This window comes from Pseudomonas sp. BSw22131 (genome assembly GCF_026810445.1).
Lineage (GTDB): Bacteria > Pseudomonadota > Gammaproteobacteria > Pseudomonadales > Pseudomonadaceae > Aquipseudomonas > Aquipseudomonas huanghezhanensis.
Genome location: NZ_CP113949.1, coordinates 4,988,630 through 5,044,953, shown reverse-complemented (window position 1 = coordinate 5,044,953; position 56,324 = coordinate 4,988,630). Strand labels below are relative to the sequence as shown.

Annotated in this window: 53 protein-coding genes and 1 pseudogene (2 of these 54 running past the window's edge); 35 read left to right on the top strand and 19 right to left on the bottom strand. The window is 58.8% G+C overall.

All coding sequences use genetic code 11. The features are described 5' to 3' along the window. The 6 genes from OYW20_RS22770 to OYW20_RS22745 all read left to right on the top strand — a co-directional run. Nucleotides 1-893, top strand: the 3' portion of a protein-coding gene (locus OYW20_RS22770; RefSeq protein WP_268798146.1) for a DUF2333 family protein. It extends 199 nt beyond the left edge of the window; the window shows 893 of its 1,092 coding nt (coding positions 200-1,092); its start codon lies off the left edge, out of view; its stop codon occupies nt 891-893. Nucleotides 894-896: 3 nt separating this feature from the next. After that, nucleotides 897-1,442, top strand: a complete 546-nt coding sequence (locus tag OYW20_RS22765; RefSeq protein ID WP_268798145.1) for an NUDIX hydrolase — start codon at nt 897-899, stop codon at nt 1,440-1,442. 163 nt (nt 1,443-1,605) lie between these two features. Further along, complete coding sequence (locus tag OYW20_RS22760; RefSeq protein ID WP_268798144.1) at nt 1,606-1,977, top strand: translation initiation factor Sui1; 372 nt, start codon at nt 1,606-1,608, stop codon at nt 1,975-1,977. A 210-nt stretch (nt 1,978-2,187) separates the two neighbouring features. After that, nucleotides 2,188-4,101 (top strand): arginine decarboxylase, encoded by a 1,914-nt coding sequence (speA, locus tag OYW20_RS22755; protein ID WP_268798143.1) that lies wholly within the window; start codon nt 2,188-2,190, stop codon nt 4,099-4,101. Nucleotides 4,102-4,320: 219 nt separating this feature from the next. Then, nucleotides 4,321-5,781 carry a type VI secretion system Vgr family protein gene (locus OYW20_RS22750; RefSeq protein WP_268798142.1) on the top strand — a complete coding sequence of 487 codons (1,461 nt, stop codon included), beginning with the start codon at nt 4,321-4,323 and terminating at the stop codon, nt 5,779-5,781. Between the two features lie 71 nt (nt 5,782-5,852). After that, the gene (locus OYW20_RS22745; protein ID WP_268798141.1) at nt 5,853-6,746 is read left to right on the top strand and encodes an alpha/beta hydrolase; all 894 of its coding nucleotides are present in this window, start codon (nt 5,853-5,855) and stop codon (nt 6,744-6,746) included. A 32-nt stretch (nt 6,747-6,778) separates the two neighbouring features. On the opposite strand, the gene OYW20_RS22740 is transcribed toward OYW20_RS22745, so the two are convergent. Next, nucleotides 6,779-8,119: an MATE family efflux transporter gene (locus tag OYW20_RS22740; RefSeq protein ID WP_268798140.1), complete on the bottom strand. Its 1,341-nt coding sequence runs from the start codon at nt 8,117-8,119 to the stop codon at nt 6,779-6,781. 231 nt (nt 8,120-8,350) lie between these two features. On the opposite strand from OYW20_RS22740, the gene OYW20_RS22735 reads away from it, so the two are divergent. After that, complete coding sequence (locus OYW20_RS22735) at nt 8,351-13,267, top strand: alpha-2-macroglobulin family protein (RefSeq protein ID WP_268798139.1); 4,917 nt, start codon at nt 8,351-8,353, stop codon at nt 13,265-13,267. A 182-nt stretch (nt 13,268-13,449) separates the two neighbouring features. On the opposite strand, the gene OYW20_RS22730 is transcribed toward OYW20_RS22735, so the two are convergent. Further along, a complete protein-coding gene (locus OYW20_RS22730; protein ID WP_268798138.1) occupies nt 13,450-13,743 on the bottom strand; it encodes a hypothetical protein in 294 nt (97 codons plus the stop codon). A gap of 95 nt (nt 13,744-13,838) precedes the next feature. Here OYW20_RS22730 and pbpC point away from each other — a divergent pair, with 95 nt between their 5' ends. Continuing rightward, the gene (gene pbpC, locus OYW20_RS22725) at nt 13,839-16,169 is read left to right on the top strand and encodes a peptidoglycan glycosyltransferase PbpC (protein ID WP_268798137.1); all 2,331 of its coding nucleotides are present in this window, start codon (nt 13,839-13,841) and stop codon (nt 16,167-16,169) included. Between the two features lie 166 nt (nt 16,170-16,335). Here the strand turns inward: pbpC and OYW20_RS22720 are convergent, their stop codons facing one another. The 6 genes from OYW20_RS22720 to OYW20_RS22695 all read right to left on the bottom strand — a co-directional run bounded on the left by OYW20_RS22720 (nt 16,336) and on the right by OYW20_RS22695 (nt 21,494). Next, a complete protein-coding gene (locus OYW20_RS22720; protein WP_268798136.1) occupies nt 16,336-16,902 on the bottom strand; it encodes a DUF4136 domain-containing protein in 567 nt (188 codons plus the stop codon). Nucleotides 16,903-16,923: 21 nt separating this feature from the next. Continuing rightward, nucleotides 16,924-17,544 (bottom strand): DUF4136 domain-containing protein, encoded by a 621-nt coding sequence (locus OYW20_RS22715; RefSeq protein WP_268798135.1) that lies wholly within the window; start codon nt 17,542-17,544, stop codon nt 16,924-16,926. A gap of 23 nt (nt 17,545-17,567) precedes the next feature. Continuing rightward, the gene (locus OYW20_RS22710; protein ID WP_268798134.1) at nt 17,568-18,317 is read right to left on the bottom strand and encodes a methyltransferase domain-containing protein; all 750 of its coding nucleotides are present in this window, start codon (nt 18,315-18,317) and stop codon (nt 17,568-17,570) included. After that, nucleotides 18,314-18,619 (bottom strand): nucleotide pyrophosphohydrolase, encoded by a 306-nt coding sequence (locus tag OYW20_RS22705; protein WP_268798133.1) that lies wholly within the window; start codon nt 18,617-18,619, stop codon nt 18,314-18,316. Before OYW20_RS22705 ends, OYW20_RS22710 begins: the two co-directional genes overlap by 4 nt. A 443-nt stretch (nt 18,620-19,062) precedes the next feature. Beyond that, nucleotides 19,063-19,920, bottom strand: a complete 858-nt coding sequence (locus tag OYW20_RS22700) for a MaoC family dehydratase (RefSeq protein WP_268798132.1) — start codon at nt 19,918-19,920, stop codon at nt 19,063-19,065. A 218-nt stretch (nt 19,921-20,138) separates the two neighbouring features. Next, entirely contained in the window at nt 20,139-21,494 is a 1,356-nt protein-coding gene (locus OYW20_RS22695; protein WP_268798131.1) for a 3-oxoacyl-ACP reductase, read from the bottom strand. Between the two features lie 118 nt (nt 21,495-21,612). Here OYW20_RS22695 and OYW20_RS22690 point away from each other — a divergent pair, with 118 nt between their 5' ends. Then, nucleotides 21,613-22,890, top strand: coding sequence for an acetyl-CoA C-acetyltransferase (locus tag OYW20_RS22690; protein WP_268798130.1), 1,278 nt, complete (start codon nt 21,613-21,615; stop codon nt 22,888-22,890). Nucleotides 22,891-23,006: 116 nt separating this feature from the next. On the opposite strand, the gene OYW20_RS22685 is transcribed toward OYW20_RS22690, so the two are convergent. After that, nucleotides 23,007-24,035: a bile acid:sodium symporter family protein gene (locus OYW20_RS22685; protein WP_268798129.1), complete on the bottom strand. Its 1,029-nt coding sequence runs from the start codon at nt 24,033-24,035 to the stop codon at nt 23,007-23,009. A gap of 97 nt (nt 24,036-24,132) precedes the next feature. On the opposite strand from OYW20_RS22685, the gene OYW20_RS22680 reads away from it, so the two are divergent. Together OYW20_RS22680 and OYW20_RS26405 are read left to right on the top strand one after the other, a co-directional pair. Continuing rightward, nucleotides 24,133-24,939: an AraC family transcriptional regulator gene (locus OYW20_RS22680; RefSeq protein ID WP_268798128.1), complete on the top strand. Its 807-nt coding sequence runs from the start codon at nt 24,133-24,135 to the stop codon at nt 24,937-24,939. 34 nt (nt 24,940-24,973) lie between these two features. Then, nucleotides 24,974-25,122 (top strand): annotated as a pseudogene (locus tag OYW20_RS26405) (autotransporter outer membrane beta-barrel domain-containing protein); the annotation flags it as partial. A 236-nt stretch (nt 25,123-25,358) separates the two neighbouring features. On the opposite strand, the gene OYW20_RS26400 reads toward OYW20_RS26405, so the two are convergent. Continuing rightward, nucleotides 25,359-25,424 carry a hypothetical protein gene (locus OYW20_RS26400; RefSeq protein ID WP_408005531.1) on the bottom strand — a complete coding sequence of 22 codons (66 nt, stop codon included), beginning with the start codon at nt 25,422-25,424 and terminating at the stop codon, nt 25,359-25,361. A 1,130-nt stretch (nt 25,425-26,554) separates the two neighbouring features. Here OYW20_RS26400 and OYW20_RS22675 point away from each other — a divergent pair. Continuing rightward, complete coding sequence (locus tag OYW20_RS22675) at nt 26,555-27,448, top strand: PA4780 family RIO1-like protein kinase (RefSeq protein WP_268798127.1); 894 nt, start codon at nt 26,555-26,557, stop codon at nt 27,446-27,448. A 65-nt stretch (nt 27,449-27,513) separates the two neighbouring features. On the opposite strand, the gene cueR is transcribed toward OYW20_RS22675, so the two are convergent. The 3 genes from cueR to OYW20_RS22660 form a co-directional block, all read right to left on the bottom strand. Continuing rightward, on the bottom strand, nt 27,514-27,915 hold the full coding sequence (gene cueR, locus OYW20_RS22670) for a Cu(I)-responsive transcriptional regulator (protein WP_268798126.1): 402 nt from the start codon (nt 27,913-27,915) through the stop codon (nt 27,514-27,516). Further along, nucleotides 27,912-30,110, bottom strand: a complete 2,199-nt coding sequence (locus tag OYW20_RS22665) for a heavy metal translocating P-type ATPase (RefSeq protein ID WP_268798125.1) — start codon at nt 30,108-30,110, stop codon at nt 27,912-27,914. The genes cueR and OYW20_RS22665 overlap by 4 nt, the downstream gene beginning before the upstream one ends. Nucleotides 30,111-30,186: 76 nt before the next feature. Beyond that, on the bottom strand, nt 30,187-30,567 hold the full coding sequence (locus tag OYW20_RS22660; RefSeq protein ID WP_268798124.1) for a hypothetical protein: 381 nt from the start codon (nt 30,565-30,567) through the stop codon (nt 30,187-30,189). Nucleotides 30,568-30,724: 157 nt separating this feature from the next. On the opposite strand from OYW20_RS22660, the gene OYW20_RS22655 reads away from it, so the two are divergent. Continuing rightward, the gene (locus tag OYW20_RS22655) at nt 30,725-30,922 is read left to right on the top strand and encodes a heavy-metal-associated domain-containing protein (protein WP_268798123.1); all 198 of its coding nucleotides are present in this window, start codon (nt 30,725-30,727) and stop codon (nt 30,920-30,922) included. Nucleotides 30,923-31,036: 114 nt separating this feature from the next. Here the strand turns inward: OYW20_RS22655 and OYW20_RS22650 are convergent, their stop codons facing one another. Both OYW20_RS22650 and OYW20_RS22645 read right to left on the bottom strand, forming a co-directional pair. After that, nucleotides 31,037-32,896: an Lnb N-terminal periplasmic domain-containing protein gene (locus OYW20_RS22650; RefSeq protein WP_268798122.1), complete on the bottom strand. Its 1,860-nt coding sequence runs from the start codon at nt 32,894-32,896 to the stop codon at nt 31,037-31,039. Between the two features lie 81 nt (nt 32,897-32,977). After that, entirely contained in the window at nt 32,978-33,466 is a 489-nt protein-coding gene (locus OYW20_RS22645; protein ID WP_268798121.1) for a DUF3015 domain-containing protein, read from the bottom strand. Between the two features lie 276 nt (nt 33,467-33,742). On the opposite strand from OYW20_RS22645, the gene OYW20_RS22640 reads away from it, so the two are divergent. The 4 genes from OYW20_RS22640 to OYW20_RS22625 all read left to right on the top strand — a co-directional run bounded on the left by OYW20_RS22640 (nt 33,743) and on the right by OYW20_RS22625 (nt 38,095). Next, on the top strand, nt 33,743-36,175 hold the full coding sequence (locus OYW20_RS22640; protein WP_268798120.1) for a Lon protease family protein: 2,433 nt from the start codon (nt 33,743-33,745) through the stop codon (nt 36,173-36,175). A 179-nt stretch (nt 36,176-36,354) separates the two neighbouring features. Further along, nucleotides 36,355-36,687, top strand: a complete 333-nt coding sequence (locus tag OYW20_RS22635) for a PA4575 family protein (RefSeq protein WP_268798119.1) — start codon at nt 36,355-36,357, stop codon at nt 36,685-36,687. Nucleotides 36,688-36,878: 191 nt separating this feature from the next. Then, complete coding sequence (locus tag OYW20_RS22630) at nt 36,879-37,367, top strand: TIGR00645 family protein (RefSeq protein ID WP_268798118.1); 489 nt, start codon at nt 36,879-36,881, stop codon at nt 37,365-37,367. Between the two features lie 110 nt (nt 37,368-37,477). Continuing rightward, complete coding sequence (locus OYW20_RS22625; protein WP_268798117.1) at nt 37,478-38,095, top strand: FKBP-type peptidyl-prolyl cis-trans isomerase; 618 nt, start codon at nt 37,478-37,480, stop codon at nt 38,093-38,095. 78 nt (nt 38,096-38,173) lie between these two features. Here the strand turns inward: OYW20_RS22625 and OYW20_RS22620 are convergent, their stop codons facing one another. Next, nucleotides 38,174-38,416, bottom strand: coding sequence for a PA4570 family protein (locus tag OYW20_RS22620; protein WP_268798116.1), 243 nt, complete (start codon nt 38,414-38,416; stop codon nt 38,174-38,176). A 167-nt stretch (nt 38,417-38,583) separates the two neighbouring features. After that, nucleotides 38,584-39,552: a polyprenyl synthetase family protein gene (locus OYW20_RS22615; protein WP_268798115.1), complete on the bottom strand. Its 969-nt coding sequence runs from the start codon at nt 39,550-39,552 to the stop codon at nt 38,584-38,586. 242 nt (nt 39,553-39,794) lie between these two features. Here OYW20_RS22615 and rplU point away from each other — a divergent pair, with 242 nt between their 5' ends. From rplU to OYW20_RS22590, 5 genes are all read left to right on the top strand, one after another. Then, the gene (gene rplU / locus OYW20_RS22610) at nt 39,795-40,106 is read left to right on the top strand and encodes a 50S ribosomal protein L21 (protein WP_268798114.1); all 312 of its coding nucleotides are present in this window, start codon (nt 39,795-39,797) and stop codon (nt 40,104-40,106) included. 36 nt (nt 40,107-40,142) lie between these two features. Beyond that, nucleotides 40,143-40,415, top strand: coding sequence for a 50S ribosomal protein L27 (rpmA, locus tag OYW20_RS22605; protein WP_268798113.1), 273 nt, complete (start codon nt 40,143-40,145; stop codon nt 40,413-40,415). A 290-nt stretch (nt 40,416-40,705) separates the two neighbouring features. Further along, a complete protein-coding gene (gene cgtA / locus OYW20_RS22600) occupies nt 40,706-41,929 on the top strand; it encodes an Obg family GTPase CgtA (RefSeq protein WP_268798112.1) in 1,224 nt (407 codons plus the stop codon). 83 nt (nt 41,930-42,012) lie between these two features. Further along, on the top strand, nt 42,013-43,131 hold the full coding sequence (gene proB, locus OYW20_RS22595) for a glutamate 5-kinase (RefSeq protein WP_268798111.1): 1,119 nt from the start codon (nt 42,013-42,015) through the stop codon (nt 43,129-43,131). 29 nt (nt 43,132-43,160) lie between these two features. Then, nucleotides 43,161-43,631 (top strand): CreA family protein, encoded by a 471-nt coding sequence (locus OYW20_RS22590; protein WP_268798110.1) that lies wholly within the window; start codon nt 43,161-43,163, stop codon nt 43,629-43,631. Nucleotides 43,632-43,743: 112 nt separating this feature from the next. Here the strand turns inward: OYW20_RS22590 and rpsT are convergent, their stop codons facing one another. Continuing rightward, nucleotides 43,744-44,022, bottom strand: a complete 279-nt coding sequence (rpsT, locus tag OYW20_RS22585) for a 30S ribosomal protein S20 (RefSeq protein WP_268798109.1) — start codon at nt 44,020-44,022, stop codon at nt 43,744-43,746. Between the two features lie 251 nt (nt 44,023-44,273). Here rpsT and murJ point away from each other — a divergent pair, with 251 nt between their 5' ends. The 6 genes from murJ to ispH all read left to right on the top strand — a co-directional run bounded on the left by murJ (nt 44,274) and on the right by ispH (nt 51,698). Continuing rightward, nucleotides 44,274-45,812, top strand: coding sequence for a murein biosynthesis integral membrane protein MurJ (gene murJ, locus OYW20_RS22580; protein WP_268801210.1), 1,539 nt, complete (start codon nt 44,274-44,276; stop codon nt 45,810-45,812). Nucleotides 45,813-45,930: 118 nt separating this feature from the next. Then, on the top strand, nt 45,931-46,881 hold the full coding sequence (ribF, locus tag OYW20_RS22575; protein WP_268798108.1) for a bifunctional riboflavin kinase/FAD synthetase: 951 nt from the start codon (nt 45,931-45,933) through the stop codon (nt 46,879-46,881). Continuing rightward, nucleotides 46,878-49,709, top strand: a complete 2,832-nt coding sequence (gene ileS, locus OYW20_RS22570) for an isoleucine--tRNA ligase (RefSeq protein WP_268798107.1) — start codon at nt 46,878-46,880, stop codon at nt 49,707-49,709. Before ribF ends, ileS begins: the two co-directional genes overlap by 4 nt. Beyond that, on the top strand, nt 49,702-50,208 hold the full coding sequence (gene lspA, locus OYW20_RS22565) for a signal peptidase II (protein WP_268798106.1): 507 nt from the start codon (nt 49,702-49,704) through the stop codon (nt 50,206-50,208). Before ileS ends, lspA begins: the two co-directional genes overlap by 8 nt. Continuing rightward, entirely contained in the window at nt 50,201-50,668 is a 468-nt protein-coding gene (locus OYW20_RS22560; protein ID WP_268798105.1) for an FKBP-type peptidyl-prolyl cis-trans isomerase, read from the top strand. The genes lspA and OYW20_RS22560 overlap by 8 nt, the downstream gene beginning before the upstream one ends. Before the next feature lie 82 nt (nt 50,669-50,750). Further along, complete coding sequence (gene ispH, locus OYW20_RS22555; RefSeq protein WP_268798104.1) at nt 50,751-51,698, top strand: 4-hydroxy-3-methylbut-2-enyl diphosphate reductase; 948 nt, start codon at nt 50,751-50,753, stop codon at nt 51,696-51,698. 4 nt (nt 51,699-51,702) lie between these two features. Here the strand turns inward: ispH and OYW20_RS22550 are convergent, their stop codons facing one another. Further along, entirely contained in the window at nt 51,703-52,212 is a 510-nt protein-coding gene (locus OYW20_RS22550; RefSeq protein ID WP_268798103.1) for a GspH/FimT family pseudopilin, read from the bottom strand. A gap of 218 nt (nt 52,213-52,430) precedes the next feature. Here OYW20_RS22550 and pilV (OYW20_RS22545) point away from each other — a divergent pair, with 218 nt between their 5' ends. The 7 genes from pilV (OYW20_RS22545) to OYW20_RS22515 all read left to right on the top strand — a co-directional run. Continuing rightward, a complete protein-coding gene (pilV, locus tag OYW20_RS22545; RefSeq protein WP_268798102.1) occupies nt 52,431-52,892 on the top strand; it encodes a type IV pilus modification protein PilV in 462 nt (153 codons plus the stop codon). Continuing rightward, nucleotides 52,889-53,581: a PilW family protein gene (locus tag OYW20_RS22540; protein WP_268798101.1), complete on the top strand. Its 693-nt coding sequence runs from the start codon at nt 52,889-52,891 to the stop codon at nt 53,579-53,581. Before pilV (OYW20_RS22545) ends, OYW20_RS22540 begins: the two co-directional genes overlap by 4 nt. Before the next feature lie 10 nt (nt 53,582-53,591). After that, the gene (locus OYW20_RS22535) at nt 53,592-54,098 is read left to right on the top strand and encodes a pilus assembly PilX family protein (protein ID WP_268798100.1); all 507 of its coding nucleotides are present in this window, start codon (nt 53,592-53,594) and stop codon (nt 54,096-54,098) included. A 50-nt stretch (nt 54,099-54,148) separates the two neighbouring features. Beyond that, nucleotides 54,149-54,529, top strand: a complete 381-nt coding sequence (locus OYW20_RS22530; protein WP_268801209.1) for a type IV pilin protein — start codon at nt 54,149-54,151, stop codon at nt 54,527-54,529. 271 nt (nt 54,530-54,800) lie between these two features. Beyond that, nucleotides 54,801-55,268 (top strand): GspH/FimT family pseudopilin, encoded by a 468-nt coding sequence (locus OYW20_RS22525; RefSeq protein ID WP_268798099.1) that lies wholly within the window; start codon nt 54,801-54,803, stop codon nt 55,266-55,268. Further along, nucleotides 55,268-55,732 carry a type IV pilus modification protein PilV gene (gene pilV, locus OYW20_RS22520; protein ID WP_268798098.1) on the top strand — a complete coding sequence of 155 codons (465 nt, stop codon included), beginning with the start codon at nt 55,268-55,270 and terminating at the stop codon, nt 55,730-55,732. The genes OYW20_RS22525 and pilV (OYW20_RS22520) overlap by 1 nt, the downstream gene beginning before the upstream one ends. Then, nucleotides 55,729-56,324, top strand: the 5' portion of a protein-coding gene (locus OYW20_RS22515; RefSeq protein ID WP_268798097.1) for a PilW family protein. Its footprint extends 97 nt past the window's final position; 596 of the gene's 693 nt are visible here — the first part of the coding sequence; the start codon lies at nt 55,729-55,731; the stop codon falls past the right edge of the window. The genes pilV (OYW20_RS22520) and OYW20_RS22515 overlap by 4 nt, the downstream gene beginning before the upstream one ends.

Below are 56,324 nucleotides of genomic sequence, written 5' to 3'. Positions count from 1 at the left end.
AGCAGGCCCAGGCTGCCGCCGAGCGCGAAGGCAAGCAGATGGTGATTGGTTACACCACCGTCGAAACCCTCAAGACCGTGGCCGGTACGTTGCTCGACAAACGCGGCGGCTATCTCTCCAACGACCGTTTCCCGCCTGGCCTGTGGCTGGACAACATTCCGAGCTGGGAATACGGCGTGTTGGTGCAAGTGCGTGACCTAAGCCGTGCACTGCGCAAGGATTTTGCCCGTTCGCAGTCACAATCCGCTGAGGATGGCGATCTGGCCCGTGCCGAGCCGCTGTTCAACTTCGATAACAAAAGCTGGATTCTGCCATCGAGCGAATCGCAGTATCGCGACGGCATTACGGCACTGAGCCGCTATCAGGCACGGTTGTCGGATCCGAACCAGAAGGGCGCGCTGTTCTACACCCGCGCCGACAACCTGAACAACTGGCTGGGCGACGTCGGTACCCGTCTGGGTTCATTGTCTCAGCGTCTGTCTGCCAGCGTAGGCCGGGTCAAACTCAACAGCACCCTGAAGACCGAGGCGCAGTCCACCGTGACCGTCAGACCGGGTGAAGTGCCGCAGGTCGACGAAGAGATCGTTGAAACACCGTGGATGCAGATCGACAACGTCTTCTACGAAGCGCGTGGTCAGGCATGGGCGCTGTCCCATTTGCTGCGAGCCATCGAGGTCGATTTTGCTGACGTGCTGGCGAAGAAGAACGCGACCGTGAGCGTGCGTCAGATCATTCGCGAGCTTGAAGCGTCGCAAGAGCCGATGTGGAGCCCGATGATTCTCAACGGCAGCCCGTTTGGTGTGTTGGCTAACCACTCGCTGGTCATGGCTAATTACCTGTCGCGCGCCAACGCAGCGGTCATCGATCTGCGTCAACTGTTGTCGCAAGGCTGACAGATGGCCGTTTCCAAGCAGGAGGCCGCGCACCGCGCCGCCTCCGATGCCGAGCAGATCGCATGGGTCGATCGCAACGATCAACTGCTGGGCTCGATGCCCCGAGCCGAGCTACGCGAGCGCGGCCTTATCGGGCGTGGCACTTATATCCTGCTGTTCAATTCCGCTGGCGAGTTGTGCGTTCATCGCCGCACGCTTAGCAAGGCGATTTATCCGGGCTACTGGGATGTTGCCGCAGGCGGGATGGTGCAGGCAGACGAGAACTACGCCGAGTCCGCCGCGCGCGAGCTTGAAGAGGAACTGGGTGTGGGCGGTGTTGAGCTGACCGGACACGAGCAATTCTTCTTTGACCTGCCCGATAACAGGCTGTGGTGTGCTGTCTTCTCGGCCGTCTGGGATGGGCCATTGAAGCTGCAGCCCGAAGAGGTGCTGGAAGCGCGCTTTATCGCGGTTGATGAAGTGCTGCGCGAAACCCTTGAAAAGCCTTATTGCCCGGACTCCCTCGCCGCGTTGAAGCGCTACCTCGGACACGTCGCGAATGAGGCGTAAATTGGCGCATATTGACCCTTAGCAGCAACGGTTTTTGCCGTTACACTGCGCGACCTTTCAGGCTGGTCCGTTTACAAGGACCAGTTGCGCTGCCCCTGCCTGAGTGGGGCTTCGCGGTCGACGCCCGTCGGCCAATCTTTGGTCCTCAAGAAGAGGATTGCCCTTGGCCAAAAAAGCCGCTTCCTTCGCCGCCCTTGGTGGCCTGGTATTTTCAACCGACGCGGGACGTCACTGTCCTGAATGCCGTCAGCCCGTCGACGCCTGCACCTGCAAAAGCACCTTGATCCCCGCCGGAGATGGCATCGCCCGAGTGCGCCGCGAAAGCAAAGGCCGTGGCGGCAAGACCGTGACCACTGTAACCGGTGTGCCGCTGGCCGAAGAGGCTCTCAAAGAGCTGGCCACCACGCTCAAGCGGCGATGTGGCACCGGTGGCGCGCTCAAGGAGGGTGTGATCGAGATTCAGGGCGATCATGTCGAGACCTTGCTGGCCGAACTGGTGAAACTGGGTTTCAAGGCGAAAAAATCGGGCGGATGAGATCTCATTCCTCTGACCGCACTTTGGGTTTCAATGATCGGTTTCACATGCCTTTTTCAAACCGTCGGTTTTAATGGGTGGTTTCAAACTCTGGCTCGCACAGCGGGTCTACCACTCACAGTGAGCCGGCGCCAAACCGTCATTTCCGCTCTATACACTGCGCGCAGCCGTCTGAGGCTCGTGCTTTATGACTTTATATAGGGGACTTCGATGTCCGTACGACGCACACGCAAAGACGATGGCAGCCAATGGACCGTGGCGGACAGCCGCAGTGTCTATGGGATTCGCCACTGGGGAGCCGGGTATTTTGCAATCAACGAAGCCGGCCGCGTTGAAGTCCGCCCTAACGGGCCGTCAAGTTCACCCATCGATCTTTATGAACAGGTCGATCAGCTGCGTAAAAGTGGTTTGTCTCTGCCGCTGCTCGTGCGTTTTCCAGACATTCTGCAGGACCGTGTTCGCCAACTGACTGGCGCCTTCGACGAAAACATTGCGCGCCTGGATTACAAGAGCCAGTACACCGCGCTCTACCCGATCAAGGTCAACCAGCAAGAGGCCGTGGTCGAGAACATCATTGCCACGCAAAACGTTTCCATCGGTCTGGAGGCGGGTTCCAAACCTGAGCTGATGGCCGTGCTGGCGCTCGCTCCAAAGGGCGGAACCATCGTCTGCAACGGCTACAAGGACCGTGAGTTCATCCGGCTGGCGCTGATGGGGCAGAAGCTGGGTCACAACGTCTTCATCGTGATCGAGAAAGAATCCGAAGTTGAGCTGGTGATCGAAGAAGCCGCCGAGCTCAAGGTCGCGCCGCAAATCGGTCTGCGCGTACGCTTGTCATCGCTTGCGTCCAGCAAGTGGGCGGATACCGGGGGCGAGAAGTCAAAGTTCGGCCTGTCCGCGGCTCAGCTGCTGTCGGTGGTCGAGCGTTTCCGCAAGGCAGGGCTCGATCAGGGCATCCGTCTGCTGCACTTTCACATGGGCTCGCAGATCGCCAACCTGGCCGACTACCAGCACGGCTTCAAGGAAGCGATTCGTTACTACGGCGAGCTGCGCAACCTTGGCTTACCGGTTGATCACATCGACGTCGGTGGCGGTCTGGGCGTTGACTACGACGGTACGCACTCGCGCAACGCCAGCTCGATCAACTACGACATGGACGATTACGCCGGTGTCGTGGTCGGCATGCTCAAAGAGTTCTGCGATGCTCAAGGTTTGCCGCACCCGCACATCTTCTCTGAAAGCGGCCGCTCGCTGACCGCGCACCACGCCATGCTGGTGATCCAGGTGACAGACGTCGAGCGTCACAACGACGAAGTTCCGGAAATTACCGACAAGGAAAGCCTGCCTGAAACCCTGCAGTGGCTAATTGACCTGCTGGGCCCGACCGACATCGAAATGGTCACCGAAACCTACTGGCGCGCCACGCACTACATGAGCGACATCGCCACGCAGTACTCGGACGGCAAGCTGACCCTGGCCGAGAAAGCCTTGGGCGAGCAGTGCTATTTCGCCGTTTGCCGTCGCCTGCACAATTCGCTGAAGGCGCGTCAACGCTCCCATCGCCAAGTGCTCGACGAGCTCAACGACAAACTGGCCGACAAGTACATCTGCAACTTCTCTGTGTTCCAGAGCCTGCCGGATACCTGGGCCATCGATCAGGTGTTGCCGATCATTCCGCTGCATCGTCTGGATGAGGAGCCGTTGCGTCGCGCCGTGCTGCAAGACCTGACTTGTGACTCCGACGGCAAGATCAATCAATACGTCGACGAGCAGAGCATCGAAACCAGTCTGCCGGTGCACGCACTGAACGAGGGCGAGGACTACCTGCTGGGCGTGTTCCTGGTCGGCGCGTATCAAGAAATCCTGGGCGACATGCACAACCTGTTCGGTGATACCGACTCGGTGAACATCTACCAGAACCCGGATGGCAGCGTTTACTCCGCCGGCATCGAAACCCACGACACAATTGAAGACATGCTGCGTTACGTGCATTTGTCGCCGGAAGAACTGATGACCCATTACCGGGACAAGGTCGCCAGCGCCAAGATCAGCCCGCGTGAGCGCACCCAGTTCCTCGACGCTTTGCGTCTGGGGCTGACGCGGTCTTCTTACCTGTCGTCGTGACCGTGTAGGTCGTCTTGAAAACGGGTCCCTGTGACCCGTTTTTTTATGCCCTGATGCACCGTTTCAGCGATGTAGGTTTACCTGCTCACTGTGGTTTGTGTGCCTAATCCTTTTGTCCTGTAGGCAACGTCCTATTCCTCTTTCGCGCCGCTTTGCGGTGGCACTTGTGCGGCAGAATCGCCGGCCATTTCGCGCTTAACCGCCAAGGCCGTCTTATTCATGTCCATCACCGAGCATCACTGCCACTTTCGTCTGGATTCAATTGCCTTTCCCCGTTCCCTGGACGTGATGACTTTCAAAGGCCAAGAGGCTCTCAGCCGTCCGTTTCTGTTCGAGGTGCAGGCCGTGAGTCTGCATCAGGAGCTGAACGTGCAGCAGTGTCTGTTCAGTGACGTGTACCTGAGTTCGAAAGTGCCGGGGGTTGGTTTTCACGCGCAGATCCAGAACATAGGTCGCAGCAATACCGGGCCGGGGCCTGCGCACTACCAGATCACGCTCGGCCCGCGAATGGGCTCCCTTGCGCACCGCTCCAATCAGCGGATTTTCCAGAACATGCCGGCTGCTTCGATCATTCGCAAAGTGTTGCGTGAGCACGGTATTCATGAGGTTGACTACGCTTTTGACCTGAACCGTCAGTATGAGGAACTGGCGTTCTGCGCCCAGCATGGAGAAACCGATCTGCAGCTGCTTGAGCGGCTGTGCAGGCAAGAGGGCATCGTTTATTACTTCGAGCATTCCACTGCCAACCATTTGCTGGTCTTTAGTGACGAGATGAGGCACACCCGCCGGACCGCCGCTGCACATTTCGAAAGCCAGGCGGCGCGCGGGGAAATCACTCGCTTCGAGGTCATTCCTTCCAGCCCCGAGAATGCCGGTGAGCAGCGTCCTGCATTGCGAATCAGGGGCGCCAGCGCGTTGCCATTTGTGCGCGCGGGCATGCAATTGCCGATGACCGGACACCCCGACCTTCAGTGCAATCAAGCCTGGCTGCTGACCGATGTTCGGCACTGGGGTCTCCAGCCGGTGTTCAAGATGGGAGCTTTTGCGCCGGCCTACCTGAACGCCTTTTCGGGTCAGCAGGCCTCCTGCGGACTGAAGCCGGCAAAGCCGCTCTCCGAGCCGCGCAAGATTGGCCTGCACCGAGCCCGCGTGGTGGGCGCCTCGTTCGACGAAGTGCCGCGCGATCATGAGGGTCGCATCAAGGTGCGTTTCGAGTGGGGGGATCAAGGCGACGGGTCGCGCTACAACGATTGCTGGATACCGGTGGACAGCAAGCTGGATCAGCCGGACAGGCTATGGGAAGGCGGGATGGAAGTTGTGGTGAGCTTTGTCGAGGGCGATCCCGACCGTCCCGAAATCATGGCGGTTGTCTGTGACGCCGACACCTCGACAATGGCCCACACGCAGGCGTTTGTTACAGCGCAAAACGGCGTCACCACCCGGCTTGATCGCCAGGATGTGCTGGGCGATACCGGGCATATTCATCTCGACGGATTCACGCTGCAACTCGGCAGCTCCAATGAGCTGAGCCTCAGCGTTGGCGGCAGTCACGTCAGGATCAGCGGTGACGACGTGACACTGACCAGTCCCACTATCGTGCTGACGGCGCATGGCCCTGTTAATGATCAGGCGCCAGACAGCCCAACCCTGGGTGGTCAGAATGACGGAAAAACCTCGTAACTATTGGTCGTGGTGGCAGTCGTAATCGTAAGCGGGCTTGGCGTTGAGCGCCGCTTTGACGAGACTGGACGATGATTAAAGTGGCGCTCAAAACCCTGGTGACCGGCTGGCTGATGACACTGTTAATGGGCTGCTCGCCCCTGAAGATGCTCAATGCATTTACGCCGCAGAGCACGTTCACCCAAGTATCCGGTGTGGCATATGGTCCGGACCCACGCAACAAGCTTGATGTGTATACGCCCAGACACGTCGCACCGGATGCCCCTGTGGTGGTGTTTTTCTATGGTGGCAGCTGGAACAGCGGAGACCGGGGCGACTATGCCTTCGTCGGAGAGGCGCTCGCGTCTCGAGGAATCGTTGCCGTGCTGGCTGACTACCGTCTTTATCCGCAGGTGCATTATCAAGGGTTGCTCGAAGACAGCGCGCAGGCCGTGGGCTGGACGCGTAAGCACATCGCTCAATATGGCGGTGACCCGTCGAAGCTTTATGTGATGGGTCACAGCGCCGGGGCTTACAACGCGGCGATGCTGGCGCTTGATCCTGAATGGCTGGCGGCTGCGGGCATGCAGCCTTCCTCGTTCAAGGGCTGGATCGGTCTTGCCGGCCCCTACGACTTTCTGCCCATCGAGAACCCTGACGTGAAGCCGGTGTTCTACTTTCCCAACTCGCCGCCCGATTCACAGCCGATCAATCACGTCAGTGCGGCCTCTCCCCCCGCGCTGTTGATAGCTTCGACGGACGACACGCTGGTCAACCCCGCACGCAACACGGGTGGTATGGCGACGCGCCTGCGCGATCAAGGCGTGTCGGTGCGGGAGCTGTACTTTTCGCGCACCAACCACGGCACGCTGGTCGGCGCATTCGCACGACCGCTGCGTTTCCTGGCGCCGGTGCTGGATGAGGTCGCAGCGTTTATCCATGCGCAGGATCAGGTGCAGGTCTCGTCGGTGTCTGGCAACCGCTGATCCCTTGCCCGTTGAAGGCTGCTAAATGCGGGTTATGGCTTGAACCACTCACCGCTGCGATTGAGTTGCCAGGCGACATAACCCAGCGTCGCGCCGCGCAGGGCCATGAACAGCAGAAAGGTCAGCCACAGGCCGTGATTGCCGAAACCCATGCTCAGCCAGGCAAACGGTGCGATCAGCACCACGTTTAGCAGCATGGTGTTGCGCATGTCCTTCGCCCGCGTGGCGCCGATGAACAGACCGTCCAGCAAGTAGCTCCAGACTGCCACCAACGGTAGCGCTGCCAGATATGGGAGGTACGCGAACGCGATTTGGCGCACCTCCTTGATGTTGGTTTGCATCGATATGAACAGGTGGCCGAAGCACAGGAAAAATCCGGCGAACACGAGGCTGCAGATCAACGACCAGCCGCCCGCGACGTTCATGGAGCGCCGGAGTGCCTCGCGGTCGTGGCTGCCAATCGCATGTCCGCACAGCGCCTCAACGGCATGGGCGAGTCCGTCCAGCGCGTGTGCGGTCAGCAGCAGCCCGTTAAGCAACAGCGCATTGGCTGCCACCGTGGCATCGCCCAGTCGGGCGCCTTGTACGGTGATGAGGAAAAACACTGATTGCAGCACCAGACTGCGAATGAAAATGTCGCGATTGACCGCCAGCAAAGGGCGCCAGCTCTGCCAGCGTTGCAGTGCGGCCCACGCGACCTGACCGGGGAAGGCCCTGAGTGCTTTTTGGGTCAGCGCCAGACCCAGTAGCGCTCCCAGCCATTCTGCAGTCACCGAGGCGCGCGCCGAACCGACCACACCCCAGTCCAGGCCCAGCACGAACCAGAGATTCAGGACGATGTTGACGAGGTTAGTGGTCAGCAAGATCGCCAGGGAGGCACGTGCGTTTTGAGTGCCGAGGAACCAGCCCACCAGCGCATAAGTGGCGAGCGCTGCGGGCAGACCGAACAGCCGGGTGTGGAAGAAGGTTTGGGTCAGCGTGTTGAGGTCTTCGGAGGGCTGCATCATCTGGATAGCCAGATGCAGAAACGGCAATCCGATCAGCCCCAGCAACAGTGAAAAGCCCAGTGCCAGCAGCAGGCTTTGCAGCAGTATCTGGCGCAACATGGCGCCGTCGCTGCGTCCCGCCGCCTGCGCAGCAAAGCCGGTGGTGCCCATACGCAAAAAGCCCATGGCCCAGGCCAGAAAACTGTAAAGCGTCCCACCTACCGCCACAGCGCCCAGCTGATGCGCGTGAGGAAGATGACCAATCACGGCGCTGTCCACCAGCGTCACGAGCGGCACGGAAACGCTCGACAAAATCATCGGCGCCGCCAGCCCCCATACGCGTTTGTGCGTAGGACGGTGACGCCAGTCGTTGGCAAAATCAGACATGCAAGCTCCCGGGAAGGCCGGCATTGTAGCGGGATGATACAGGTGGTGCTGTCGCAGATTGCGCTTGAGATACAACCCGACCCTTCGCGATTGCGGCTTGCCCGCGAAGGCCCTGACTGTCAATCCTGAGAACAAAGCCACAAACCCAGGGTCTATCCGCTCGCCGAGCGCCAAAAAGCGTATTCAGGTGCTATAACTTCCTCCTTCTGAACTGCCGCCGATGAGTGCCTCATGCTTTACAAAGGATTGTTCCTGGCTTGTGCGCTGGTACTGCTGAGTGCCTGCGATTCATCCACCTCAGACAAAGCGGCCGTGCCTGTTTCCGCTGCTACCCCGCAAGCGCCTGCGGTCGAGACCAACAAGCCCAAGCCGGCTGTTGATCTTGCCGCGTTGAGCCAGCGCTACGCCGGGCGTGAGTTGACGGTCGTCGACGTCTCGGAAGTGCAGCTCGATGGCGCCAGCACGCTGTCATTGAGTTTCTCCGTGCCATTGGATCCCGAGCAGAAATTCGCTGAAAAAGTGCACCTCGTCGACAGCACCAACGGCAAGGTCGATGGCGCCTGGGAGCTGTCCGACAACCTCATGGAGCTGCGCCTGCGTCACCTTGAGCCCAAGCGCAAACTGGTGCTGACGGTCGACGCTGGCCTTATCGCAATCAACAAAAACACGCTGGCCGCTGAATACTCCACGCGCCTCGAAACGGCCGATCTACAGGCAACCGTTGGTTTTGCCAGCCGTGGCAGCCTGCTTCCGACGCGCCTCGCTGAGGGCCTGCCAGTCATCGCGCTGAACGTCGACAAAGTCGATGTCGAGTTTTTCCGCATCAAACCGGAGTCGCTTCCAGCCTTCCTCAGTTCCTGGGAAGGTTCATCCAGCCTGCAAAGCTACGAATCCCAAGAGCTGCTGCCAATGGCCGATCTGGTCTACGGCGGCCGCTTCGATCTGAATCCGGCGCGCAACACGCGGGAAACCGTGCTGCTGCCGATTGCCGGCCTCAAGCCCTTGCAACAGCCGGGCGTGTATCTGGCCGTAATGCGTGCTTCGGGGACCTACAATTACTCGCAGCCAGCGACGCTGTTCACCCTCAGTGACATTGGCGTGTCTGTGCACCGTTACGCTAATCGTCTGGACGTGTTCACTCAGGCACTCGAAGGCGGCAAAGCCCTGAGCGCCATCGATCTCGCCTTGTACGACGACAAGGGCCGAGTGGTTGGCCAGGGCAAGACCGACAACGCAGGCCATGCCGAACTGCCACTGCCCGCTAACGCCCAAGTGCTGCTGGCGCACCAGGGCGAGCAAACCAGTTTGCTGCGTATGAACGGTTCTGCGCTCGATCTGGCCGAGTTCGACATCACAGGTCCGAAAGACCATTTTCTGCAGTTCTTCATCTTCGGTCCGCGCGACCTGTATCGCCCAGGCGAAGTGGTGCTGCTCAACGGCCTGCTGCGCGACCGCGATGGCAAAACCGTCAAGCCACAACCGATCACGGTGGAAGTGCGTCGCCCGGACGAACAGGTCAGTCGTAAATTCGTGTGGGAAGCCGACGACACCGCGCTCTACCAATATCAATTGCAGCTGTCAGACGAAGCGCCGACCGGGCGCTGGCAATTGGTGTTCGACCTGGGCGACGGCAAGCCGCAGATGTACGAGTTTCAGGTTGAGGACTTTCTGCCCGAACGCATGGCCCTTGAACTCAAAGGCAGCGATGCGCCGCTTGCTCCCGATGCCCCGTTCGACGTTGCGATTAACGGCCGCTACCTCTATGGCGCGCCAGCTTCGGGCAATCGCCTGACCGGTCAACTGTACGTGCGACCGTTGCGTGATGCAGTGCCAGGGCTGCCGGGTTACCAGTTTGGCTCGATCACCGAAGAAGAGCTGAGCCAGGATCTGGAGATCGAAGAAAGCACCCTCGATGCAAACGGCGAGCTGGCGCTGAGCATCGACAGCCAGTGGGCGAAGGCGCTTTCGCCGCTGCAACTGATCCTGCAGGCCAGTCTGCAAGAGTCAGGCGGTCGGCCGATCACCCGGCGTTTGATTCAGCCGGTGTGGCCAGCCGAGCAAATGCCAGGGTTGCGCGGGCTGTTCGACGGCGAAGCCACCGATGGCGATGGTCCGGTCGAGTTCGAACTGCTGATGGCTGACAGAGAAGGCCACAAGCTCGCTGCCGAAAATCTCAAAGTGCGGCTGATCCGCGAGCGCCGTGACTACTACTGGAGTTATTCGGACAGCGATGGCTGGAGCAATCACTACAACGAGAAGTTCCTCAATCTGAGCGAGGAAACGGTCAGCGTCAAAAAGGACTCGACCGCCAAAATCAGCTTTCCGGTGGAGTGGGGCCCATATCGTGTAGAGGTCGAAGACCCGGCTACAGGGCTGATCAGCAGTGTGCGGTTCTGGGCAGGCTATCGGTGGCAGGACAACGCCGAGGGCGGTGCGGTCCGTCCGGACCAGGTCAAGCTGGCGCTGGACAAAGCGGCGTATTCCGAAGGCGACACAGTGAAAGTGACGGTCACGCCGCCTTCGCCCGGCAAGGGCTACCTATTGGTTGAGTCCAGCGAAGGTCCGCTGTGGTGGCAGGAAGTCGACGTGCCTGCCGAGGGCAAGGCGTTCGATATCCCGCTGGACAAAGCGTGGGCGCGGCACGATCTGTACATCAGCGCGTTGGTGATTCGGCCAGGCGAGCGCAAGGCCAATGTCACGCCCAAACGCGCGGTGGGTGTATTGCATGTGCCGCTGGACCGCTCGCAGCGCAAGCTGGCGCTGACGGTCACGGCACCTGAGAAAATGCGTCCACAGCAACCGCTTACCCTCAAGATCAACGCCAGGAACGCCGACGGTTCAGTGCCGGCCAACGCCCGCGTGCTGGTGTCCGCCGTGGACGTTGGCATCCTCAATATCACCGAATACAAAACCCCTGATCCGTTCGCCAGCCTGTTTGGGCGCAAGGCATACGGCGCCGATCAACTGGACATTTACGGGCAGTTGATCGAAGCCGGAGGGCATCGTCTGGCGAGCCTGGCGTTTGGTGGCGATGCCGCGCTGGCCAAAGGCGGCAAACGTCCGCAGACCAGCGTGAACATCGTCGCGCTGCAAAGCGTGCCGGTGAAGCTCGATGGCGAAGGCAACGGAGAAGTCCGTGTCGATATTCCGGATTTCAATGGCGAACTGCGGATCATGGCCCAGGTCTGGACGGATGACCGGTACGGCATGGCCGAAGCCAAAACCGTTGTGGCTGCGCCGTTGATTGCCGAGCTGTCAGCGCCGCGCTTCATGGCCGGTGGCGACCAGACCCGGGTGGCGCTGGATGTGTCGAACCTGTCCGGCAAGGCGCAAAAGCTGAGTGTTCAGGTCAGCGCTGAAGGGCAACTTAGCCTGACCAATGGCGACAACATCAAGACCCTCCAACTGGCTCAAGGGCAGCGCACCACCTTGCAGATACCTGTGCGGGCGCAAGGTGGCTTCGGTCAGGGGCGAATCAAAGTGACAGTGCAGGGCCTGGAACTGCCGGGTGAAACGTTGCCGCCGTTCAGTCGTGAATGGACGTTGGGCGTGCGCCCTGCGTACCCGGCAATGCTCAGGCAATACCGGGCCGTGCTCAAGGATCAGGCGTGGACGTTGCCCGAGGGCGCGCTGCAAGCGTTTGAACCTGCGGGGCGTGAAGCGCTGTTGTCTATTTCAAGCCGACCGCCGCTAAACCTTGGCGAGCAGATCCGGGCGCTCAAGGCTTACCCTTATGGCTGTCTTGAGCAAACCGCGAGCGGGCTGTATCCGTCGTTGTACGCCGATGCGTCCGTGCTCAAGCGACTGGGTCTGGACGGCGAACCCGACGCGGTGCGCAAGCGCAAGATCGAATTGGGCATCGAGCGTTTGATCGGGATGCAGCGCTACAACGGCAGCTTCGGTTTGTGGGGTGCCGATGGGGAGGAAGAGTATTGGCTGACGGCCTACGTCACTGATTTCCTGCTGCGCGCGCGCGAGCAAGGCTTTGCGGTGCCGCCGGATGCGCTGAAGAAGGCCAACGAGCGGCTGCTGCGTTACTTGCAGGAGCGCAATCAGATTGAGGTCAACTACAGCGAAAACGCCGAACATACGCGTTTCGCCGTTCAGGCTTATGCGGGGCTGGTGTTGTCACGCAGCCAGCAAGCGCCGCTGGGCGCGCTGCGAAGTCTGTTTGATCGCCGCACGGATGCACGCTCAGGGCTGCCCTTGATCCAGCTGTCCATTGCGCTGGAAAAAATGGGCGACAAACCCCGCGCCGATCAAGCGCTCATGGCCGGGCTGGCCGCCAAACGGCAGGCCAACGACTGGCTGGCCGATTACGGAAGCCCGCTGCGCGACCAGGCACTGATTCTGTCGCTGCTCGAAGAAAACAAGCTGGCGCAGAACAAGGTCGAGGAGCGTCTGTTTGCGCTGTCCGATCAGGTCGCGGCAGCGGGTTATCTGTCCACGCAGGAGCGCAACGCGTTGTTCATGGCGGGCCGCGATCTGCTGGGCAAGCCCGAAGCGAAGTGGACGGCGACCTTGACCAGCGGTGTCCAGAACCGCGAGCTGAGCAACGATCAACCGGGGGTTAAGCTCGACAGCTCTGTGCTGGCGTCGCCATTGACCGTGCAGAACGCCGGTGCCGACACCTTGTACCAACAGATGACGATTTCGGGGTATCCCGTGCAGGCCCCTGCACCGGGTGGCGAGAACCTGAGTATTCAGCGGGATTATCTGGGCATGGACGGCGAGCCGCTGAACCTCAACGCGCTCAAGAGCGGTCAGTTGGTGCTGGTGCACCTGCAAGTGAAATCCAAAGAGCGGGTGCCGGATGCGCTGGTCGTTGATCTGCTGCCAGCCGGTCTTGAGATCGAGAACCAGAACCTGGCACAGAGCGCGGCGAGCCTTGAGGACGCCAGCGAGTCAGTTAAACAGTGGCGTCAGTCCATGGAGAACGCGGGGCTCAAACACCAGGAGTTTCGTGATGACCGCTACGTGGCGGCGATTGATCTGCAGGGCTACAACACGGTTGATCTGCTGTACCTGGCCCGCGCTGTGACACCCGGTATCTACCGTGTGCCGCCGCCGCAGGTGGAGTCGATGTATCGCCCCAACTGGCAGGCTTTGGGTGAAGCGCCTGCGCAATTAGTGGTGAAGGGCAAATAACCCATTTGAGCTGCAACGATTCTGTAGGAGCCAACTTGTCGGCGAGGGCTTGATCCGGTGTGTCAGGCACGCCGCCTCGCGAACAAGTTCGCTCCTGCAGGGGCCGCGGATGAAGGGGACTGATTTATTTACAACGCTCCACCGTAAATTAATCTGTCCCCGGTTCCCGGTTCATGGGCGTATCAGTGAATAACCCAACTCAGCAACCACAGCCCCAGAAACAGCCAGATGATGCCCATGATGATCGAGGCGCGCATGAAGGCGCGAACCGCCGAATACAGCAACATCAGGCCGATGATCAACGCCACGATGCTGATCAGTGAAGTGTCCATACCCAAGGTTCGCGACATGCCTTCGACAAAGTTGCCACCTGCATGAGTGAACCCGTTGAACAACCAGCTAAGCCCGTCAACGATGAAACGGATCACGGCCCCAAGCGCCTGGCCAAGCCATTCGAAAAAGCTTTCTACCTGCATATCTGTTTCCTGATGAGAGTCGTGGAACACGCCAACTGCTGGCTTTGGCTATCGCTCGTGATGCCGAGTTCCGTGAAGCATAAAGGCTCTTTGGCATGAAACGCGGATTTCTTCTTCGCGGGCTGTCTGGCGGCCTGTTGGCTGTGCTCATTATTCTGTGGGCCGCCGACCGAATCTGGCCGTTGCCGCTGCCCAAGGACGATCTGGCGCGTGTGGTGCTCGCCGAGGACGGTACGCCGTTGTGGCGTTTTGCCGATGCCAATGGCGTGTGGCGTTATCCGGTCGCGGTCAATCAGGTGTCGCCTTATTACCTTGAAGCGCTGCTGACATACGAAGATCGCTGGTTTTACCAGCATCCCGGCGTGAACCCGATGGCGTTAGTGCGCGCTACTTGGCAAAACCTCAGCGGTGGCCATGTGGTGTCGGGCGGTAGCACGCTGTCGATGCAGGTGGCACGGCTGCTGGACCCGCATGCGCGAACGCTGCCCGGCAAATTGCGTCAGTTGTGGCGCACGGCGCAACTGGAATGGCACCTGTCGAAAGACGAGATCCTGGGGCTTTATCTCAATCGCGCACCGTTCGGCGGCACGTTACAGGGCGTCGCCGCCGCCAGTTGGGCTTACCTGGGTAAATCGCCACAACAGTTGACTCGCGCCGACGCTGCGTTGCTGGCGGTGCTGCCGCAAGCCCCCAGTCGATTGCGTCCGGACCGCCATCCGCAGCGTGCGCAGGTGGCTCGCGACAAAGTGCTGCGACGTCTGGCGCAATTCGGTATCTGGCCGCAAAAGTCGGTCGATGAAGCGCTGGAAGAGCCGCTGCTGCTGGCGCCTCGACAGGAACCAAGCCTGGCGCCATTGCTTGCCCGGCGCCTTAATCGGCCTGGCAGCCCGCCGCTGATTCGCACCACGCTGGATGCCGGTCTGCAACGTCGTCTGGAAGACCTGCTGCTGAGTTGGCGCGCCCGCCTGCCCGAGCGGACATCGGCTGCGATTCTGGTGGTCGAAGCGCAGAACATGGCGACCCGCGCCTATGTCGGCTCAGTAGACATCGGCGACGTGAAACGCTTCGGGCATGTGGACATGGTCAGCGCGCTACGCTCTCCAGGGTCGACCCTCAAACCGTTTCTGTACGGCAAAGCCATTGACGCCGGGCTGATTCACTCCGAGTCGCTGCTGCAAGACGTGCCGCGTCGTTATGGTGATTACCGACCGGGTAATTTTTCATCTGGATTCAACGGAGCTGTGTCGGCCAGTTCAGCGCTGTCGATGTCGCTCAATCTGCCGGCGGTGCAGTTGCTCGAAGCCTATGGTCCCAAGCGCTTTGCTGCCGAGTTACGCAACGGTGGTGTGCCGTTGACCCTGCCGCCTCTGGCAGAGCCCAATCTCGCGCTGATTCTCGGCGGGGCTGGCAGTCGGCTTGAGGATCTGGTGGGCGGCTATGCAGCGTTCGCACGGGCAGGCAGAAGTGCCAAGATCCGTTTACAGCCGCAAGATCGTTTGCGTGACCACGCGATGATGTCGCCTGGTGCTGCGTGGATCATCTGGCGAATTCTCAGCGGCCAGTCGCGGCCTGATCTGGACCCTCATGCCGAGCTGGTGCAGCGCCCGCAACTGGCGTGGAAAACCGGCACCAGTTATGGCTTTCGTGATGCGTGGTCGATCGGTGTGGGGCCGAGGTTTTTGATCGGCGTGTGGATCGGCCGCCCGGACGGTACGCCAGTGCCGGGGCAGTTTGGTCTGGCATCGGCGGCACCGCTGATGCTGCAAGTGCACGATCTGCTGGTCAATCGTGATGCGCAGCGCAATGTCGTCGCGCCCGTGCAGCCGGCTCCTCTCAATGTCGGCGTCGCGGCGATTTGCTGGCCGCTGGGGCAGCCCATGAGCAAAAGTGATCCCAACTGTCGACGTCAGCGCTTTGCCTGGACGCTGGACGGCACCACGCCGCCGACCTTGCAAGCGACTGATCAACCGCTGGGGCTGGGGTTGCAGGAGAGAGTCTGGGTTAACGCGCAGGGTTTGCGTGTCGGCGGCAATTGCCCCGGCGCGCAGGCTCGTGACATTGCGCTGTGGCCCGCTCCGCTGGAACCGTGGCTACCGCGGGCTGAGCGGCGTGACGCGCGCTTGCCTGAAGCCGACGCTGCCTGCCCGCCGCAAAGCCTGGGCTTGGCGGCGCCATTGTCGATTGTCGGCGTACGCGAAGGTGATCAACTGCGCTTGCCTGCGGGCAGTCAGCAACTGCTACGGCTTAAATTGTCGGCGCTGGGCGGAAACGGCCGACGCTGGTGGTTCATCGATGGCGCGCCGGTGGGCGACACCGCCAATCAGGACGGCTACACCCATACGTTCACCCGGCTTGGCCGTTACCAGCTCAGCGTGCTGGACGAAAGCGGACAGACCGCGAGGGTTGAGTTCAGCGTGGTGGACTGATGGCGGCGGTTCATCGCCTGTACCGGCGTCTCGCGAATGAATTCGCGGCTGCAGATTATTGCTGCACGCCGCCTCTGTAGGAGCCCAACTTGTTGGCGAAGGAGCCTCAAGCGTTAAACCGGATCCAACGCCACGCGAATGAATTCGCGTCTACAGAGAGCGTTGGTCAACGTGGCGGGTAGTGCTGGAGGATCTGGGCGACGGTCTGTCGCAGTGCGAGTTCTCGGGCGGCGGGGTTGGCGGCGCTGTCGTTCATGATTTGCTCGGTGCTGCCGCGCCAGACCAGCTTGCCGTCTTTGCCGTCGATCATGTCGATCTGCAAGGTCGACACCTTGTAATCGACGCTGCGGGTTTCGGTGCCGATCGGGCCGCCCCAATAACCGCCCCATGGGTTGCCCCAGTAACCCCCTCCACCGTAGTTGGTGCTAACCAGCTGTTGGCGGTCCTCAACGATCAGCCACGCTTGCACCTGCACATCGGCTTTGGCGCCAGACGCTGCCTGACGCAAGCCACGTTGATCGAGCTGTTCGCCCACCGATTGGCGGATGCGCTGCTCGGTCAGGTCACTTTTAATGCGTGGGTCATCGGGTTGATATTGCAACGCGGGCTCTTTCCAGGACCAGGTTCTGTAGCCACCGAAATCCCGCTGTGCATCGAAATCACGGCTGACGCGGTCTGTCTGGCAGGCGCTCAGCAACAGGGTGAAGCTTAAAAGGACAAGGCAGCGCAACATGATGAGTCTCCGGCCGAAACGTTAAGAAGGGGGATAGGCGGTCAGGGCGCTTTGGACCGCCTGGCGCAACGCTTTTGCGCGTTCTGACTGATCACCGCCGCTGCCGGTTTCGGCGCTCGCGCTCCACACGGGCTGACCGCTTCGGCCATCGAACATGCTGATTTGTACCACCATTACCTGCACCTGATAGGTCCGCACGATGGGGGCACTGGCGTACCCGCCGTAACCGGGACGATAGCCGCCATATCCCATACCGGTACCGCCGTAGTACGGGTCGTAATAATCGTCGCGCTCCTGACGGGTTCGGGTTTCCATTCGGGTGCTGGCGGTCACGCGCAGGTCGGCGGTTTGAGGGTTGGACGACGGACGCAAACCGCGTTGGTCCAGGCCATTGCTGACTGCCTCGGCGACCTGCGCGGAATCTGCCCACGTCGTCCCGGGTGGCAACTGGCCGTTGGCCCAGGTCCAGTTTCGATAGCGGCCGTAGTCACGCGGCGGTGCGGGGTACGCCGTCATGTCCACCCCATTGTGGGCAGATGGCGGCGCAGCAGGCAGGGGCGCCGACTGGGCGACATAAGGGTTGTTGCTCTGGCAGGCAGTGATGCTCAGACAGAGCGCAAGCAAGGCGAGGCGGCGTTTCATGAGGGTCTCCGCGAGTAACAGTCTCAAACGGGTCGGCACATCCAGTGCAGATAACGTCCCAGTCCTGCAAATGCCGGGTGGCGGCGGTGCGACAACTCCATTTCCAGCAGGTCAGCCAGTTCAACCTTGCTCTGAAACTCGACCGGCATGTAATCGTGAAAAACCCGGACACCGCTTTGGGTTTCGACTCGCCACAACGGCTCAAGTTGCGCCGCCAATTCGCGCGGATCAAGCGGTTCTTGCGGGGTCAGGCTCTGTTTCTCGCCAGCCATCCTGTTACGGCGCATTTTTTTGAAATGGCCTTTGAGCAAGTTGCGATAGATCAGCGCGTCTCGGTTGTAGAACGCCAGGGACAACCAGCCATCGTCCACCGTCAATTGACGCAGCACCGGCAATATCGTGAAGGGCTCTGCGAGCCATTCAAGCACCGCATGGCAGATCACCACGTCGTAACGCTCGGTCAGAATATCCGGCAGCGCCTGCCATGGCGCCTGTATGAACGTCGCAGTCTGTCCCGCATCGACGAAGCGCTGGCGAGCGCCTTCTAGCATCGGGCCGGCGGGTTCAGCCAGCGTGACCTCATGTCCGCGCTCGGCCAGCCAGAGCGACATATGACCCAGCCCTGCGCCAATGTCCAGAACGCGCAGGGGACGATCCGGCAAGCTTTCGCTCAGGTCGGCCTGCAACACGGCAAGGCGAATCGCACCTTTGGCACCGCCGTAGATTTTTTCTGCAAAACGCGTCGCCAGAAGATCGAAATGCCGGTCACTCATTTGCTGAACCTGCGTTCGCTGTCAGCCAGTTTGGCGTTGACCACTTCGTTCATGTCCAGCCCCAGTTCGCTGCACATCAGCAGAAGGTACAAAACGATATCCCCCACTTCCTGGCCAGCGTGAGCCAACTCATGGTCAGGCAGTTGGCGGGACTGGTCTTCAGTTTTCCACTGGAATATCTCCACCAGCTCAGCCATTTCCACGCTGGCGGCCATGGCCAGGTTTTTCGGGCTGTGGAATTGCCGCCAGTCATTGTTATCGCGGATGCGATGCAGGCGTTGGGTGAGGTCGTCGAGGTTCATGGGCGTCTCCTGAAGGCGCATAGCTTCAGGGGGATGAAGGCGGGAAGCAAGTGCTTGCCGCGAGTCTTGTTGGAGCGAGTGGGCGGCACTCGGGCTATCTGGCGCGGAGCGGCAGTGAATGCTGTGAATGCGGTGTTTCAGGTGCAACCGAGGCGTCCGGTTTTAGGGCCGCTGCGCGCCCCATCGCGGCCTCGCGCTGCTCGTGCGCTCCTACAGGGGATTGCGGCGTTTTCGGGATTTTAATTTTGCCCGAAGGGCGTAGGAGCGTGGCTCAAGATTTTTATTCTGCCGAAGGCGTGGGAGCCCGGCTTGCCAGCGATTGGCTGCGCAGCAGCCCTGAAGTCAAACGCCCGAGTCATTCCTGATACACAAAGTTGTCAGGATTTACTGCCGCTGACGACAGCGCAACATCTGGACGGTGGGGGATCTCCGACAGGTCCGTGTTACTCACTGGAAGGCTGCCAACTCCCGACCATATGCACAATCCCGCCCTTGCCCTCAAGTTTCAGCTGACCGTGCGAACCCGCTGCACTGGCCGATAGCGTGACCTCACCGGGCAATCGTACGGGCTTCTGAAACGTCACGCTGATGTCGACGTTCGAGTCCGGCAGATGGTCATCCAGTGCGGCCAGCGTGCGACTTTCTGTCCAAAGCCCGTGGGCCATCGCTGTGGGAAATCCGAACAGCCTGGCGCTGGCACCACTCAGGTGAATCGGGTTGTAGTCACCGCTCACCTTCGCGTACTGACGACCGATGTCCGACGGCGCATACCAGGTCGCCAACTCACTCATCGCCAAGGGCTCTGGCTCGGCAATGCTGCCGATCTCACCGCCCGGTTGCACGCCGCGACAGAGCATCGTGCTGTCCTCTTCCCATAGCAGCCCCAGCGCGTCCTCGATCTGAGTAATGAGGCTGAACGTCGCGCCCTTGGCGTGGGGCTTGAGATGATCGACACGCACGCTCACCTGGGCCTTCATCACGCCACCCAGCGGACGACGAATCCGGATGCGGTTCTGCAGATGCACCAGCCCTAGTAGCGGGAACGGGAAGTCCTTGTCTGTCAGCAGTTTCATTTGCAGCGCAAAGGCCAGCACATGTGGATAAGTAGGAGGCAGGAGACTGCTTGGGACGAAGCCACACACTTTACGAAAGGCCGAGACTTTTTCAGGGTCCACCGATATCCAGCAGCGCAGGCCTTGCTCGGGCAGATGGGAGCCAGTGACTTTGTGCCGCAACGCTGCCTGCATGAATAGCCCCGGCAGCGCGGGTGGAGTGTCCAGATAACGCCAATGTGTGGTCATTGCGACTCTCCGTTTGTTTGCTGTGTCCCGTGGGTGAGGGGGGCCGCTTCGCAGCCTGACGTTGCTCGTCAGCTCCCATCAAACACCAGCGTGATCACCATTCTGGTGAGAGGGAGCTTGCTCGCGATTCGATGGTGGGCACACAGATATTCGGCAAATGTACCGGCCTCATCGCGAGCAAGCTCCCTCCCACAGACTCGAATCTGCTCCGGGTGCTATCACGCGCCAATGATGCTTTGCCCGCACACCCGCAAGACTTGCCCGCTCACTGCACCGCTGCCCGGTTGACTCAGCCATGCCACAGCTTCGGCGACGTCCTGAGGTAATCCGCCTTGGCCCAGGGAACTGAGGCGACGGCCCGCTTCGCGTACGGCGAACGGCATTTCGGCTGTCATCCGTGTTTCGATAAAGCCCGGTGCAACCGCGTTGATGCTGATGCCGCGCTCTTTGAGAGAAGGCGCCATTGCCCGGGCCAGACCGATCAGCCCGGCCTTGCTGGTCGTGTAGTTAGTCTGCCCGCGATTACCGGCCAACCCGCTGATCGAAGCCAGCAAAATGATGCGGCCGTGATCGTGAAGCAGACCGTTGTCCAGCAGCGCCTGAGTCAATACTTGCGGCGCGTTGAGGTTGACACCCAGCACTGAGTCCCAGAAGTCCGCGGTCATATTGGCCAGCGTTTTGTCACGCGTGATGCCAGCGTTGTGCACCACGATGTCGAGTCCGCCCGACACGTGTTCGCTCAACTGTGCAGCCGCGTCGGATGCGCAAATGTCCATTACCAAGGCTTGTCCGCCAAGGCGTGCGGCCAGTGCTTCGAGGTCTGATTTGGCCTGCGGCACGTCCAGCAGCACCACCTGAGCGCCGTCGCGGGCGAGGGTCTCGGCGATGGAAGCGCCAATCCCCCGTGCAGCTCCGGTGACCAATGCCTTGCGCCCTGCCAAGGGGCGAATCCAGTCCTGTACTGTTTCCGTGTAGGCAGTCAAATGAACGACCTGGCCAGAGATGTAAGCGCTTTTGGGTGACAGGAAAAACCGCAGCGCGCCTTCGAGCTGATTCTCTGCGCCATCGTCCACCTGCAGCAATTGCGCGGTGGCGCCATTGCGCAGCTCTTTGGCGAGGGATCGCGTGAAGCCCTCAATGGCTTGCTGGGTGCTGGCAGCGAGCGGATCGCTCAGCGTGCCTGGCGTTTTACCGAGAATCACGATGCGCGCGCTGGCATCCAGGCTGCGCAGTATTGGCTGAAAGAACGACCTGAGCGCGGCGAGCTGATCGGTATAAGTGAACGTGCTGGCGTCAAACACCACTGCTTTGAGTTTGGGGCCCTGGCCTTCGATCCATGGGTTATCGCCCGGAACATCGCCGGCAAAGCTGAACAGCAGATCAGTCATGCGCGCTGCGAACCCGCGCACTTGTTCAGCCAGCGGACCGGAGCTGATCAACAACGAACCTTCGACCGGGCGAAGACGTCCGGCCTGCCAACGCTCCAGCCTCGCCGGCGCCGGAAGCCCGACCGCCCCGACAAGTCGGCGACCGATGTCCGAGTTGGCGAAGTCAATGTAGCGATCAGATGCCATGGAACACTCTCCTCGAGTCGGGGTTCAAATCAGTGGACCACATGCAGTTGCAATAAGTCCTACGCTGTCAGCTGCCAAAGCTTCGTAGGCCAATCCTGAAGACGAAAGGGAGATTTCGATGAATCAGCCATGCCGCGTCGCCATCATTGGTGGTAATCGCATTCCGTTTGCGCGCTCCAACGGGCCTTATGCCACGGCCAGTAATCAGGAAATGCTGACCGCAGCGCTCGAAGGTTTGATCGAGCGGTTCAATCTGCATGGGCTGCGCATGGGCGAAGTCGCGGCTGGCGCGGTGCTCAAGCATTCGCGGGATTTCAACCTCACGCGCGAGTGCGTACTTGGTTCAAGGTTGTCGCCGCAAACACCCGCGTATGACATTCAGCAAGCGTGCGGCACCGGGCTTGAAGCGGCGCTCTTGGTCGCCAACAAAATTGCGTTGAGGCAGATCGAGTGTGGCATCGCGGGCGGCGTTGACACGACGTCTGACGCGCCAATTGGGGTCAACGAAGATCTGCGGCACATCCTGCTTCAGGTCAATCGCAGCAAAACCGTCGCTGAAAAGATGAAAGCGCTGCTGCAACTGCGCCCGCACAATCTCAAGCCTGAACTGCCGCGAAATGGTGAACCGCGCACAGGTTTGTCCATGGGCCAGCACTGCGAACTGATGGCGCAAACATGGCAGATCCCGCGTGAAGCCCAGGATGAGCTGGCGCTGCAGAGTCATCAAAAAATGGTGGCAGCGTATGCCGAAGGGTGGCACGACGACCTGTTAACGCCTTATCGCGGCCTGAACCGCGACAACAACCTGCGCCCCGATGCCAGCCTGAAGAAGCTCGCATCGCTTAAGCCCGCCTACGAGCGTAGCGCCAAAGGCACGCTGACAGCGGGTAACTCGACGCCGCTGACGGACGGTGCATCTGTGGTGCTGTTGGCGAGTGAGGAATGGGCGCAGGCGCGTGGATTGCCGGTGCTGGCCTATTTGCGCGATGGCGAGGCAGCGGCTGTGGATTTCGTGCACGGCGCCGAAGGCTTGTTGATGGCGCCGGTCTACGCCGTTCCGCGCTTGTTGGCACGTAACGGTTTGACGCTACAGGACTTCGATTATTACGAGATTCACGAGGCCTTCGCGGCGCAGGTGCTGTGCACGTTGAAGGCGTGGGAAGATCCTGAGTACTGCAAAACAAGGCTTGGACTGGATGCGCCGCTGGGTTCGATTGATCGCAGCAAACTTAATGTGAAGGGCAGCTCGCTGGCAGCAGGACACCCGTTTGCCGCCACGGGTGGGCGCATTGTCGCCAATCTTGCGAAGCTGCTGAGCATGGCGGGGCAGGGGCGCGGATTGATCTCGATCTGCGCGGCGGGTGGACAGGGCGTGACGGCTATTATTGAGCGTTGAAGGGCAATGCTCTTCCCTGTAGGAGCGAACTTGTTCGCGAAGCGTCATTCCTGAAAATCCGTGTCAGTCATTTCGCCAACAGGTTGGCTACAGGGGTGCGTTGTCTCGGGTTCCGGCTACGCGGCCTGCGCATCCTCAATCGCTTCTTTGGACAACTGCTGCTTATGGCGGTTTGCATAGGCCTCAGCCATCACCGAGCAGACGATCAGCTGCAGGGGGTGATAAATCATGATGGGCAGCAGAATCAGTCCCAACCCCGGGTTGTCGCCGAAGATCAGCGCGGCCATCGGTGCGCCTGCCGCCAATGACTTCTTGCTGGCGCAAAACACCGCAGCCACTTTGTCTGCGTGATTGAATTTCAGCAGCTTCGCCGTGCCGGTGGTCATCAACAGGACGACCATCAGCAACACCGCGCTGCCCGCGAACGCCATCAGAATTACGGTATGGCCTTGGGTTTGCCACATCCCCGAGACCATAGAATTGCAAAACGCTGCGTACACCAATAGCAGGATGACGATCTTGTCGATCAGGTTGGTGTACTTCTTGTGGCGCGCGAAAAACTTGCCAAGCAGGGGTCTGAGCAACTGACCCAGCACCAGCGGCAGGAGCAACATCAGGCACAGGTCCAGCAAAGTCGACCCGAGGTCTATGCCGCCAGAGCCTGTGCCGACCACCAGGCTGACCAGCCACGGCGTCATGAAAATACCGAACACACTGGACATGCTGGCGTTGAGAATGGCCGCTGGCACGTTACCGCCTGCGCTGCCGGTCAACGCAACCGATGACGAAATCGTCGACGGCAGCGCACACAGATACAAAAAGCCCAGCATTAACAGCGCGGGCACATACGAGCCGAGCAACTTGCTGCTGATGAGCCACAGTATCGGGAACACCAGAAACGTGAACAGCTGCACCATGGTGTGCAGTTTCCAGTTTTTCAGCCCATGCTTGATCTGCTCGCTGGACAGGTTGACTCCATGCAGGAAAAACACCACAAACACGCCGACCTTGATCACGATCTCCGCGTGCATGCTGCCCCCGGATGCACCGAACGAAGGGATGAAATACGCCAGCAGCGTCGCGCCCAGCATCCCCAGCAGGAACCAGTCGGTGACGACGCGCTTGAGGTGTTTGAATACGTGCATAGGAACGCTCTCGCTCGTGTGAGACGGATTTGTAAAAAGTAATGTCCCGCAGACTAGCTCAATCGTAGACTGCCGTCTTGCGACACAAGGTCAACCTATGCCGACTAACGGACACTCTTCAAATCGCCGGTCAGAAACTGAACGGCAAATCCCGACACTGACGGACTTGCCGCGTCCGCTCTATGCCCGGGCCGAAAGCCTGAGCGCCGGTTCTTGGACGCCGACCCATCGTCACGACTGGGTGCAGTTTTCCTACGCGATCAGCGGCGTTCTCGGCGTGAATACCCCGCACGGCAGCTTCTTCGCGCCGCCACAGTGGGGTGTGTGGATTCCGGCGGGGCTTGATCATGAAGTGGTGACTTCGACGCGCGCGGAGATGCGCAGCCTTTATGTGCGTACGGAAGATTCGGGTTGGGCGCCGGATCGCTGTCGGGTGCTGGAGGTTACGCCGCTGGCGCGCGAGTTGATCAAGACCTTCTGCCAACTGCCGGCCGAGTATCAACAGACTGACAGCAGCGAAGCGCGTCTGGTCCAGGTACTGCTCGATCAACTTCGTCACCTGCCGGAAGTCGGGTTTTCACTGCCATCGCCTCGGCATCCACGGCTGTTAGCGCTGTGCAGTGAACTCGTCGAACAGCCGGGCCAAAGCGTCACCCTCACCGACTGGGCCGCGCGCCTGAACATGTCCGAGAAAACCCTGATGCGTTTGTTTCAGCGCGAAACCGGCCTGAGCTTTCGCGGCTGGCGGCAGAGAGCGCGGTTGTTGTCCTCGCTCAATGCACTGGAGGAGGGCGCGAGCGTCACGAGCACGGCGCTCGCCTGCGGCTATGACTCGACCTCGGCGTTTATTGCAGCGTTCAAGGGGTTGTTTGGGTTTACGCCGGGTGAGTTGTTTCGGGGATGAGGGATGTAAGGCGGGCAGATGAGCTAACAGAGTGTCCGACCTATCCGGAAGTCGTGGGGAAATCGGAGCGGGCATCGCTCAGTTGTCGGATGTCTTGCAGTTGCACGCGGATGTCGAGTACAGCATGGCAAAAACATCGAGCAGCCTTGGGGCGTCAACGTTGGCGTGCGATACAACTGGTAACGGCGAAGCTTTTCATGATCGCGTAAAAAGAGGGCTCCGGACGGGGCCCTTCTGGAGTGAATAGAAGTACCAGCAGTATTTCTACCCCCGCCGAGGCGACTGAGTCCAACATCTATCAGGACATTTCGGATATCCAGACCCGTTGGAAAGTGCCTCCGACGACTCTATCAAAGCTGTTTCACTGCTCTTAAATTCATCCGGGTTCATTACAGTCAAGGTGTCGTCTCCGGCAATGGTTATACAGGATTGCACCCCGCTTCAACAGTAAGTGCATAACCTACATCTGGCCTAAAGGGATCCAGGTTCCACTCCAGCTTTGCGTCAGCGATAGCGAAGTCGCATATAAGTTAATGGCGCATGCCATGCGTATTGCTCCAATAGCGACTTGATGAATAAACGCGGATGAGTTCATCGACGGCATAGGGCGTGTTTTCCGCGGTTGTATTTCTCCCACACTCTGTTGGCGTAAGCGAAAGTGTCCATTCGTTAAATCGGTAGACCCAAACGCCCTTTTCAAAATAGGTTGGGCATGATGCAGCCGTTGGAAACGGGCTCTGTAGTGGTCCGTGGCCATGGCGATGGAGCCTTTGCAGGCTCGGTACTGTGGCCCATCTGGCTATAAAGAAAAAACAGCCCGCCTGTTAAAGTCAGCATCCTTGTCAGGTTCTTCATGTGTTGCTCCGTTTTTAGTGGGCTTTGGATAAACTTAAGTATTTTTCAAGGCCGCAAGTGCTGTCTTGACGTGCGTTGCTAATCGATTTTAATCAGTTCGAGTGCGCTTTATTCTCAGGCAATGTCCTGAGCGGAGCGAAAGTTTTAATGGCTGTTTTTACTGTTTGCATGCTTGTGATACGAAGTGATCTCATTGTCGGTCTGTAAAATTTTAGCGCCAAGAATTAAAGAGAGGGTAAAACAGTAGTTCTGAAGTTCTTCCAAAGGGCGTGCCGCTCTCTTGGTTTCATTCTGGCAGGCGTAAGACTATTTGGCGTTTTTTGCTGATATTGTTTCGCAATAAAAACTCGTTTTTGATCGCGAATGTCTAGCGTTGATACGAAGTGTGGAATCTATGTTGTATATCCTCAGGTAAATATCTAAAACATTAAGTGTCGGTGGGGCGTACCTACCACCGCGCTCAACGGTGGGGCCGTTAAAGAATGTGAAAAGGAGATATGTCGATGCGTCCCTTTCTCTACGGGCCATCCTTTGCTCCGTCAACAGGGTAGGCTTTCTGTCGATTAATTGTTCAGTCGCAGCTGGATCATGCAACGGCCTGTCTGTCAGTCTCTCTTACGGCACAAATTCTGCTTAAACAACCCAGGAGCGACAGCCGTGCGGCACTCAATCGGCCTACCCCCCTACTCGCTGGCAGAGGATTGCCGTATAACGAGCAACATTCGCGTGTTTGGCAACGAAGGACCCCCAATAAAAGCTGATGAAGACTCCTAAACGCATTGAACCCCTGATCGAAGACGGTCTGGTCGACGAGGTGCTGCGCCCGCTCATGAGTGGTAAAGAGGCAGCTGTTTATGTGGTGCGCTGTGGCAATGAGCTGCGGTGTGCCAAGGTTTACAAGGAGGCGAATAAACGTAGTTTCCGCCAGGCAGCGGAGTACCAGGAAGGCCGAAAGGTGCGCAACAGCCGTCAGGCCCGCGCCATGGCCAAGGGTTCGAAGTTCGGACGCAAGGAAACCGAAGACGCGTGGCAGAACGCCGAAGTGGCGGCGCTGTTTCGTCTAGCCGGCGCTGGCGTGCGGGTGCCCAAGCCGTATGACTTCCTCGAAGGCGTGTTGCTGATGGAGTTGGTGGCCGATGAGTACGGTGATGCTGCGCCGCGTCTGAACGACGTGACACTGGAGCCGGATCAGGCGCGCGAGTATCACGCGTTCCTGATTCAGCAAATCGTGCTGATGTTGTGTACCGGTCTGGTGCACGGAGACCTCTCCGAGTTCAACGTGCTGCTGACGCCGACAGGCCCGGTCATCATCGACTTGCCGCAGGCGGTGGACGCCGCAGGCAATAACCATGCATTCAGCATGCTGGAGCGGGACGTGGGCAACATGGCGTCGTACTTCGGCCGCTTTGCGCCTGAGCTCAAGGCAACGCGTTACGCGAAAGAAATGTGGTCGTTCTACGAGGCCGGTACTTTGTCCCCCGCGACAGTGCTGACCGGAGAGTTCGACGAGCCGGAAGACCTCGCCGATGTTGGTGGCGTACTGCGAGAAATCGAAGCTGCGCGGCTGGACGAAGATCGCCGTCAGGCCGTGCGTGCGGCGGATGAGGCACCACCGAACAAAACCGAAGAGCCGCCTCCGCCGTGGATGCAGTGAATCGGTGAGTCAAAACCCGGCTTCGGTCGGGTTTTTTCATGGGAGCAAGGTTGCGGCTGATTGCCTCACTTGCAACACCCACCGGACGCCAGGTCCTTCAAAATCGGGCAGTCCGGCCTGTCATTTCCCTGACAATGCTCCATCAGGTCCTGCAACGTATCGCGCAGTGCGGTCATTTCAAGAATCTTCTGGTTCAGCCCGTCGATGTGATGGCGGGCAAGGGCTTTGACGTCCGCACTGGCACGGCCTCGGTCTTGCCACAACGTCAGCAGCCTGCCGACTTCTTCCAGCGAAAATCCCAAATCCCTAGAGCGCTTGATGAAGGCCAGGGTGTGCAAGTCATCTTGTCCGTAAAGCCTGTATCCGGCTTCGGTGCGATGGGCAGCCTGCAACAATCCGATGGATTCGTAATAGCGAATCATCTTCGCACTCAGACCACTGCTTCTGGCGGCTTGGCCAATGTTCATTGCGCGTCTCCTTGGTCGTCGGGCTTCCAGGTTTTGAGCAGCAGGGCGTTACTGACGACGCTCACGCTAGACAGCGCCATCGCCGCGCCAGCCAACACCGGATTGAGTACGCCGAACGCTGCCAGAGGAATACCAATCAGGTTGTAGACGAACGCCCAGAACAGGTTTTGCCTAATCTTTGCGTACGTGCGGCGACTGATGTCCAACGCAGCGGGGATCAAGCGTGGGTCGCCGCGCATCAGCGTGATGTCTGACGCATGCATAGCGACGTCCGTGCCGCCGCCCATGGCAATGCCGATATCAGCTGCTGCCAGCGCTGGCGCATCGTTGATGCCATCGCCCACCATGGCGACGACGTGCGTCTGTTTCAACGCGATCACTGCTGCCGCTTTCTCTGCGGGCAAGACCTGTGCATGGACGTCTGCGATCCCCAGTGCATCGGCAACTGCCCTGGCGCTGCCTTGATTATCACCGGTCAATAAATGGCTGCTGATCCGACGCGCCGTCAGCTGCTCGACGGCCTGCAGCGCGCCCGGTTTAAGCGTGTCACCAAAGGCGTACAGCCCCAGCACTTTCGGTTCGGCCGAGCATTCAATCAACCAGGACAAGGTGCGGCCTTCGGCTTCCCAGGCTTGGGCGGTCTCTGCCAGCGCGCCGGGACGTAGGCCGTTTTCCTCCAGCAAACGGCTGTTGCCCAGCGCCAGCGGCTGACCGTTCAGCGTGCCGGCGATGCCGCGACCCGCCAGTGCGTGGCTGTGCTGGACGTTTGCCAGCACAAGCCCTCGCGCCTTGCATTCATCCAGCACAGCCTTTGCCAGGGGGTGCTCACTGCCGCGTTGCAAGGCGCCGGCTTTGTGCAACAGCGCAGTTTCGTCCTCATCAACAGCAATCAGATGCACGATGCGCGGCGTGCCGGAGGTCAGCGTGCCAGTCTTATCGAACACCACGGCGGTCACGGCATGGGCACGCTCCAGCGCTTCTGCGTTTTTGATCAGAATCCCGTAGCGTGCCGCAACGCCTGTGCCGGCCATGATTGCGGTGGGCGTCGCCAGACCCAGTGCGCAGGGGCAGGCGATGACCAGCACCGCGACCGCATTGATCAGAGCGGTTTCCAGCGGCGCCCCGGCCAGCCACCAGCCAGATAACGTGATCACAGCGATGATCAACACCACCGGCACGAACACCTGACTGACTTTGTCCACCAACCTCTGAATCGGCGCTTTAGCCGCTTGCGCGTCTTCGACCAGACGGATAATCCGCGCCAGGACCGTTTCGGCACCCAGTGCCCGGGTTTCGATCAGCAGGCGGCCTTCTCCGTTGATCGCGCCGCCGGTGACGCGGTCGCCGGGCTGTTTGGATACCGGCAGGCTTTCGCCGCTGATCAGCGCTTCATCGGCATGGCTTTGGCCTTCTATTACTTCACCATCCACCGGGAAGCGCTCGCCGGGTTTAACCAACACCCGGTCGTTCAACGCCAACGTGCTGATGGCAACGTCTTGCTCCTGGCCGTCCACAACCTTTATGGCACGTTCAGGACGCAGGGCTTCGAGTGCACGAATCGCGCTGGCGGTCTGCCGTTTGGCGCCGCTCTCCAGGTATTTGCCCAGCAGCACCAGGGTGATGACCACAGCCGATGCTTCGAAATACAAATGCGGCATCGTCCCCGACGGCGCAATCGCCCATTGGTAAATACTCAGCCCATAACCGGCACTGGTGCCCAGTGCCACAAGCAAATCCATGTTGCCTGCGCCCGCACGCACGGCTTTCCACGCGGCGACGTAAAAACGTGCACCCAGGATGAATTGCACCGGTGTTGCCAACAAAAACTGCACCCAGGTTGGCAGCATCCAGTGGATGCCGAGCGGGGAGAGCAGCATCGGCACTACCAGCGGTAGAGCCAGCGCGACAGCCGCCAGCAGCGCCCGGCGTTCTGCGAGATGACGTTGCTGCTGGTTGGCTGCCTGCTGGATTGTGTCTTGCTGAAGACTTGCGCCATAACCGGCCTTGTCGACGGCAGCGATCAGGGTGTTGGGGTTAATGGGCTCGCTCACTTCAACGTGGGCGCGCTCGTTGGCGAGATTGACGCTCACGCTGCTGACGCCAGGGACTTTGCGCAGCGCCCGTTCCACACGGCCGGCGCAACTGGCGCAGGTCATGCCGGTGATGGGCAGGTCGAACGTGGTGGGGCGGGTCATCTCACGTTGCTCCTTGAGGACTGATGCCTGCAAGGATCAACCTTGCCATATGGGCAAGGTCAAGTCAGGGTTCAGATCAATAGTTCAGATCGGCCCTTTTCAAATACATGCCGTTGGGGCCAGAGGCGATGCGGTACTTGAGCACGTCGCCTGCGTTGATGTGCAGGCGCGAATTATTCTGAGCTTCCATTCCCGGTGAGCAGCCAGCTCTCTGGCCTGGCAAGACACGCAAACGCAAGGAGATATCGCCCGCAGGCAGATTGAAGGAGGTCGATTGTTCCTGAAACAGGCGGCCAACCAGTTGGTCGTCCATGAAGATGCCGATTTCGCAAGGCGTCACGACTTCCAGTCGCTCGCGCGAAATAATCAGCACGCCGTAATCCTGATCGGCCTGAGCCAGGGATGCGGAAGCCAACAGGCCGATAAAACTGAAAAGGCGAAGGGCTGACCAGCGCATGGCTGATTCTCCTGATGTGTCGGTGGTGGACGCACTTTGGCTCACTGATAAAACGATTACCAGCCCGGCAGCTCAACCACAAACTTGACCTTGCCGTGGTGGCAAGGTTGAAGCTTGCCGGGAATCAATGTGTTCAATCAGCGTAAGGAGCCATCAAATGCAACTATTCAACGTTCAAGGGATGACGTGCGGGCATTGCGTCAAAGCGGTGACCAACGCGATCAAAACCGAAGACCCGAGTGCTGATGTTCAAATCGATCGGGCGAAAGGCGAGGTTGGCGTGCAAAGCGTATTGGCAACGGAGCAGGTGATCGGCTTGATCAAGGAAGAGGGCTACAGCGCGAAGCTCGCGTGAGCAGCAATCTGTAGAAGCGCGGCTTGCCCGCGAATGCTTTCTTCCGGCGATGAATCCGTCGAATGTCACACTGCTTTCGCGGGCAAGCGCGCTTCTACACGGTTACGCAATGGCCTAGTAGTGATACCACTTCAACTCAAGCATCACTTCGTTCACCGGCGAGGTGAGTTGGCTGAACTCTCGCTGTGCGCTGAGGCGCAGGCCGAGGTTGCGCGATAACTCCCACTGCTGGTTGAGGCTGATGTTGCGGCGGATTTCGCCGTTGGTGAAGTAGTCGCCTTGGGTTTCCAGGCTGAAATTCCCCAGCGGGTTGCGCCACAGCACCCCGGTATTGAACCCCGCCGCAGGTGATACCAGCGCCGAAAAATCGTTGTTGTGTTCAATGCGCACAGTGCCCATCGCGAAGCCCAGCACGTCGTCGCCCAACTTCCAGGTACCGCCCGCGCCGCCGTTCACATGGCTCACCAGGTTCTCGTCGCCATGTTTGCCCAGCACGCGCTCAAGACCGCCACGCACTTGCCATGACCAGGGTTGCAGCAGCTCGTTGCGCGGCGTCAGCGAGCGAATGGTTGCCAGATCCAGTTGTTGCACCTGCCAATGGCTGTCTTCGTACTGACGCAGTTTGAGCTGAAGAATCTCGATCTGCGCGCCCAGCGGGAACCCATACGCGTTGTCGTTCAGGTCGTGATACGCCATGCGCAGGCCGTATTCGCCGAAGGCCTTGCCGTCGCGACTGCCAGCACCGAGCTGCCATGTCCGCGATTCGTGGCCGTCTTCCGGCAAACCGGGGCGCTCGATATTCAGCGGCGGTGGCGGGTTTTTGCTGATAGACCGCAGCAGGTCAAAGCTTCGCTGCGAAGCCACCGGATCACGCTCCTGACCATTGGCTCGGTAGCGCTCCAGGCGATAAGCAGCGTCCTGAATCAGCGCCTGACGTTGTTTCGGTAGCGCCCTGTATTCAGGCGTCTGCAATTGCTTTTGATCGGCACTGACTTTCAGCACCCATTCTTGTTCATCGGCGCTCAGGGGTTCCGCCCGGCTGAGCAGTTCACGTTCGCGAGAAGGGCGATAGTCGATCTTCTCCACAAGCCCGGCGTCCTTCACGGCGCGCACGGTGTCCGTCGGGATCGCCGTCAGCTGAAATTTGCTGGTCAGGTCCAGACCGGGGCGGGCCACTTGTAGCAGCTCCAGCAGCCGGTAAGAGCAGTTTTCATCGAAGAAGAAGTAGCCGAAGCGTATTTGTTTCAATTCCCACACGTGCTCGACCATGCGCTGGGTTTCGACCGGCGTCAGGTTCAGGCGGTATTCCCAAAGATCACGGTTTTCGAGGCTGCGGTATTCCGACAATTTGTCCTGATACGGCACCAGTGCAAACAGGCCTGGATAACCCCCCATCAGGCCTTTCCATGCGTACAGAATGCTGTTGTCTGAGCCTTCAATGTAGGCGCCAAAGTTGATCGCGTAACTGAGCAGCGCGGTCTTGTTGGCCTGCACACCTGCCTGATCGATGCGCAGCAACGTGTGGCCGAACATTGATGAAGGGCTGTTCAAATACGCTGCGGGGAAGATCAATACGGTGCTGTCCGGCGCCACATCCTTGAACCACTGCTTGAACTCCTTGCAGTCCACGACGGGCAAATCGGTGAGTTTGAGCTGATCTCGCAGCCAACGGGTGCGTGAGGGATAGACGCATTGTGCGTGGGCATTTTCCTGGCCGGCGATCACAGGCTTATAGATAGCCTCGACCGTCGCGCCCAATTCTGCCGTCGGGTCACGCTCGCCGTTTTCTGCGAGAAAGAATTTTTGATCAGTGACATAGCTGCGCCAGCCACCCAGCTTGCCGGCTTCATAGTGGCCCAGAGATATCCAGAACGGCGCTTTGGCCAATTGCTGCAAACGATCATTGTCGACAGGGGGCGCGGCATACAGCGGGGCGCACACACAGAGCGCCAGCCAGGCAAGGCGTTTGAGCATAGATAGGCAACTAATCAGGGATAGACACAATGCAGTTTAAAGCCTGCCTTCCGGGCGGAAGGCAGGCACGGCCGTTCAAATTTAAGCTTGAGTGGCGTATTTGGCCAGAGCCGGATCGTTCTTCAGTACGTTGATGGTGTTGCTGTGTACATCTTCTGCAGTGGTGTCGGCTTTAGAGAAGATTTGCTGATAGTGCTCGTGGGTGACTGCGGCGAAATGCGCACGGTCTTCCGGTGCAACGCCCAGCACGACCGCGTAAGTGGTCAGTGCTTCACCTTGGCCCATTGCCATGTCTTTGGACAGCTCGTCCATCATGCCGTTGGTGGCCAGCCAGGATTTACCGCCGTAGGTCAGCGCGCTGTTGGTGGAGCAGCCGTTGGTGCCGGAGGTCATGCCGAAAGTGGCGTTGCCCGATGTACCGTTGGTGGTGGAAGCCAGGAAGTGAGCGGGAGTACCGCGTTGACCTTCAAACAGCATGTTGCCCCAGCCACAGTCCGGGCCGCCTGGCGCTTGGGCCATGGCGTTGATGGACACAGCGGCGAAGAGAGTACCAAGAAGAATCCGTTTCATAGCTTTGTTCTCTTTTGTATTCAACCAAGGGTCGGATCCTGGCCGACAACAGCACCAGGGCGGGGCAGCTACGTGTTTGCTGTCCGCGCAAGTTGGAGTTTAGGCACGAACTGAACGTTCCGTCAGTTAATACATAAAGTTGCACGTAGGACGCTTCCCTCACGCGGAAAGGCAACATCACTCAAGAAACAGGATTCAGGCTTTTCGTGCCTTGCCAGTGTGGTGCGACGGGCGCCAGAATGCGCCCATCTGCCCCGCCTGATGTAAGGATGTCCGATGCCCGATCCTGTTGCTGCCAGCTTGCGACTTGCGCCTGAGGCGCTGACCCGTCCCTTTTCCGCTGAACAGTTCAGCTTCACGACAACTAACGAGCTCGAACCCTTTCGCGGTGTGCTCGGCCAGGAACGAGCGGTTGAGGCTTTGCAATTCGGCGTGGCCATGCCCCGCCCTGGTTACAACGTTTTCGTCATGGGCGAACCCGGCACTGGCCGCTTCTCCTTCGTCAAGCGCTACCTCAAAGCCGAGGGCAAGCGCATGCAGACCCCTTGCGACTGGGTCTACGTCAACAACTTCGATGAGCCGCGCGAGCCCAAGGCGCTGGAGTTGCCGCCGGGTAGCGCCAGTGCGTTCGTCATCGATATCAACGGTCTGGTCGATAACTTGCTGTCGACGTTTCCGGCCGTTTTCGAGCACCCGTCCTACCAGCAGAAAAAGAGCAGCATCGACCGTGCGTTCAATCAGCGCTATGACCGCGCTCTGGACGTGATCGAGCGTCTGGCGCTGGAAAAAGGCATCGCGCTTTATCGAGACAGCACCAATATTGCGTTCACGCCCATGGCGGACGGCAAGGCGCTGGACGAAGCGGAATTTTCGCAACTCCCGGAAGCCGAGCGCGAGCGATTCCACGAGGATATTTCTGCGCTGGAAGAGCGCCTGAACGAGGAACTCGCCAGCCTGCCGCAGTGGAAGCGTGAATCCAGCAACCAATTGCGTCAGCTCAATGAGGAGACCATCACCCTGGCTTTGCAGCCATTGCTGGCGCCGTTGTCCGAGCAATATGCCGAGAACGCAGCCGTTTGCGCGTACCTGCAGGCCATGCAAGTCAACCTGCTGAAGACCGTGGTCGAGCAACTGGTTGACGACAGCAAGCCCGATGCCCAGGCGCGCAAGCTGCTTGAGGAGCAATACCTGCCGAGTCTGGTGGTGGGCCATTCATCCAGCGGCGGCGCGCCAGTGGTGTTCGAGCCGCACCCTACTTACGACAATCTGTTTGGCCGTATCGAATACAGCACCGATCAAGGCGCGCTGTACACCACGTATCGTCAGCTGCGACCGGGTGCACTCCATCGCGCCAACGGCGGTTTTCTGGTGCTTGAAGCGGAAAAAATGCTCAGCGAGCCGTTCGTGTGGGACGCACTCAAGCGCGCCTTGCAGTCGCGCAAGCTGAAGATGGAATCGCCGCTGGGCGAGTTGGGTCGTCTGGCGACCGTGACGCTGACCCCGCAAGTGATTCCGCTGGCGGTCAAAGTCATCATCATCGGTGCGCGCTCGCTGTATTACACGCTTCAGGACCTTGATCCGGACTTCCAGGAGATGTTTCGGGTGCTCGTGGATTTCGACGAAGACATCCCGATGGTCGATGAAAGCCTGGAGCAGTTTGCCCAGTTGCTGAAAACCCGAACGTCTGAAGAAGGCATGGCGCCGCTGACCGCGGACGCTGTAGCGCGGCTGGCAACCTATAGCGCGCGTCTGGCGGAACACCAGGGGCGTCTGTCGGCGCGCATTGGCGACCTGTTCCAGCTGGTCAGCGAGGCGGATTTCATTCGTAGTCTGGCCAACGACGAGCGTACTGACGCAGGCCATATCGAGCGAGCTCTTAAAGCCAAGGCCACGCGCACCGGTCGTGTATCGGCGCGAATTCTCGACGACATGCTCGCCGGAATCATTCTGATTGACACCACGGGCGCAGCAGTCGGCAAGTGCAATGGGCTGACGGTGCTTGAGGTGGGCGACTCCGCCTTTGGCGTGCCGGCGCGTATTTCAGCGACGGTATATCCAGGTGGCAGCGGGATTGTCGACATCGAGCGCGAGGTTAACCTCGGCCAGCCGATTCACTCCAAGGGCGTGATGATCCTCACCGGCTACCTGGGTAGCCGTTACGCGCAGGAATTCCCGTTGGCGATTTCGGCGAGCATTGCGCTGGAGCAATCCTACGGTTATGTGGACGGCGACAGTGCGTCGCTGGGCGAGGTCTGCACGCTGATTTCTGCCTTGTCGAAAACCCCGCTCAAGCAATGTTTCGCCATCACTGGCTCGATCAACCAGTTTGGTGAAGTGCAGGCAGTGGGTGGTGTCAACGAAAAGATCGAAGGCTTCTTCCGACTCTGTGAAGCGCGCGGTCTGACGGGCGAGCAGGGCGCAATCATTCCGCAGGCCAATGTCGCCACGCTCATGCTCGATGAAAAGGTCTTGCAGGCGGTTCGCGACGGCAAGTTCCACGTCTATGCGGTGCGTCAGGTGGACGAGGCGTTGAGTTTGTTGGTTGGGCAGCCGGTGGGAGAGGCCGACGATGATGGCCAATTCCCAGACGATTCGGTCAATGGAAGGGTGGTCGAACGCCTTCGTGACATCGCCGAGATGCTCAGCGAAGAGGACTTGAAAGAGCTGGAAAAAGAGCCGCCACAATTACAGCCAGAACTGAAAAGTTAAGGGTTTGACGTCAACAAAATGGTCGCTTGATGGCTAAATGACCATTCGGCGCCCATTTTTTTTCGGGCTTTTCTAAGGGGGCATTTTTTCTATATTGTCTCGTTACCACAGTGGTCAGAAGGACTGACGCACCTCTTCTGCGGTGAGGTGAATACTGTAGCTGGTAAAAGGAGCTCGCCATGTCGCGTAGCCTCTGTCTGACTCGCCAATGCCTGGGTCTGGTGACCCGAATCGAATGTGTTATTCGCCCGCTGTCCGGTGATAAAGGTATGTGGACACTGCTGTTCGCTGCCGGAATGTCCGGAGAGCAACCCTCCGCCCTCAAGGCCCAGGGACCGTTTCATGGCCCCGTTGCTGCTGAAACGGTGCTGGATGCAATTGCTGAAAGCCTGACGCTGCACGGCTATCAAACAGCAGAAGAAATCCCGATCTGGAGTGTTCATCTGCAAGGTGAACTGCGAAGGATGAACGGGGATGCTGCCCTCTGTCAGCGATCGTCCCCTGTGTACTGAGAATGCTGCATCGATTGTCGTCATAACGGCTCGACGCGGGCTTTCATGCCTAACCGCAAAGCCATGCGTTGTTCGTCGAGCCTTGATTATCCTTGCGCTCCCGTCTTTTGTTTCAAATTTTGTCCTGGCTTGTTGCCTGTCATTGCCTACGCCCTATACTCGCGGGCTTTGTTAATCACGTGTGAGTTTCAATGGAACGCTTTTTCGAAAACGCTATGTACGCGTCGCGCTGGTTGCTGGCGCCTATCTATTTCGGCCTGTCTCTTGGACTTCTGGCGCTGGCGCTGAAGTTTTTCCAAGAGATATTCCACGTCATCCCCAACGTGTTCGCGCTGGCAGAATCGGACCTGATTCTGGTCTTGTTGTCTTTGATCGACATGTCGCTGGTGGGTGGCTTGCTGGTCATGGTGATGATTTCCGGGTACGAGAACTTCGTTTCTCAGCTGGACATCGACGACAGCAAAGAGAAGCTAAGCTGGCTGGGCAAGATGGACTCCACCTCGCTGAAGATGAAAGTCGCAGCGTCCATCGTCGCCATTTCCTCGATCCACTTGCTGCGCGTGTTTATGGACGCCAAGAACATCGAACCGCAATACCTGATGTGGTACGTGATCATCCACATGACGTTTGTGGTGTCGGCGTTTGCGATGGGTTACCTGGACAAGCTGACCAAGCATTGACGGCTCAGCCTCAGGCCGATGCCCGTCTAGGGGTGCTTGACCATCTGTGCTAGGCTGCTCGGCCTTTTGGTTCGGGGCGCCTGCTGGCGTCCTCTAAGCGGAGCATTGTGATGTCCGAAGTCAATCTGTCCACCGACGAAACTCGCGTCAGCTACGGCATTGGCCGTCAGTTGGGCGACCAGCTGCGCGACAACCCGCCGCCTGGCGTTAGCCTGGACGCCATTCTGGCAGGCCTGACCGACGCGTTCGCCGGCAAGCCAAGCCGCGTTAGCCAGGAAGAAATGGCTGCAAGCTTCAAAGTGATCCGCGAGATCATGCAGGCTGAAGCGGCTTCCAAGGCTGAAGCGGCTGCGGGTGAAGGCACGGCTTACCTGGCTGATAACGGCAAGCGCGAAGGCATTACCACCTTGCCGTCGGGTCTGCAGTTTGAAGTGCTGACCGCAGGCGAGGGCGCCAAGCCTTCGCGCGAAAGCAATGTGCGTGTTCACTACAGCGGCACCCTGATCGATGGCACCAAGTTCGACAGCTCGTATGATCGTGGCGAGCCGGCTGAATTCCCGGTTGGCGGCGTGATCGCAGGCTGGACCGAGGCTCTGCAACTGATGAACGCCGGTAGCAAATGGCGTCTGCACGTTCCAAGCGAACTGGCATATGGCGCTCAGGGCGTTGGCAGCATCCCGCCGCACAGCGTGCTGGTGTTTGATGTCGAGTTGCTGGACGTTCTGTAAGGCTTTGCAGCGGTAAGCTTCAAGCTCAAGCTCAAGCTCCAGGCTGTTAGCTTGCAGCTTGCAGCTTGCAGCTTGCAGTCAATGCAGTTCCAGCCCGGGGCGCAATGCCCGGGCGTAACAGAACAGGAACAGGCTGCGCACCATCTCTTTTTGAACACCGGGCTCCGTTGAGCTCAGGCTGTTGACGTCCAGATCCCCTTGATCCATCAATTCGTCGAGCGCTTCCTCGTGCAGCACTGCGCAGACTTCCCCTGTCTCGCGGTGCAGGATGCGCAAGTAAGGGTGTGGCCGATCCAGCCATGCGTCGATCAGATAAGTCATTTTCGTTCTCCTTGAGGTATTAAATGAGAATAATTCCTATCTGATAAATAGCAAGGATGTATTTGAGATTTGTTCGCATTTGAGTTGCGTTGTTGATCTGTGTCAGGTTTGCATCGGCCAACAAAAAGCCCGTCACAGGGACGGGCTTCGGTAAGGCAGGGCAGTGATCAGTGGGTGCGAGCCACTGCAAACTCACTCAGTTCGATCAGTGCATCCTTGTACTCGCTGGCTGGCAACGCTTCCAGGCACGCAATTGCGCGTGCGGCGTAGTCACGGGCCAGTTGTGCGGTGTACTCGAGAGCGCCTGCGTTTTCGACGGCTTCACGAATGCTTTCGAGATCGTCAAGACCGCCTTTCTGTATGGCCTGACGCACCAGAGCAGCTTGCTCAGGCGTGCCTTCACGCATGGCGTAGATGAGCGGCAGCGTCGGCTTGCCTTCAGCGAGATCGTCGCCAACGTTTTTGCCGAGGGTTTCGGCGTCGCCACGATAATCGAGCAGGTCGTCGACCAGTTGGAAGGCAATCCCCAGATTGTCGCCGAACATACGCAGCGCTTCGGTCTGCTCATGGGGAGCTTGCGCCAACGACGCTGCACTGTGAGTCGAGGCTTCAAACAGCATGGCTGTTTTGCCGCGAATCACTTCCATGTAGGTTTCTTCTGTGGTGCTGGCGTCGCGAATCTTCGAAAGCTGCAAAACCTCGCCCTCGGCGATGATTCGCGTGGCTTTGGACAGGATCTGCATCACTGGCATCGATCCAAGCTCGACCATCATTTCGAAGGAGCGTGAATAGAGGAAGTCGCCGACCAGCACGCTGGGTGCATTGCCCCACATGGCGTTGGCGGTCGAGCGGCCACGGCGCATGCCGGACATGTCGACGACATCGTCATGCAGCAGGGTGGCAGTGTGCAGAAACTCGATTGTCGCTGCGAGCAGCCTCAGATCGTCGCCGTCTTTGCCGAGGGCCTTGCCACACAGCAGAACCAGCAACGGACGCAGACGTTTACCGCCAGCGGAGGTGATGTAATCGCCGATTTTCGAGACCAGCGGCACGCGCGATGTCAGCTGCTTCTTGATAATGTGGTCGACGGCAATAAAGTCGTCCGCCACAGCGCGGTAGAAGGCTTGGGGTTGCATCAGCGAGACGTGCTCCGGAAGGGTTGCGCGGCATGCTAGGTTGCAGGCCCCACCCTGTCAAGGTATGACATTACGCCGCTTGCAAGGCGTAGGCTGCTTGCGTACAATCGCGCACCCTAACTTTCCTGGGCAGCACCTGCCTTACGCAATTGCATGTGAGCCGTTCCAGCCTCATGCAGCCATGCCAGCCGATACTCTTACTTATAAAGAGCTGGGTGAGCAGGATTTTCGGAGAAATACCCATGTACGCAGTAATTGTTACCGGTGGCAAGCAGTACAAAGTCGCCCCAGGTGAATACCTGAAAATCGAAAAACTGGAAATCGCCACTGGCGAATCCGTGACTTTTGACCGCGTATTGCTGGTCGCCGATGGCGAAACCGTCAATATCGGTGCTCCAGTTGTAGTCGGTGCTACCGTTGTGGCTGAAGTGATTGCCCAAGGCCGTCACGATAAAATCCGCATCATCAAGTTCCGTCGTCGTAAGCACCACATGAAGCGTATGGGCCACCGCCAGTGGTTCACCGAGATCAAAATCACCGCTATTCAGGCCTGAATTTCAGCCTGCTAGCCCAATAGGAGTATTGAACTCATGGCACACAAAAAAGCTGGTGGTAGTACCCGTAACGGTCGCGACTCAGAAGCCAAACGTCTTGGCGTGAAGATGTACGGCGGCCAGGCCATCATCCCAGGTAACATCATCGTGCGTCAGCGCGGTACCCAGTTCCACGCCGGTTACGGCGTTGGCATGGGCAAAGATCACACCCTGTTCGCGAAAGTGGAAGGCGTGATCAAGTTCCAGGTTAAAGGCGCTTTCAACCGCCGTTATGTGAGCATCGTGCCAAAGACTGAAGTCGCGGCATAATCTCTCAGCAGCTTGGTCTGCGTGGAGGTGTAACAGGCTCCACGCTGCCTGAGCTCGAAAGGCCCTGTCTCGCGACAGGGCCTTTTTGTTTGTAAGTGAGTCGGTTTGTAGATAAGTCGGTTTTCAGATGGATCTGTTTTGGTGAGTCTCTTGCAAAGCTGTTTGTGTGAGCCGTTGTGATGTGGACCTTTGAGGTCGCTGGTTTTTGATCGGTATCGCAACGCTCATCTTTGCAAGAGCCTTATGAATTTATGTTGTTCTGCTCGTCTTTGTGACGGGAGGCGTGCGTTATGAAATTTGTTGATGAAGTATCCATTCGAGTAAAGGCCGGTGACGGCGGCAACGGTTGCATGAGCTTCCGTCGCGAAAAGTTCATTGAGAACGGTGGCCCTAACGGTGGTGATGGTGGCGATGGCGGCTCGATCTACATGATCGCCGACGAGAACCTCAATACCCTGGTCGATTACCGCTACACCCGTCACTTCGATGCTGAGCGTGGCTCCAACGGTGGCAGTGCTGACTGCACGGGCAAGAAGGGTGAGGAGCTTGTGTTGCGTGTGCCGGTGGGTACAACCGTCATTGATGCGGGCACTCAGGAAATCATCGGTGACCTGACCAAGGCTGGCCAACGCCTGCTGGTGGTTCAAGGCGGCTGGCACGGTCTTGGCAACACCCGCTTCAAATCCAGTACAAACCGCGCGCCGCGCCAGACCACTCCCGGTAAGCCTGGCGAGCAGCGCGATTTGAAGCTGGAGCTCAAGGTGTTGGCGGACGTGGGTCTTCTGGGCTTGCCGAATGCCGGCAAGAGCACCTTCATTCGCTCGGTGTCTGCTGCCAAGCCTAAGGTCGCTGACTACCCGTTCACCACCTTGGTGCCGAACCTTGGTGTCGTCAGTGTTGATCGCTGGAAAAGCTTCGTCATCGCCGATATTCCTGGTTTGATTGAAGGTGCTTCGCACGGTGCGGGCCTTGGGATTCGCTTCCTCAAGCACTTGGCGCGTACGCGTTTGCTGTTGCACCTCGTCGACATGGCGCCGCTTGACGAAGCCAGCGCCCCGGATGCAGCCGAGGTCATTGTCAGCGAACTTGAAAAATTCAGTCCTTCCCTGGCCGAGCGTGATCGCTGGTTGGTGTTGAACAAGTGCGACCAGATCCTCGAAGAGGAGCATGAAGCCCGTAAGCAGGAAATCATTGATCGCCTGGAGTGGACCGGTCCGGTTTACGTTATCTCGGCCATCGCCAAAGAAGGCACTGAGCAGCTCAGCCGCGACATCATGCGTTATCTGGAAGATCGCGCTGATCGTCTGGCGAATGATCCTGCCTACGCAGGGGCACTGGCTGAGCTTGACCAGAATATCGAAGATGAGGCGCGTGCGCAGTTGCAGGCCCTTGATGACCAGCGTGCGCTGCGTCGAAGCGGCGTGAAAAGCGTCCACGATATCGGCGACGATGACTGGGACGAGGAAGATGTTGATGACGAAGATGGTCCGGAAATCATTTACGTCCGGGACTGATTCAGTGAAGTAAACTACAGCGCCGCTTAATAGCGGCGTTTTAGTATGTCGAATTTGTACTCTCTGGCTTAAGGTTGAAGAACATGCGGAGCAAGGTGACGGGTGCCCAGCGTTGGGTGATAAAGATCGGTAGTGCGCTGTTGACGGCGGATGGCAAGGGTCTTGATCGCGATGCGATGGGTGTTTGGGTTGAGCAGATGGTGGCGCTGCATGAGGCGGGCGTCGAGCTGGTTCTGGTTTCATCTGGTGCAGTTGCGGCCGGTATGAGTCGCCTTGGCTGGACTGCGCGACCGAGTGCCATGCATGAGCTTCAGGCAGCGGCCGCGATTGGGCAGATGGGCCTGGTGCAGGCGTGGGAGTCGAGCTTTGCCGAGCATGGTCGCCATACTGCGCAGATCCTGCTGACCCATGACGACCTGTCTGATCGCAAGCGCTATCTGAATGCACGCAGCACCTTGCGTACGCTGGTCGATCTGGGCGTGGTGCCGGTCATCAATGAGAACGACACCGTGGTCACCGACGAAATCCGATTCGGTGACAACGACACCCTCGCCGCGTTGGTAGCTAACCTGGTCGAGGCTGATCTTCTGGTCATTCTCACTGATCGTGATGGCATGTTCGACGCCGACCCCCGCAATAACCCTGAAGCCCGGTTGATCTACGAAGCGCGTGCTGATGATCCTGCGCTGGATGCGGTGGCGGGTGGTACTGGTGGGGCGTTGGGTCGTGGCGGTATGCAGACCAAGCTGCGCGCTGCTCGGCTGGCTGCTCGGTCCGGCGCGCACACGGTCATCGTGGGTGGACGCATCGAGCGTGTTCTGGCGCGGCTCAAGGCGGGTGAGCGTCTGGGTACTTTACTTTCGCCCGAGCGTGAAATGCTCGCGGCGCGCAAGCAGTGGCTTGCTGGGCATCTGCAAACCCGTGGCACGCTTGTGCTGGATGATGGTGCGGTGAAGGCGTTGGCTCAAGGGCACAAAAGTCTGTTGCCGGTAGGGGTGAGGCTGGTTCAGGGCAGCTTCAGGCGAGGCGAGATGGTCGTGTGCGTCGGTCCTGATGGTCGCGAGGTTGCTCGCGGGCTAAGTAATTACAGCGCGCTGGAGGCCCAGAAAATAATAGGTCAGCCTTCTGATGCGATTGTCAAAGTGCTGGGCTATATGGCCGAGCCTGAACTGGTGCATCGCGACAATCTGATTCTGGTCTGAATGCTGGTCTTTATTTGAGGAAGTGTGCGATGCGAGTGGTGAAAGGGTTTTTAGGGGCGCTGCTAATGCTGCCCTTGCTGGCTTCCGCAGAGCAGATCGGCGAAGTCTCTACGGTCTTCAAATTTGTGGGTCCGAACGACCGCATTGTCGTAGAAGCTTTTGATGATCCCAAAGTTGACGGCGTGACGTGCTACCTGTCTCGCGCCAAGACGGGTGGCGTGAAAGGTGGTCTGGGGTTGGCTGAGGATCGGGCTGAGGCGTCCATCGCTTGTCGCCAGGTCGGGCCGATCCACTTCAAAGAGCAACTCAAGGATGGCGATGAGGTGTTCAAAGAGCGCACTTCGCTGGTATTCAAAACCATGCAGGTGGTGCGTTTCTTTGATAAGAAGCGCAACGCTCTGGTGTATCTGGTCTACAGCGACCGGGTCGTTGAAGGCAGTCCGCAAAATGCTGTGACGGCAATTCCTATTCTGCCGTGGTCGCCTGCCCCTGCGCCTTGATGTTACGGCTCTCCTGGAAAGTCTCGCTTCTATGGGGTGAGGCTGGTGTGTGCAACTTTATTTCAGTTAATAAAAAACCGACCCTGAGGTCGGTTTTTAACAAGCGTATCGCTTAGGCTGCAGCAGCAAGGTTCAGGGCCTTGATGTGGCCATTCAGACGACCTTTATGGCGAGCAGCTTTGTTCTTGTGGATGATGCCTTTATCGGCCATACGGTCGATAACTGGCACGGCCAGAATATAAGCAGCTTGCGCTTTTTCGGCGTCTTTAGCGTCGATGGCTTTCACTACGTTCTTGATGTAGGTACGAACCATGGAACGCATGCTGGCGTTGTGGCTGCGACGCTTCTCAGCCTGTTTTGCACGTTTTTTGGCGGAAGGTGTGTTGGCCACCGTCGAGCTCCTCGAAAGACTTGGGAAATAGCTAACAAAATAGGCCGCGAATCATGCCGATGAGTTGAAGTCTTGTCAAGGGCAGTTGATGCGTTCCGCTGAGTGGTCGCCGTGGACTGCCGTGGATATTTCTTTCCGGCGTGCGACCTGTAAACTCGCGGGCTTTGGCTCTGAGCTGTTTTGCGGCGCGGAGTATCGCATAAATGGATCGCGTTATCTCGCATCCTTTGGTCTGGGCGCAAAACCTCTCGATGAATCTACTCAAATCGCTTGCCGCCGTAAGCTCTATCACAATGCTTTCAAGGGTGCTGGGTTTCGTTCGCGATACCATCATCGCTCGCGCATTCGGCGCGGGGATGGCCACCGACGCCTTCTTTATCGCCTTCAAACTGCCGAACCTGTTGCGCCGGATATTTGCCGAAGGCGCGTTCTCTCAGGCGTTCGTGCCGATCCTTGCAGAATATAAAAGCCAGCAGGGCGAAGAGGCGACCCGCACATTTGTCGCGTATGTCACCGGATTGCTGACATTGGCGCTGGCGCTTGTGACGTTGCTGGGGGTCATCTTTGCCCCGTGGGTGATCTGGGCTACGGCACCAGGCTTTGCCGACACCCCGGAAAAGTTCGAGCTGACGTCCGACCTGTTGCGAGTGACCTTTCCTTATATATTGCTGATTTCACTGTCATCGCTCGCTGGGGCGATCCTCAACACCTGGAACAGATTCTCGGTGCCCGCGTTTGTGCCGACATTGCTGAATCTGGCGATGATCTTTTTCGCACTGTTCCTGACGCCTTACTTCCATCCGCCCGTCATGGCGTTAGGCTGGGCGGTGCTGGCAGGTGGACTTTTGCAGTTGCTCTACCAACTGCCGCACCTCAAAAAGATCGGGATGCTGGTACTGCCGCGACTGAATCTGCGTGATCGCGGGGTATGGCGGGTAATGAAGCAGATGCTTCCTGCCATCCTTGGCGTCTCCGTCAGTCAGATTTCTCTGATAATCAACACCATTTTTGCCTCGTTCCTCGTCGCCGGGTCGGTCTCGTGGATGTACTACGCCGACCGTTTGATGGAGTTGCCTTCCGGTGTTTTAGGTGTTGCGCTGGGTACGATTTTGCTGCCGATCCTGTCTAAAACCTACGCCAGCAAGGACCGCCATGAGTACTCGCGCATTCTGGACTGGGGGCTGAGGCTGTGCTTCATGCTGGTGTTGCCTTGCACGCTGGCGCTTGGATTGCTGGCTGAGCCGCTGACGGTTTCTCTGTTTCAATACGGCAAGTTCGACGCTGAGGACGCCGCCATGACTCAGCGAGCCCTGGTGGCTTATTCGGTGGGTCTTCTTGGGATCATCGTGATCAAGGTTCTCGCGCCGGGTTTTTATGCGCAGCAAAATATTCGCACCCCGGTGAAAATCGCAATCTTCACCCTCATTGTTACGCAGTTGCTGAACCTGGCTTTCATCGGTCCGCTGCAGCACGCGGGTCTGGCGTTGGCGATAAGCGTCGGCGCCTGCATCAATGCCTGTCTATTGTTCTGGCAATTGCGTAAGCAGGACCTGTTTACGCCGCAGCCTGGCTGGGCGGTTTTTTTATTCAAGTTGCTCGTCGCTGTTGCGGTGATGTCTGCCGTATTGCTGGGCCTGATGCATGTCATGCCGGCCTGGAGTGATGGTCAAATGCTCGGGCGAATGATTCGCCTGGGTGGTCTGGTGGCCGCTGGCATTGCGGCCTATTTCGGTATGTTGCTGGTGCTGGGGTTTCGCCTGAGGGATTTCGCCCGTAGCGCCATCCTGTGAGAACAGTCGGCGGTTTTTGGCTGTTAACGCCGATTGTTGTGTTTTGCCTGAATGTGTCGCCTGTCGTTGACGGCGGTGTGTGGTTATAATCGGCTACTTTATGAGCAAGAAGCGCGTTATGCAGCTGGTCCGAGGCCTCCACAATCTGCGCCCCCAGCATCGGGGCTGTGTCGCCACTATTGGCAACTTCGACGGTGTCCACCGTGGTCACCAGGCTATCCTGGCGCGTCTGCGTGAGCGGGCCTTCGAGTTGGGTTTGCCCAGCTGTGTGGTCATATTCGAACCCCAGCCGCGGGAGTTTTTTGCCCCACTCACGGCTCCGGCCCGTTTGGCCCGCCTGCGCGACAAGCTCGCATTGCTGGCCGATGAGGGCGTGGATCAAGTGCTGTGTCTGGCCTTCAATCAACGCCTTTGCGAGCTGAGCGCCACTGAGTTTGTCGACACCGTCTTGATCGACGGGCTGGACGTGAAGCACCTGGAGGTCGGAGACGATTTCCGTTTCGGCTGCGACCGGATCGGTGATTTCGATTTCCTTCAGCAAGCCGGGCTCTCCAAAGATTTTACGGTGGAAGCCGCGCAAACCGTCGAGATTGATGGTGCGCGTGTCAGCAGCACCAAGGTACGTTCCGCTCTGGCCACCGCAGACTTTGCCCTGGCCGAGCAATTGCTGGGCCGACCGTTCGAGATATCCGGTCGCATCCTGCATGGCCAGAAGCTGGCACGGCAGTTGGGTGCGCCCACTGCGAATGTGCAGCTCAAGCGTCGTCGGGTTCCGTTGACCGGCGTGTATCTGGTGAGTGCCGAGCTCGACGGCAAGACATGGCCCGGGGTCGCCAACATCGGCGTGCGCCCGACCGTGTCAGGTGATGGCAGTGCACACCTGGAAGTGCATCTTCTGGATTTTACCGGCGATATTTATGGCCGGCGCATGACCGTGGTGTTCCACCACAAGCTGCGTGATGAGCAGCGTTTCGCCTCTCTGGAGGCGTTGAAGACAGCGATCGATGCGGATATCGCCGCCGCCCGTGCCCACTGGCATGGCCAACCGCTAACCAAGAGCCTGAAATGACCGATTACAAAGCCACGTTAAATCTTCCGGACACCGCCTTCCCGATGAAGGCCGGCCTGCCCCAGCGCGAGCCGCAAACTCTGCAGCGCTGGGACAGCATTGGCCTGTACCAGAAGCTGCGCGAAATTGGCAAGGATCGTCCAAAGTTCGTCCTGCACGACGGGCCTCCTTACGCCAACGGCAATATTCACATCGGTCACGCGGTCAACAAGATCCTCAAGGACATGATCGTCCGGTCCAAGACGCTGTCCGGATTCGACGCGCCTTACGTACCCGGTTGGGACTGCCACGGCCTGCCAATCGAGCACAAGGTCGAAGTCACCCACGGCAAGAACCTGCCTGCCGACAAGACGCGTGAGCTATGCCGCGCTTATGCTGCCGAACAGATCGAAGGGCAGAAGGCGGAGTTCATCCGTCTTGGTGTTCTGGGCGATTGGGCCAACCCGTATCGCACCATGGATTTTGCTAACGAAGCCGGTGAAATCCGCGCGCTGGCCGAGATGGTCAAGGGCGGTTTCGTGTTCAAGGGCCTCAAGCCCGTGAACTGGTGTTTCGATTGCGGCTCAGCGCTGGCGGAAGCGGAGGTCGAATACCAGGACAAGAAGTCGTCCACCATCGACGTTGCCTTTCCGATTGCCGATGAAGACAAACTCGCAGCGGCGTTCGGCGTATCTGCGCTGAGCAAGCCCACCGCCGTCGTGATCTGGACCACCACCCCGTGGACCATCCCGGCTAACCAGGCGCTGAACGTTCATCCTGAGTTCGCCTACGCTCTGGTCGATGTCGGTGATCGTTTGCTCGTCCTCGCCGAAGAGCTGGTTGAGTCCTGCCTCAAGCGCTACAAACTGGAAGGTTCTGTCATCGCCACGGCTCAAGGCTCGGCCCTGGAACTGATCAACTTCCGTCATCCGTTCTACGACCGCCTGTCCCCGGTTTATCTGGCGGACTACGTGGAGTTGGGCGCAGGGACCGGTGTTGTTCACTGCTCGCCCGCTTATGGCGTTGACGATTTCGTGATCAGCAAAAGCTATGGCCTGACCAACGACGACATCATCAGCCCCGTGCAAAGCAACGGCGTGTACGTCGAGTCGCTGGAGTTGTTCGGCGGACAGTTCATCTTCAAGGCCAACCAGAACATCATCGACAAGCTGGCTGAAGTCGGCGCGTTGATGGACACCGAAGTCATCACCCACAGCTACATGCACTGCTGGCGCCACAAGACGCCGCTGATCTACCGGGCCACCGCACAGTGGTTCGTAGGCATGGATAAGCAGCCGACGTCAGGCGCTACCCTGCGTGAACGCGCGGTCAAAGCTATCGAAGACACCCATTTCGTGCCGGCATGGGGTCAGGCGCGCCTTCACTCGATGATCGCCAATCGTCCGGACTGGTGTATCTCGCGTCAGCGCAACTGGGGCGTGCCGATCCCTTTCTTCCTGCACAAGGAAAGTGGTGATCTGCATCCGCGTACCGTCGAGCTGATGGAAGAAGTCGCGCTGCGCGTTGAGCAGCAAGGCATTGAAGCCTGGTTCAAGATGGACGCCGCCGAGCTGCTGGGCGATGAAGCGCCGCAGTACGACAAGATATCGGACACGCTGGACGTGTGGTTCGATTCCGGCACTACCCACTGGCATGTGCTGCGCGGTTCGCACCCAATGGGCCATGAAAGTGGTCCACGTGCCGATCTGTATCTGGAAGGCTCGGATCAGCATCGCGGCTGGTTCCACTCATCCTTGCTGACCGGCTGCATGCTGGACGATCACGCACCGTACCGTGAACTGTTGACCCATGGTTTTACGGTCGACGAGAACGGTCGCAAGATGTCCAAATCGCTGGGCAACGTGATTGCGCCGCAGAAAGTCAATGACACCCTCGGCGCCGACATCATGCGGCTGTGGGTCTCGGCGACGGATTACTCTGGCGAGATGGCCGTTTCCGACACCATCCTTCAGCGCAGCGCCGATGCGTACCGTCGTATCCGTAACACTGCGCGCTTCCTGCTTTCAAACCTGACCGGATTCAACCCGGCCACCGATATCCTGCCCGCCGAAGAAATGCTGGCGCTGGATCGTTGGGCGGTTGACCGTGCGTTGCTGCTTCAGCGCGAGCTTGAAGAGCACTACGGCGAATATCGTTTCTGGAATGTCTATTCCAAGGTGCACAACTTCTGTGTGCAGGAGTTGGGCGGCTTCTACCTCGACATCATCAAGGACCGCCAGTACACCACCGGCGCCGACAGCAAGGCGAGGCGCTCTTGCCAGACCGCGCTGTTCCAAATCTCCGAAGCGTTGGTGCGCTGGATCGCGCCGATCCTGGCGTTCACTGCCGATGAGCTGTGGCAATACCTGCCGGGCGAGCGTAATGAGTCAGTCATGCTTAACACCTGGTACGAAGGTCTGAGCGAGTTGCCGCAAGACTTCGAGCTAGACCGTGCCTACTGGGAGCGCGTCATGGCGGTCAAGGTTGCCGTGAACAAGGAAATGGAAAACCTGCGGGCGGCGAAAGCCATCGGCGGCAACCTCCAGGCCGAAGTGACGCTGTACGCCGAAGATGCGCTTGTCGCGGATCTGGCGAAGCTCGGCAACGAGCTGCGCTTTGTGTTGATCACCTCAACCGCCAGCGTTGCCCCGTTCGTCAGCGCGCCTGCCGATGCGGTAGTCACCGAAGTCAGCGGCTTGAAGCTGAAAGTGGTCAAGTCAGGTCACGCCAAGTGCGCCCGCTGCTGGCATCACCGCGAAGACGTTGGGGTTAACCCTGAGCATCCGGAAATCTGCGGCCGTTGCGTAGATAACATCTATGGCGCTGGCGAGGTTCGTCACTATGCCTAATGCAAGCCGATTCGGGCGCCTGAGCTGGTTGTGGCTGAGTGTGCTGGTTCTGATTATTGATCAGGCCACCAAGTATTACTTCGAGAACCGGTTGGAGTTGTACGAGCAGATAGTCATCATTCCTGACTATTTCAGCTGGATGCTGGCATACAACACAGGTGCGGCTTTCAGCTTCCTGGCCGGCAGTTCGGGCTGGCAGCGCTGGTTTTTTGCCCTGATCGCCCTCGTGGTGAGCGTTGTACTGGTCATCTGGCTCAAGCGGCTGGGCCGTGACGACACCTGGCTGGCGATTGCACTGGCGTTGGTGCTCGGTGGCGCGCTGGGAAATCTGTACGATCGCGTCGCCATCGGGCACGTGATCGACTTCATCTTCGTGCACTGGAAAGAACACGGATTTCCGGCGTTCAACATTGCCGATAGCTCCATCACCTTAGGCGCGATCATGCTTGCTCTGGACATGTTCAAGAGCAAGAAAACCGGAGAGCCAGCTCATGACTGATCAGTTATTGACCGAAGCCGCTGCACAGGAACAACGCATCGGTCAGAACACGGAAGTCACGTTGCACTTTGCGCTGCGTCTGGAGAACGGCGATACCGTCGACAGCACGTTCGATAAGGCTCCAGCCACCTTCAAAGTCGGCGATGGCAACCTGATGCCTGGCTTTGAAGCGCTGTTGTTCGGTTTCAAGGCAGGCGACAAACGTATCCTTGAAGTACTGCCTGAAAACGCATTCGGCCAGCCAAACCCACAAAATGTGCAGGTCATCGCGCGTTCTCAGTTCCAGAACATGGAACTGTCGGAAGGGCTGCTGGTGATTTTCAACGACGCGGCCAACACCGAGCTGCCCGGCGTGGTGAAGGCGTTTGACGATGATCAAGTGACCATCGACTTCAACCATCCGTTGTCGGGCAAAACATTGACCTTCGAAGTTGAAATCTTCGAGGTCAAAGCGCTCTGACGAGTCGCGGCGCACTTGGCCTCGGCTTCGGTCGGGGCCTTTTCGTTTATATGTTTCACTGCGCGTAGATACGAGGCACATCATGCAAATCAAGCTCGCCAACCCACGTGGCTTCTGCGCCGGGGTGGACCGCGCGATCGAAATCGTCAATCGCGCACTGGAAGTGTTTGGCCCGCCGATCTATGTGCGCCACGAAGTGGTTCATAACAAATTCGTCGTTGAAGACCTGCGTACTCGCGGCGCGATCTTCGTCGAGGAGCTCGATCAGGTGCCGGACGACGTCATCGTGATTTTCAGTGCTCACGGCGTGTCCCAGGCCGTGCGTACAGAAGCAGCTGGCCGTGGCCTCAAGGTATTCGACGCCACCTGCCCGCTGGTGACCAAGGTACACATCGAGGTGGCGCGCTACAGCCGCGATGGCCATGAGTGCATCTTGATAGGCCACGCAGGGCATCCCGAAGTCGAAGGCACCATGGGCCAGTACGACGCCAGCAGTGGTGGCGCCATCTATCTGGTTGAGGACGAAAAAGACGTCGCTAATCTGCAAGTGGTCAATCCTGAAAAGCTGGCATTCGTGACCCAGACCACGCTTTCGATGGACGACACCAGTCGAGTGATTGACGCCTTGCGTGTGCGTTTTCCGAGCATTGGCGGGCCGCGCAAGGACGACATTTGCTACGCCACGCAAAACCGCCAGGACGCGGTCAAGCAACTGGCTGATGAGTGCGACGTGGTGTTGGTGGTGGGCAGCCCGAACAGCTCCAACTCAAACCGTCTGCGCGAGCTTGCTGAGCGCATGGAAACGCCTGCGTATTTGATCGATGGCGCCGAAGACATGCAGCGCAGCTGGTTCGACGGTGTCGAGCGCATTGGCATCACGGCCGGCGCATCGGCCCCGGAAGTATTGGTGCGTGGCGTGATTCAACAACTGCAGGCGTGGGGCGCGGTCGGCGCTGATGAGCTGGCTGGCCGTGAAGAGAACATCACGTTCTCGATGCCTAAAGAACTGCGGGTCAAGTCGTTGCTGTGAGGCCTTAGCCGCACAACGCGGTTATAACCTCATCGTTCGCAATCCGGGTTCGCCCGGACGGCGCCAATATCACGCGATGCTGGCTGGCCGCTCGGCCTTTCTCGCAGATGAACAACGTGCCGTTACCCGTACCACTGTTGGTGGAACCGCCTGTGCTGTCGAAGGCAATCGAGTGTTTCACCTTGCTGTTGGCGGCTACCTTGACGTTTCGGTAACCCGAACGTTCTGCCAGTGAGGGTTCATCGTCATCCATCAATCCGTTGCGATTGGTGTCAACGAAGGTCGTCCAGCCAAGGCTCCATTCTCCTTTGATCGGCGCGATGACCACCACCTGATTGCGCGCGATGGCCTCTGCCCGGGCCATGCGAATTCCACTGACCAACTGTTGAGCGGCATCCTGGCGGCGTTGCGATTCAATCAGACTGTTGAACGCTGGCAGCGCAATCCCTGCGATGATCGCGATCAGTACCAACACCACCAATAACTCCACCAACGTGAACCCTGACTGTCTCAACGGCGCGGCCTCCCTGTGGGCGTTTTACACCTGCGCCACTCCTTGCGCAGGGCGCCAAGCAAACCCGCAATTCGCTGTGCGGGCAAGCGGTTTGAGTCGCTGTGTTGTGAGCCGTTGTGTCGGCAAATAGCGGTTACACACTCGACTGCTTTAACGCGGGCAGTCTTGCGATAACCGGCTTCAATGAGTCCTGCAAATGGACTTTGGAGACGTCGTTGATGACGCTAAAACAGGGAAGTGATCAGTCAGGGATGACGCTGATTGAGGTCATGGTTGCGTTGCTGATTCTGTCCGTCGGCGTGCTGGGCGCGGCTGCGGTGCAGATCAATGCCCTCAAATATACCGACAGCGCGTTACGCCGCACCCAAGCGGGTTTCATCGCTCAGGACATGCTTGAGCGCATGCGGGCGAACCCGGATGCCAGCTATGCACTTGCCGGGTTGAGCCAGGCGCCAACCTCGGCGGACCTCGACAATCCTCGACATCAAGACCTGTTCGATTTCGCCATGAATGTCCGGCAGATGGCAGGCGACACTGCTGATGGCCGAATCTCGGTTGCCGGCGACGCGGTGACAGTCGCAATCGACTGGAGCGACGCCCGCGGCTCCGGGCAAAACGGTCAGCTGGAAACGTACACGCTCAGCAGCGTTGTATCGGTCGGCGCGGGAGGCACGCCGTGAGTCGTCGCTCGAGAGGCTTTGGCTTGATTGAGCTGATGGTGGCGTTGACGCTGAGTCTGGTGATGGCAGTGGCGCTCACGCAGATGTTCATCAGCTCGAAGGACACGTATCTGAGCCAGATGGCGTCCGCGAACCTGCAAGAGGATGCGCGGTTTGTGCTCAACAAGCTGGCGCAGGACATTCGCATGGTGGGCACGTTTGGGTGTCTGGCGTCGGTGAGGGATGCCAGTGATAAAGGCGACTTCGCCGGTGCATTCCAAAACCCGATTCACTGGCAGGCGAGCGCTCAGAGCCTGACGCTGGTCACGGCCAGCGTTGACGGGCAACAAGGCGAGCCGGTCTGGACCGTCCGCACCGATTGCGCCATGGCGGCAACTGCCTATTCCCAAGGCGCTGGGGTGGGAGAACTGAGCTTTCCGGTTCAGCGGCACGTTTATGCGTTCAATGCACGGGCGGCTGACTTGAGGCTGAACGGGGCAGCGCTTATCAGCAATGTCAGCGCCTTCAGTGTGCTTTTTGGTGTCGCAGACTCGCCTGCTCAAAGACTCGTTTCGCGCTACGTCGAAGCCCCGGACAACCCTGCGCTGATACGCAGCGTACGCATCACATTGACGTTGTCTGACCCTGCGCAACGGGTCAAAGAACAGACGTTCAGTATGGTCGCCGCTTTACGCAATCGGCTCGGTTGAGGTGCCTTTCATGACTGCTCATTTCGCCACCGATCAACGCGGCACTGCGCTGATCGTCAGCCTGGTTTTTTTGTTGTTGCTGACGATGCTCGGCCTGTCTTCTCTGCAAAACGCAACGCTCCAGGAAAAAATGGCCGGCAGCCTCAACCGTCGGCAAGCATCTTTCCAGTTGGCCGAACGTGTGCTGAGGGCTGGAGAGGCCAAGGTGAAAACAGCGGGGGTCGCGCTGCCGCGCTGCGGCTCGGTTGCCACTTGTGGCCCGCCACCTGAGGCGTTGACGCTGGAACATGCAGGTGCGGGGGGTGAGGTCGTGAAGTGGATCGCTGCCGAAGGAGGCTTCTACGCACTGCAAAACTTCGCCACCACCCGCGATCCGGTCAACGCCGGTCCTGCGGGCGAGGACGAGGCATGGGTGCTTTATCGCGTCACAGCGGTCGCGATTCAGGGCGATGCCCGTACAGTGCTGGAAAGCGTGCATACCGATCAACGCCGCATTATGTGGCGTCAACGGCAGTGAAAGTGGCCGCCAGCAGCGGGCGCAATGCAGGCTTTTCCTTGATCGAGCTCATGGTAGTGATCGGTGTGATCGCCATCCTGGCCGCCGTCGGCTATCCCATCTACACCGAGTACGTCAAAAAAGCCCGCCGCGCCGAGATCGCCGCCCTGTTGACTGAAGAAGCGCAGAAGCTGGAGCGGTTCTACTCAAAAACCGCGCAATACACCGACTTCGCCGGACCGCCTGCGCGTGAGCATCAGGTCTCGGAAGGCAACGCGTTTTATACCGTTGCGTCGCAGCGAACCGAGCAAACCTTTGTACTCACTGCCGCACCAAAAGGCTCGCTGATGCGCGGGGATACGTGCGGAAGTTTCGTGCTTGAAAACACGGGCAGACGAGATAACTCAGGACTGTCGGGGGATGCCAGCGTTTTGGGGTGTTGGGGGCGGTGACTTTCACTCTCGTTCAACTGGAAGCCTGATCTCACGCGATACTCCCTGCGCCCAAGGCGCTTGGTTATGCTCTAATCCACCGCCTTAATACCCGCAAAAAATACCACCTGCTTATAAGCCTTGGATTTCTCCATTTAAGGTACTCTGCGATCCTGTAGTCGCCGCCCCGGCCCAGACCGTGGCGCTCATCCAGACAAATTAACCGCACATCCCTTTGCTCATGATCCAGCAGCGGCGCTGACCTATAGTTGCGCCGTTCAGGAGACTCTCAATGTCCAAGCGTTTTGAAGGTTTTACGCTGGTTGAATTATTAGTGACGATAACGTTGATAGGGATCCTGGCGGCTATCGCAATCCCAAGCTTCACGACGTCTATTCTCAACACCAAAGCCGACACAGAAATCAGCGACTTCCAGCGCGTGTTGAACTACGCACGGCAGGAAGCAATAAATAGCGGGACAACTATTCGCGTCACACCGACTGTCGCGGGTGCTGCCTGGAATACCGCTCTGAAAGTTATCGATCCCGCAGTCACACCGGAAAAAATCCTCCGTAACCTGGCGGCGATGGACACGGGTTCAGCGTTGGTGCTGAGCGGGACGCCCACGGCTCTGGACTTCAATAATCTCGGGGGCCTGACCACGGCCAGCGCTGTGACGGCCAACTACACGCGCAGCACCGCGATCCGCTTTATCAATATCTGCTTGACCGGTCGTATTGTGCTGGGTGGAGGTTGCTGATGCGCAACGGATTATGTGCCAGGCAAACAGGGATGACCCTGATCGAAATACTGGTCTCTGTGCTGATCCTTGCGATTGGGTTGTTGGGAGCGGCCGCGCTTCAGTTGAATGCGCTTAAATACACCGACAGCTCCACACTGAGCAGCCAGGCCAGCTTTGTCGCCTACGACATGATGGACCGTATACGCGCCAACCCCGATGCTGATTACCGTCTGGCTTCCCTGGCTTCGGCACCTTCGGCCGGCAATTTGAACACCCCGAAGATTCAGGATCTTTTCGACTTTTCCAACAACATAAAAACGTTCGCGGGCCCTTCGGGCGACGGCAGCATTGCCGTCACCAACAGGCAGGTCACTGTTTCTGTCATCTGGAATGACTCTCGTGCAACTAATAAAGCGGGCACGATGCAAACCTTTACCGTTACCAGCCGGGTTGCCATCGACGCCAAGGTGGTGACGCCATGAAGCGCAGTGCCCAAGGGTTTGGCCTGATCGAGATCATGATCTCTCTGGTGTTGGGGCTGATTGTCGTTGCTGGCATTCTTCAGATATTTATCAGCGCAAAGAACACATACGCTTCGCAGAACGCAGCAGCGGTCATGCAAGAGGATGCTCGTTTCATTCTGACCAAGATGACTCAGGAAATACGTATGGTGGGCATGTTTGGTTGTCTGGATACCGTGAAGGACTCAAGCACTAACGCGGATTTTGCAGCTGCCGAGCGCACGCCTATCCGCTGGGACAGCTCGACAAAAACACTCACGCTGGTAACGGCGGATGTCGGAAGCAACGGCGGCATCCCGACCTGGACAGTCCTGTCCGACTGCAAGTCTTCGGCCACCGCCGTCTCCGGGGTTGGTAGTCCCACAGCCAGTCAGTTGGCTTTTCCGGTGCGCCAGCTTGTTTACCAGTTTGCAAACGGTCAGATAACGCTGGGAGGCGCTGTCATCGTCAATAACGTCAACAGTTTTTCTGTGCTGTTCGGTTTGGCGAATACGACTTCGGACACCGTCGTTACCAAGTATGCGACGAGCCTTGCCGCTACCGATGCAGTCCG

Coding starts and splice junctions, on each gene's coding strand:
- OYW20_RS22765 (WP_268798145.1), top strand. CDS start 897: ATGGCCGTTTCCAAGCAGGAGGCCGCGCACCGCGCCGCCTCCGATGCC.
- speA (WP_268798143.1), top strand. CDS start 2,188: ATGTCCGTACGACGCACACGCAAAGACGATGGCAGCCAATGGACCGTG.
- OYW20_RS22750 (WP_268798142.1), top strand. CDS start 4,321: ATGTCCATCACCGAGCATCACTGCCACTTTCGTCTGGATTCAATTGCC.
- OYW20_RS22745 (WP_268798141.1), top strand. CDS start 5,853: ATGATTAAAGTGGCGCTCAAAACCCTGGTGACCGGCTGGCTGATGACA.
- OYW20_RS22740 (WP_268798140.1), bottom strand. CDS start 8,119: ATGTCTGATTTTGCCAACGACTGGCGTCACCGTCCTACGCACAAACGC.
- OYW20_RS22735 (WP_268798139.1), top strand. CDS start 8,351: ATGCTTTACAAAGGATTGTTCCTGGCTTGTGCGCTGGTACTGCTGAGT.
- OYW20_RS22730 (WP_268798138.1), bottom strand. CDS start 13,743: ATGCAGGTAGAAAGCTTTTTCGAATGGCTTGGCCAGGCGCTTGGGGCC.
- pbpC (WP_268798137.1), top strand. CDS start 13,839: ATGAAACGCGGATTTCTTCTTCGCGGGCTGTCTGGCGGCCTGTTGGCT.
- OYW20_RS22720 (WP_268798136.1), bottom strand. CDS start 16,902: ATGTTGCGCTGCCTTGTCCTTTTAAGCTTCACCCTGTTGCTGAGCGCC.
- OYW20_RS22715 (WP_268798135.1), bottom strand. CDS start 17,544: ATGAAACGCCGCCTCGCCTTGCTTGCGCTCTGTCTGAGCATCACTGCC.
- OYW20_RS22710 (WP_268798134.1), bottom strand. CDS start 18,317: ATGAGTGACCGGCATTTCGATCTTCTGGCGACGCGTTTTGCAGAAAAA.
- OYW20_RS22705 (WP_268798133.1), bottom strand. CDS start 18,619: ATGAACCTCGACGACCTCACCCAACGCCTGCATCGCATCCGCGATAAC.
- OYW20_RS22700 (WP_268798132.1), bottom strand. CDS start 19,920: ATGACCACACATTGGCGTTATCTGGACACTCCACCCGCGCTGCCGGGG.
- OYW20_RS22695 (WP_268798131.1), bottom strand. CDS start 21,494: ATGGCATCTGATCGCTACATTGACTTCGCCAACTCGGACATCGGTCGC.
- OYW20_RS22690 (WP_268798130.1), top strand. CDS start 21,613: ATGAATCAGCCATGCCGCGTCGCCATCATTGGTGGTAATCGCATTCCG.
- OYW20_RS22685 (WP_268798129.1), bottom strand. CDS start 24,035: ATGCACGTATTCAAACACCTCAAGCGCGTCGTCACCGACTGGTTCCTG.
- OYW20_RS22680 (WP_268798128.1), top strand. CDS start 24,133: ATGCCGACTAACGGACACTCTTCAAATCGCCGGTCAGAAACTGAACGG.
- OYW20_RS22675 (WP_268798127.1), top strand. CDS start 26,555: ATGAAGACTCCTAAACGCATTGAACCCCTGATCGAAGACGGTCTGGTC.
- cueR (WP_268798126.1), bottom strand. CDS start 27,915: ATGAACATTGGCCAAGCCGCCAGAAGCAGTGGTCTGAGTGCGAAGATG.
- OYW20_RS22665 (WP_268798125.1), bottom strand. CDS start 30,110: ATGACCCGCCCCACCACGTTCGACCTGCCCATCACCGGCATGACCTGC.
- OYW20_RS22660 (WP_268798124.1), bottom strand. CDS start 30,567: ATGCGCTGGTCAGCCCTTCGCCTTTTCAGTTTTATCGGCCTGTTGGCT.
- OYW20_RS22655 (WP_268798123.1), top strand. CDS start 30,725: ATGCAACTATTCAACGTTCAAGGGATGACGTGCGGGCATTGCGTCAAA.
- OYW20_RS22650 (WP_268798122.1), bottom strand. CDS start 32,896: ATGCTCAAACGCCTTGCCTGGCTGGCGCTCTGTGTGTGCGCCCCGCTG.
- OYW20_RS22645 (WP_268798121.1), bottom strand. CDS start 33,466: ATGAAACGGATTCTTCTTGGTACTCTCTTCGCCGCTGTGTCCATCAAC.
- OYW20_RS22640 (WP_268798120.1), top strand. CDS start 33,743: ATGCCCGATCCTGTTGCTGCCAGCTTGCGACTTGCGCCTGAGGCGCTG.
- OYW20_RS22635 (WP_268798119.1), top strand. CDS start 36,355: ATGTCGCGTAGCCTCTGTCTGACTCGCCAATGCCTGGGTCTGGTGACC.
- OYW20_RS22630 (WP_268798118.1), top strand. CDS start 36,879: ATGGAACGCTTTTTCGAAAACGCTATGTACGCGTCGCGCTGGTTGCTG.
- OYW20_RS22625 (WP_268798117.1), top strand. CDS start 37,478: ATGTCCGAAGTCAATCTGTCCACCGACGAAACTCGCGTCAGCTACGGC.
- OYW20_RS22620 (WP_268798116.1), bottom strand. CDS start 38,416: ATGACTTATCTGATCGACGCATGGCTGGATCGGCCACACCCTTACTTG.
- OYW20_RS22615 (WP_268798115.1), bottom strand. CDS start 39,552: ATGCAACCCCAAGCCTTCTACCGCGCTGTGGCGGACGACTTTATTGCC.
- rplU (WP_268798114.1), top strand. CDS start 39,795: ATGTACGCAGTAATTGTTACCGGTGGCAAGCAGTACAAAGTCGCCCCA.
- rpmA (WP_268798113.1), top strand. CDS start 40,143: ATGGCACACAAAAAAGCTGGTGGTAGTACCCGTAACGGTCGCGACTCA.
- cgtA (WP_268798112.1), top strand. CDS start 40,706: ATGAAATTTGTTGATGAAGTATCCATTCGAGTAAAGGCCGGTGACGGC.
- proB (WP_268798111.1), top strand. CDS start 42,013: ATGCGGAGCAAGGTGACGGGTGCCCAGCGTTGGGTGATAAAGATCGGT.
- OYW20_RS22590 (WP_268798110.1), top strand. CDS start 43,161: ATGCGAGTGGTGAAAGGGTTTTTAGGGGCGCTGCTAATGCTGCCCTTG.
- murJ (WP_268801210.1), top strand. CDS start 44,274: ATGAATCTACTCAAATCGCTTGCCGCCGTAAGCTCTATCACAATGCTT.
- ribF (WP_268798108.1), top strand. CDS start 45,931: ATGCAGCTGGTCCGAGGCCTCCACAATCTGCGCCCCCAGCATCGGGGC.
- ileS (WP_268798107.1), top strand. CDS start 46,878: ATGACCGATTACAAAGCCACGTTAAATCTTCCGGACACCGCCTTCCCG.
- lspA (WP_268798106.1), top strand. CDS start 49,702: ATGCCTAATGCAAGCCGATTCGGGCGCCTGAGCTGGTTGTGGCTGAGT.
- OYW20_RS22560 (WP_268798105.1), top strand. CDS start 50,201: ATGACTGATCAGTTATTGACCGAAGCCGCTGCACAGGAACAACGCATC.
- ispH (WP_268798104.1), top strand. CDS start 50,751: ATGCAAATCAAGCTCGCCAACCCACGTGGCTTCTGCGCCGGGGTGGAC.
- pilV (WP_268798102.1), top strand. CDS start 52,431: ATGACGCTAAAACAGGGAAGTGATCAGTCAGGGATGACGCTGATTGAG.
- OYW20_RS22535 (WP_268798100.1), top strand. CDS start 53,592: ATGACTGCTCATTTCGCCACCGATCAACGCGGCACTGCGCTGATCGTC.
- OYW20_RS22530 (WP_268801209.1), top strand. CDS start 54,149: ATGGTAGTGATCGGTGTGATCGCCATCCTGGCCGCCGTCGGCTATCCC.
- OYW20_RS22525 (WP_268798099.1), top strand. CDS start 54,801: ATGTCCAAGCGTTTTGAAGGTTTTACGCTGGTTGAATTATTAGTGACG.
- pilV (WP_268798098.1), top strand. CDS start 55,268: ATGCGCAACGGATTATGTGCCAGGCAAACAGGGATGACCCTGATCGAA.